This window comes from Geodermatophilus sp. CPCC 206100 (assembly GCF_048569675.1).
GTDB lineage: Bacteria > Actinomycetota > Actinomycetes > Mycobacteriales > Geodermatophilaceae > Geodermatophilus.
Window position 1 is genome coordinate 1 of sequence record NZ_JAQISV010000030.1, and the last position, 55953, is coordinate 55953.

Here is a 55953-nt window from a genome sequence, read left to right on the forward strand (position 1 = left end):
CCGGGCTGGGCAAGAAGGAGGCCGAGCGGTCCAAGAACATGTTCACCCTGGGGCTGTTGTCCTGGATGTACCACCGCCCGACCGAGGGCACGGTGCGGTTCCTGGAGCGGCAGTTCCGCCGCCGCCCGGAGATCGCCGCGGCCAACATCGCGGCGTTCCGGGCCGGCTACAACTACGGCGAGACCACCGAGGCCTTCGCGGTCTCCTACGAGGTCAAGCCCGCGCCGATGGCGCCGGGCCGGTATCGCAACATCTCCGGCAACCAGGCGCTGGCCCTGGGGCTGGTCGCGGCGGGGCAGCGCTCGGGGCTGCCGGTGTTCCTGGGCGCCTATCCGATCACCCCGGCCAGCGACATCCTGCACGAGTTGAGTCGGCACAAGGCGTTCGGAGTGCGCACGTTCCAGGCCGAGGACGAGATCGCCGGGGTGGCCGCGGCGATCGGCGCGTCCTTCGGCGGCGCGCTGGGGGTGACCACCACCTCGGGGCCGGGGATCTCGCTGAAGAGCGAGGCGATCGGGCTGGCGGTGATGACCGAGCTGCCGCTGCTGGTCATCGACGTGCAGCGCGGCGGCCCCTCCACCGGGCTGCCGACCAAGACCGAGCAGTCCGACCTGCTGCAGGCCATGTTCGGCCGCAACGGCGAGGCGCCGCTGCCGGTGATCGCGCCCCGCTCCCCCGGCGACTGCTTCGACGCCGCCCTGGAGGCCGCGCGGATCGCGCTGGCCTACCGCACCCCGGTGATCCTGCTGTCGGACGGCTATCTGGCCAACGGCGCCGAACCCTGGCCGATCCCCGACGTCGACGCGCTGCCCGACCTGCGCGGCGCGGTGCGGTTCGCCACCGAGCCCAACGGCGAGGACGGGGAGTTCCTGCCCTATCTGCGCGACCCCGACACCCTGGCCCGGCCGTGGGCCATCCCCGGCACCGCCGGCATGCAGCACCGCATCGGCGGGCTGGAGAAGGCCGACCGGACCGGCAACATCTCCTACGACCCGGCCAACCACGACCTGATGACCCGGCTGCGCCAGGCCAAGGTCGACGGCATCGCCGCCACCCTCCCGCCCACCGAGGTCGAGGACCCCGACGGGAACGCCCGGGTCGCCGTGATCGGCTGGGGCTCCACCTACGGGCCGATCGGCGCCGCCTGCCGGCGGATCCGCCGCTCGGGGCGCCCGGTCGCCCAGCTCCACCTGCGCCACCTCAACCCGATGCCCGCCGATCTGGGCGACCTGCTGGCCCGCTACGACCGCGTCATCTGCCCGGAGATGAACCTCGGACAGCTGTCGATGCTGCTGCGCGCCCGCTACCTGATCGACGTCGAAAGCCACACCCAGGTCCGCGGCCTGCCCTTCCGCTCCGCCGAACTGGCCGCCGTCATCCAGGACGTCATCGACTCCACCAGCGGCGCCCCGCTCGCCGCCGACCCCACCGGAGGCGGGGAATGACCACCACCGACCACCCCCACCACGACCGGGTGCACGACCTGGGCATGCCCGGCGCCCCCGACGGCCCGATCGCCGAGGCGATCACCGCCTCCCTGGAGAGCCAGGGTGAGAAGCAGACGGCCCTGAAGGCCAAGGACCTCAAGACCGACCAGGAGGTGCGCTGGTGCCCCGGCTGCGGTGACTACGTCATCCTCAACGCCGTCCAGAGCTTCCTGCCCTCGCTGGGCATCGCCCGCGAGGACATGGTCATCGTCTCCGGCATCGGCTGCTCGAGCCGTTTCCCGTACTACATGAACACCTACGGCATGCACTCCATCCACGGCCGCGCCCCGGCCATCGCCACCGGCCTGGCCGCCTCCCGCCCCGACCTGTCGGTGTGGGTGGTCACCGGGGACGGCGACGCGCTGTCCATCGGTGGCAACCACCTGATCCACACCCTGCGGCGCAACGTCAACCTGACCATCCTGCTGTTCAACAACCGCATCTACGGCCTCACCAAGGGCCAGTACTCCCCCACCTCCGAGGTCGGCAAGGTCACCAAGTCCACCCCGATGGGCTCCCTGGACCACCCGTTCAACCCGGTCTCGCTGGCCCTGGGCGCCGATGCCACCTTCGTCGGACGCGCCATGGACTCCGACCGCAAGGGCCTCACCGACGTGCTCCGCCAGGCCGCCGAACACCGCGGCACCGCGCTGGTGGAGATCTACCAGAACTGCAACATCTTCAACGACGGCGCCTTCGACCTGCTCAAAGACCCCACCACCGGCACCCAGTGGGCCATCCCACTCGAGCACGGCCGCCCGCTGGTCTTCGGCCCCGACGGCGCCTCCTGCGTCATCCGCGACGACGCCGGCGGGCTGCGGATCGCCGACACCAACCAGGTCGAGGCGGCCGACATCGTCATCCACGACGCCACCCGCACCGATCCGTCCTACGCGTTCGCGTTGTCCCGGCTGTCCTCCCAAGACCTCCGGTACACCCCGATGGGCGTGTTCCGGAAGGTCCAGAAGCCCACCTACGACGCCATGATGGCCGACCAACTCACCCAGGCCACCACCCAAGGCCCCGCCGACCTCGACGCCATCCTCACCGGCACCGACACCTGGACCGTCCCCGCCTGAGCGGACGGTGACCGCCATCGAGCCGATGCGGCTGATGCTCATCTCCAGCTTCTCGCCCGAGGTGATCGGGCCGACGCCGGGCGGGGCGCCGGTGAAGATCACGTCACCGGGCACCAGGGTCATGATGGTCGAGGCGTAGGCGACGATGTGCGGCACCGGGGTGATGAGGTCGCGGGTGTTCACCGACTGCCGGACCTCGCCCCCGCTGGTGAGCAGGATGTCGAGGTCGGAGCCGTCCCCGATCTCGTCGGCGGTGACCACCCACGGACCCAGCGGGCTGAAGCTGTCGTAGCTCTTGCGCCGGGACCGGTCGGCGGCGCTGCGCACCGTGATGTCCAGGCCCGCGGTGAATCCCAGGACGGCGTCCATCGCCGACTCGACGGGGATGTCCCTGCCGCCGGCGCCGATGACGATCACCAGCTCCGACTCGTGGTGCACCTCCTGCTGCGCGGCGACGACGTCCCGCGGCAGCACGACCTCCGCGCCCGGACCGACGATCGAGGACGGCGCCTTGAGGAAGACGTCGAACTCCATCATCCAGGCCTCGACCCGGCCCAGGGTGCGCTCCTGGACGTCGTGCATCTCGGCGACGTGCTCGCCGTAGTTGCTGGCCGCCGCGACCAGCTTGGACGGCCCGAGCACCGGCGCCCGCAGGGTGACCTGCGCGAGCGGTCGCGGCGTCCCCGACTCGGCGGCCTCCCGCAGCCGCGGCGCCAGCGCGGCGAAGTCGCGGCACAGAGCCCGCCACCACCCGGCGGTGACCGGGTCGGGGTCGTGCGGCCAGGGCAGCGCGTCGGTCACGTCGACCAGCGTCGCGTCGTCGGCCGAGACCACCCCGAGCCGGTTGTCGTCGAACAGTGCGAGCTTCACGGAACTCCAGTGTCAGCGGCGGATGTCGTACTCAGCGGGGGGTGAAGGTGCCGGTCACCGTCTGCTCGTCGGGCAGGACCTGCTCCCGGTAGATGCCGAGGGCGCGCAGCACGGGGGCGTCGGTGAGCGCGAACAGCACGCACTCCTCGTCGGCCGCGTGCTCGACCGCCGACCAGGACGGCGCGACGAACATGTCGCCCGGGCCCCAGTCGAACCGCTGCCCGTCGATCACCGTGGACCCGCGGCCCTGGAACGCCACGTAGACCGCGTTGCCCGACCGGCGCACCGGCCGGCTGTGTCCGCCGGCCCGGACGCGGAGCACGGAGCAGCCCAGGGTCGGCAGCACGCTGGCCCCGGTGGTCGGGTTGACGTACTCCAGCGCGATGACCGGCTCGTCGGACTCCGCGGCCAGCCGGTCCAGCTCGGCGGCGGTGTCGGCCCAGCGGTAGATGAGCAGCGGCGAGGGCGCCGGGGTCAGCGGCCCGTCGACCGAGCCCTGCACGTACCGGGTGCCCGGCGGGTGCGCCCGCTCGGAGAGGTTGTGCTCGGCCGGCTCGGGCTGGTTCTCCCCCGGCCCCGGGTACTCCTCGAAGAAGACGCCGTCCAGGGCCGCGACCATGGGCAGGTCCAGGCCGTCGAACCAGAACATCTCCGAGTCGCCGCCGTTGACGTGGTCGTGCCAGTTCCACGACGGTGTGAGCACGAGGTCGCCGGGGTGCATGTCGCAGGCGTCGCCGTTCACGGTCGTCCAGACGCCCTCGCCCTCGAGGACCCAGCGCACCGCGCCCGGCGTGTGCCGGTGCGCCGGCGCGGTCTCCCGCGGGCCGAGGCACTGGATGGCACCCCAGAGCGTCCCGGCGGCGTAGGGCTGCCCGCCGAGCCCCGGGTTCTGCAGGCTCAGCACCCGCCGCTCACCACCGCGCTCGACCGGCACCAGCTCGATCGCCCGGCGGGCCAGGGGCTTCATCGTCGCCGCCGACCACAGCCACGGGATCGCCTGCGGTTTCGGGGTGGGGGTGAGCAGCTGCTCGGTGATGGTCCACAGCGGCCGCAGGTCGACCGCAGCGAGGTCCCGGTAGAGGGCCTCCAGCTCGACGTCGGTGCGCGACGCGGCGGTGGCGGGGGTGGCGGTCATCGGAGTGCCTCCAGTTCCAGTTCCGCGGGCGGCCGGCCGATGCCGAACCGCTGCACACTCTCCAGCAGGGACACCCGGCGGATGTAGGCCCGGGCCTTCTCGGGGTCGGCCGCGATCGCCCGCATGTCGTCCTGGTGCTGCCGGCGGACGGCCTCGTCGCGCTCGCGCAGCCGGTCGGTGTTGCGCTGCGTGTCGGCCTGCACGTACTCCACCGCGACGGTCCGCCGGACCAGGTCGTAGGCGGTCAGCTCGGCCTCGGCGTCGCCGTCCCCGCGGGCGATCCGGGCCAGCCGGCGGGCGGCGTCCATGGCGTCGTGGATGCCCGAGTTCAGGCCGACGCCGCCGATCGGCGAGTTGATGTGCGCGGCGTCGCCGGCCAGCAGCACGGGCCCGACCCGCATCGCCGCGGCGACCCGCTGGTGCACGCGGTAGACCTGCTGGTCGACCACCGGGTAGCCGGGCGGGTACGGGGCGACCCCCTGCAGCACCGACTGCAGGTAGTCCGGGTCCTCGGCCTGCTCGACGGCGAACCCCGCGGGCAGCGGCCAGAGCACCCGCCAGGACTCCGGCGTCCGGAGGATGAACAGCCACTCCTGCGGATCGGCGACGTAGTTGACGTGGCCCAGGTCGGGCACCAGCTGCTGCAGGTCCACCGAGGTGCTGACGATGGCGAACTGCTCCGGGTACGTGAAGCCCTCGAAGGCGACGCCGACGGCGTTCCGGACGGCGCTGCGCGGGCCGTCGGCGCCGACCACGTAGGACGCCGCCAGCTCCTCGACCCCGCCGTCCGGGCCGCGCAGCGCCAGGACCGGGCCGTCGTCCTCGACCCGCAGGCCGCTCAGCTCGGTGCCGAAGCGCAGCTGCACGTTCGGGTCCTGGCGCAGCCGGTCGTACAGCATCCGCACGAGGTGCTGCTGGTTGAGCTGCAGCCGGTGGGGATAGCGCGTCTCGTCGGCCAGCAGCCGGAAGTCGAACTCGGCGACGAGGCCGTCGGCCCGGTCGCGGAACTGGTACGTGGGCACCACCAGGCCCTCGGCGTGCATCTGGTCGGTGATGCCGATCGTCTCGAGCAGCTCGAGGGTCGCCGCGTGGAAGGTGCTGGCCCGCCAGTCCGGTCGCGGCTCGGGGTGCAGCTCGACGACGACGACCGGCAGGCCCGCGTGCGCCAGCGTCGCGGCGGCGGTCATGCCGACCGGGCCTGCGCCGACCACCACGATCGGTCGTTCGGGGCCCACGGGCTGGGCGGTCACCGGGTCCCAGGTCATGGCAGTCAGGCTAAGCAGCGTTCCACCACTTGCACAGGCCACCCAGCAGAGTTCCGGTCGGCAGAACCACTCCCGTCCCCGTCGGACAGGGCTGACCGGCGCGGGAGCCGGGTACGGGCCTGCCGTGGCAGACGAGGCAGCACCCGGCGGGTTCGCCCAGCGGCTCGGGGCGCAGGTGACCGACGCGGACGACGGCAGCGCCCGGATCGAGTTCGACGTCGGCGAGGAGCACCTCAACCCGGCCGGCACCCTGCACGGCGGGGTGGTGGCGACCCTCGTGGACACCGCGATGGGGCAGGCGGTCCGGACCACCACCGGCGCGGGCGAGGTGCCCGCCACCAGCCAGCTCACCGTGACCTACCTCCGGCCCGGAGCGCCCGGCTCCCTGGCCGTCACCGCCCGCGTGCGCACCCGCGGCGAGCACCTGACCGTCTGCGAGGCCGACGTCGAGCAGGACGGCCGGGCCCTCGCCCACGCCGTCGCGACCTTCGCGCTGCTGCAGCGCTGACCGCGCGGCACGCAGCCGCACCCCGGGAGGAATGCGGTTCCGGAACCCGGTGTTCGGGGTTCCATGGCCATCGCGAGCTGGAACGGGACCGTCATCGCCGAGTCCGACGACATCGTCACCGTCGAGGGCAACGCCTACTTCCCCCGCGAGGCGGTGCGCGACGACGTCCTGCGCCCCTCGGACACGCAGACCGTGTGCCCGTGGAAGGGCAGGGCGTCCTACTACTCGCTCGACGTGGACGGGCAGACCAACGCCGACGCGGCCTGGTTCTACCCGGAGCCGAAGGACGCGGCGAAGGAGATCACCGGCCGCGTCGCCTTCTGGCGAGGCGTCGAGGTCTCCTGACGCACCCGGCGCTACCGCGGCTGGGCGCCGGCCAGCTGCCGGGCGGCCGCGGCGTCCTGCGGGTCGAGCAGCCGGGCGCGCTCCTGCCGCTCGATGAGCCGCTGGAACAGCGTCCAGGCCTCACCCGGCGAGACGTCGAGCGCCTGGGCGACCTGCGCCCAGCTGGCCCCGCCGCGCAGTGCGGCGCGGAACCCGACCAGCTGGCTGTCGTGCGCCTTGCGGGCGACCACCTCGCCGAGCGCCAGGAGCTCCAGGGACTCCGGGACGTCGAGCGACGTCGGGGTCTCCCGGAAGGAGCTCCAGTCGTCCTCGTCGACGTCCGCGACGGTGTTGAGGGTGGTGGCCCCGCTGTCCCGCCGGCTGAGGAAGTCCAGGCGGGTGACGGCCGTCGTCAGGGAGAACTCGTCCTCGAGGGCCCCGGGTGTGATGCTCATGAGTCATCCCATCCCCGCCCCGTTCGGCGGGTCAAACACCCTGCGACCGAGGTCACCCGCGAGTGATCGGTCGTCTGCGCACAGGCAGGGCCCGCACCCCGAGGAGGGGGTGCGGGCCCTGGCTGCGATGCGTCAGCTGTCGACGCCCACGGCCTCCTTGGCCAGCGCGGCCAGGCGGGTCTGGGTGGCGTTCACGACGGCGGTGCGGTTCTTGTGGGTCTCCTCGTAGCGGATGACCACGTTCACCTCGTGCGCGGTGCGCAGCTGCTTGACGGCCTTGATCGCGTCCTGGGTGGACAGCGAGTCGAAGCCCTTGATGGGCAGCTCGGCGGCGGAGATGTCGCCGAGCTCCTCGCGGGCGGCCTTGGCCGCGTCCGCGGCCTCGGTGTTGCCCTCGCGGCGGGCGATCCGCTCGGCCCGGCGCAGCGCGGCGCTGCGGCCGACGGTGAGCGTCTCGCGGACGGCGTCGGTGAAGGAGGTGGCCTTGCCGGCGACCTCACCGAGCTTCTGGCCGGCCTCCTCGCGGCGCTGCTGCGCGGTGTCGAGGACCTCGTTGACGGCGTTCGCGGCGAACCGCACCGGGGCGTTGGCCACGCGCACGGCGCCGCCGGCGACCCGCTGGAACGGGGTGGGCTGCAGGGCGGCCGGGCCACCGAGCGCCTCCTCGGCGAGGACGACGGTCAGCCACTCGACGGTGGCCGAGTGCGCCGTGATCAGCCGCTCGGCAAGCGCCTTGACCCGCGGCAGCTCCGCCTTCTCGGCGAGCACCTTCACGTAGGTGGCGCGGTCGAGCAGCTGGTGCTCGAGGGACAGGTCCTGGAGCAGGGCCTCCTCGAGCGGCTCGCCCTGCTCGAGGGTCGCCTTGAGGAAGGCGGCCAGCCGGCCGACGGCGGGCGTGACGACGTCCGGGACGCCGCCCAGGACGCGCAGCTGCTCGGTGATGGCCTTGGTGCGCTCAGCCGCGTGGTCGGCGTTCTGGGTGAGCTCGCGGCGGACGGCCTCGGTGCGGGCCTGCCCGACGCGGATCCGGGCCACCTGCTCCTCGGTCCGGGTGAGCAGGACCAGCGCGCGGAGCTGGTTGACGATCTTGGCCGTGTCGGCCTTCAGGAGCGTGTCGGTCATGACTCCACTGTGCCCGCTCCGATCGTCCGCTAACTACAGCAAGCGGATTGCTAGCAGTGAGTCCGGTCACGCACCACCGGGCCCACGGCGCTGGGAGCCCGGTGGGGGGTCAGCGCGCGGGGACGGCCGGCTTCGAGGGGCGCTCGAGCCGCAGGACCGGCTGGGTCAGCTCGTCGGCCAGCGGGGAGCGGGGGCGCGGTGCCGTCCGGAACGACGGCGGGACGGCCGTGCCGCAGCCGACACAGAAACGGCCGCGCTGCTCGGCGGCCCCGCAGTGGGCGCACGTCATGGGTGCCTCCTCGGGGTCTGGGAAGTCCGGGTGACTTCGCTGGACCGGGACCCTGCCAGCACCGACGCCCCAGACGGCCCGCCGAGAGCTGGGTGGTACGACACGTCACCGGACCGTCATCTACGGGGCGGCGAGCAGCTCCAGCAGCCGGTCGAGGAAGGCCGCCTGCGCGGCGACCAGCTTGACCCGCGCCTCCTCGACGCCGAACCAGGCGGCGCGGTCGACCTCCGGGAACTCCTGCACCCGCCCCGAGCGCGGCGGCCACTCCAGCGGGAAGGTGTTGCTCCGGCAGGCGGCGGCGTCCAGGTCGCCCTCAACCGCCCACACGGTCAGCCGCTTGCCGCCGGACTGGCGCACCTCACCGAGCGGCACCAGCTCGGCCGCGGGGACCGGCGACCCCAGCTCCTCCGCGAACTCGCGCCGGGCAGCGGCCAGCGGGTCCTCGCCCTCGCCGTACTCGCCCTTGGGCAGCGACCAGGCGCGCTCGTCCTTCCTCGCCCAGAACGGCCCGCCCATGTGCCCGAGCAGCACCTCGGGGGCGCCGTCCGCACCGCGCCGCCACAGCAGCACGCCCGCGCTCGTCCTCGCCACCCCCACCTCCCGACCCGGCCATTGTGGCCACGAGGGCCGGGCCGGGTCGGAGTCGGGGCCGGGGAGTGTCCTCGGGGAAGCTCGTGCTCTGCCCACCCGTGTGGGCAGAGCACGACCTTCCCGACCACCACGGTCGCCGCCCCTGTCGGGCTGGCCCGACGCCGAAGACGCGTGCTGGCTGGATCGTCCGTGACCCGGGCCCGCAGAAGGCTCGTCCGCATGGAGACCACCGCGCCCAGACCCCGCGACCGCCAGGCCAGCGACTACACCGACCTGGCGCGCGACGTCCGGGCGGCGGGGCTGCTCGAGCGGCGGTACGGCGCCTACGCCCTGCGCGCCGCTGCCCTCGCGGGCGGGTTCGGACTGGTCGGCACGGCGTTCGTGCGGCTCGGGGACTCGACGTGGCAGCTGGCCGTCGCCGCGGCGCTCGGGGCGCTGCTGGCGCAGGCCGGGTACCTCGCCCACGACGCGGCCCACCAGCAGGTCTTCGCGTCCCCGCGTGCGAACGAGCGGGCCGCGCTGGTGCTGTCGAACCTGGTGGTGGGCCTGAGCCACGGCTGGTGGATGCGCAAGCACGGCCGCCACCACGCCGGCCCGAACCGGCGCGGCGCCGATCCCGACATCGCCCCGGACGTCGTCGTCTTCACCGCCGAGGACGGCGCCGCCGCCCAGCGGGCCGGCGGGTTCCGCGCGTGGCTCGCTGGTCACCAGGGTGCGCTGTTCTTCCCGCTGCTCCTGCTCGAGGGCGCCAACCTGCACCGCGGGGCGGTCGCGCACGTCCTCCGCGGCGGGGACGCCCGGCACCGGCGGGCCGAGGCCGCGATGCTCGCCGTCCGGCTGGGCGGCCTGGTCGCCCTGCTCCTCTGGACCCTCCCGGTCGGCCTGGCCGCGGCCTTCCTCGGCGTCCAGCTCGCCGTCTTCGGGCTGCTGCTGGGCGGCACCTTCGCCACCAACCACATCGGGATGCCGATCGTGCCACCGGACGCGCGGATCGACTTCCTCCGCCGGCAGACGCTCATGTCGCGCAACATCCGGGGCGGCCGCTGGGCGGACCTGCTCATGGGCGGCCTCAACCTGCAGATCGAGCACCACCTCTTCCCGAGCATGCCGCGAGCCAACCTGCGCCGGGCGCAGCCGCTGGTGCGCGCGCACTGCGCGGCGCGCGGCGTGCGGTACACCGAGATGGGGCTGGTCGAGACGTTCGGCGTCGTCGTCCGGTACCTCGACCGGGTCGGCATCGGGCAGCGGGACGCCTACCAGTGCCCGGTGACGCAGCAGTTCCGCTCGGCGCGGTGAGCGTCAGACGAGCGTGGTCTCCCGGACGCCGAGGCTCGCCCAGTAGTCGTTGAGCGCCCGGTTGGTGCGGACGAACCAGATGAACGGGCCGACCAGGATGAACACCCCCGGGAAGAACCACAGCGCGGTCAGGGCGCTGACCGGCGGCCGCTGTCCGCGGCGCTCGTAGAGCTGACCCACCTCGTGGCTGAGCAGGAACGGCGAGACGATGCCGAAGACGATCGCGATGACGAGGGCGAGCACCCCGCCGAGCCCCTGGCCGCTGTGCCGCCGCATCTCCTCGTGCACCTGGAAGTAGTAGATGAAGCCCCAGATCCCGAAGGTGACGAAGAAGAGCAGCATCGTCATGCCGGTCGGCCGCATCAGGCCCGGAGGGCCGGTGGGGGCCGCGTACCCCGCCGGGGCTCCGGGCATCGGCGAGTAGCCGGGCGGCGGGGCGCCGTACGCGGGCGGGCCGGAGCCGAGCTGCCCGTTGCCCTGCGGGTCGTACCCGTGCGGCGGGGGGTACGCCGGCTGCTGTCCGGGATCGTGCTGCGGCGCGTACCCGGGCGGCGGTGGGGGTGGCTGCTTCCTCAGCGGATCGGTCACGGCGCGTCCTCCTGACCCCATCGGCGTCGGACCGAACCTAGCGCCCGGTCCACCTCGGCGGGCGCTTCTCGAGCCGGGCGGCGATGCCCTCCTTGCGGTCCTCGCTCAGGTAGGGGTTCGGCCCGACGTCGAGCCGCAGCGCCTGCCACAGCGGGAGCTCGAGCGCCTTGACCGCGGTCTCCTTCATGCGCCGGACCGAGATCGGGGCGTTGGCGGCGATCGCCTCCGCGAGCCGCAGTGCGGTCGGCAGGACGTCGTCCACCGGAACGAGGCGGTTGACCAGCCCCCACCGCTCGGCGACCTCGCTGGTCACGGACTCGCCGGTGTAGAGCAGCTCCAGGGCGATTCCCATGGGGATGCGCTTGGGCAGGACGACGGAGCCGAAGTTGGCCCCCATGCCGATCTTCGCCTCGGGCAGGCCCATGGGGATGCCGGGCGCGGCGACGCGCAGGTCGCACGCCAGCGCGAGCTCGAAGCCGCCGGCGACCGCCGCGCCGGTGATGGCCGCGACGATGGGGATCGGCGTCTCGGTGACGACCTCGAACAGCGACCGGGTGGGCCGGTTCATCGGCGGGCGGAAGAGCTCGCCGCGCTCGTCGCCCTCCCGGATCTCCTTGAGGTCGAAGCCGGCGCAGAAGGCGGGGCCGTTGCCGGTGAACACGATCGCGCGGACCTCGCCGTCCTCGGCGCACCGGAGCAGCTCCTCGACCAGGTCGGCCTGGATCGCCGACGACAGCGCGTTGCGCCGCTCCGGCCGGTCGAGGGTGAGCACGCGGACGTGCCCGCGGTCCTCGACGATCAGGCCCGACTCCCGCCGCTGCGCGCCGCTCATGCCCGGCAACCTCTCACGACGGCCGAGCGGGTGCGCCGACGCCCGGTTCCGCCGCTCCGAACCGGGCGCCGGCGCACACGACGTCAGCCCGCGACGTCCTCCCGGGAATCGGCCTCTACCTGGTCACCGGGAACGACGGCGTCCTCGGGGAGCTGTGGAGCCGGCGCCACCCACGGCCGCACCGGCTGGACGACCCGCGCGTAGAAGCCCTCCAGCGCCTGGGTGATGCTCGGGATGAACGCGCCTCGGACACCGGAGCGCTTGAGCCCGAGCGGCTGCTGCCAGGTGAGCACGAACGACGTGACCTCCGAGCCGGTGGAGCCGGTCAGGGCCGCCGGCTTCTCGCGGACGTCGCGGAGTTGCTCACAGGTCGACTCCCGTCCTCCCTGGAAGAGCACGTCGATGAGGAGATCGTCGGGAGCGTCCTTCAACTGACGCAGGAGCCAGGAGATGCGCCGCTGGCTGGTGCCCTCCTGGGGCGCCGACACCTTGGCACTGACCCGCACCTGCGTGGTGCGCAGGTCCGCGACCACGGTGACCGGTCCGGCCGCGCCGGGGACCTTCAGCGTCGCCGACAGGGATCCGGTCGAGGCCAGCGACTCAACGCCGGCCCGTGACCGTGCGTCGGGATCGGACGCCAGCTTGCGCGGCAGGACATGCGTGACGGCCACACCCAGCTCGGCCGTCAACCGCATCGTGAGGTGCCGGATGAGCCGTGTCCACGCGTCGACCACCTCGGGGACCTTGCGATCACCGGCCCGGAGAGTGCCGGCCGCGACCGCCTCACGAACCGGGACCCACGACGGCCCCATGTCGTCGAAGCCCACCGCCCCCGAACGCGGGTGCTCGAGGTAGCGGATGAACTCACTGAGGATCCAGGCCTGGTCAGGGTCCTCGACACCCCGGTGCGTCAGCACCATGCGCGCCTCGTGCAGCACCTCCGCCCACGACAGGTGGAACAGCGCGACCTTGGCCAGCTTTCGTCGGTCGACGGCGACCGGGTGCTCGCCCACCGCAGGCGGGATGTCGTTGGACAGGGTGATCACGGCGTCGAAGCCCTGCTGCCGGGCCACATCGAGGTAGTTCTCCACCTGGTCCCGACGCAGCGGGTTGTTGCCGGTCTTGGTCTCGAGCAGGCCGGTCCACAGGCGAGAACCCCTGGCCACCCGGATGACGCCGTCGGGGAACACGGTCTGCTCTCCGCGCGGGAAGGCGACCTCGAGGTAGGTCTCGACGGTGCCCGCCGGTGCGCCGACGCGAGCGGTGACACCCCGGCCGAACGGCCGGACGCCCATCATCGTGGCGAGCAGTGCCGACGTCGCCCGCTTCTCCTGCTCCTCGGCGTTGCCGACGCCGGAGATGGAGAACAGCCGCGCCGCCTGCCACGACTCGTCCCCGGCGAGGCGCAGGGCGGGCTTGGCAGGCTTCGGCTGCGGCTGCTTCCGGGTCCGCACGCCCTTCCGCGCCTCGCGGGCCGGACGGGACCCGGCCGCGTCGGCGCGCGGCACAGGGGTCGCGCGGGGCTGCGGCAGCTCGATGACGACCGCCATCGGCTCGGCCTCGCTGGCGGCCTCGACCTCCAGGACGTCGACGAGATCGTCGTCGCCGGGGGCGGACTCATCGGCCTCGTCCACCTCGGGTGCCAACGGCTCGTCGGTCCCCCCGGTGGCCGAGCAATCCGCTTCCGGCTCTTCGCTCGACAGGTCGCCCAACTCGTCACCTGCGTCGTCCGAGTCGACCGTCACGCCGAAGCTCTGCGCCAGCCCGGCGAGACCCGAGTCCCAGCCCTGGCCGACCGCGCGAACTCGCCACCCGCCGTCCCGTCGGTAGACCTCGCCGAAGACGAAGGCGGTCTCCTCGCCCACGTCGGCGATGTCGTAGCTCGCGAGTTGCTGGCCGGTGCTGTCGAGGACGAGCATGCGCAGGCCGCTGAGGTCACCGAAGGTCCCGCTGCTGACGCTGGCCGTCACCGCGACCGCACAGCAGTCCGCGGGGAGGTGCTCCAGGTCGAGCGCCAGGCTCTCCTGCATGCCGGTGTCCGTACTGGCGCCGCCCAGGTACTGCACCGACCCGTCGGCAGCGGCGGGCTGGTTGTAGAAGACGAAGTCCTCGTCGGAACGCACGCGATGGCGCTCGTCGAGCAGGAGAGCGGAGGCGTCCACATCGACGTCCTCGGCCTGCTGGTCCCACGTCACGACGACGCGCAGACGCTGCACGTCCTCCGGCAACGACGCGTTCTGTCCTCTGGTCAGTTCTGGCACGAGCGGAACTATGAGCGGCAGCAAGCCCCACCCACGTTGCGACACGAACTCGTGCCGCTCCTGCGCCTCGCTCGTCTCTGCCGTCACGCGGGTCGCCTGCCACCTCGGGCGGTACAGACCCCTCCTCAGCTCAGGGGCAGGACTCCTCGCGCTTCACGACGCCGAGGTCGATGAGCCCCTCCGCGTTGCCGGTCACCCGCTGACCGGGCGGGACGTTCTGGGTGCAGACGACCCAGTTGGAGTCCACCGCCTGGCTCCGGGACCCGAGGAGGTCGTGGGAGCGGCTGAAGAAGACGCCGAACGTCTGGACGGTGTTCTGGGCGGTCTGCAGGTCGAGGCCGACGAGACCCGGCATGGGGAAGTCGACCACGGGCGGAGGCGGGGTGGTCGGTGGAGGCGGCGGCATGGTGGGTGACGGGGTGGGCGCGACGGTGGCTGGCGGTGCCACGGTGGCAAGGGGCGCCACGGAGGGCGGTGGCGCCGGGGTGCTGGACGCGGCGGTGGACCGCGACGTCGACGTCGCTGCCGCCTCGCCCGAGGCCACCTCGTCCGAGCCCGCGCTGGCGTTGCCGATGCCGATGCCCACGACCAACGCCGCAGCCACGCCCCACACCCACGGCCGCTTGAGGAACGGCTTCTGCGGAGGCTCAGCGGCGAGGAGCGGGGCCGTTTCCTGCGGGCCGGCCGGCCACGAGGCCGGCCCGTGCTGGTCGGGCGGGAACGGCGGCTGGGAAGGCGGGTGCGACACGGGTACTCCGAGGTGAGCGGGAGGGCGGACGACCCGGCGGCCGGCCGCGCGACACCGGACGAGACCGACCCGTATCGGCGCACGGTTCTCGGCGTCCGCTGACGGCTTCGTGACCCTCCGGAGGTGGTCCGACCGTCGTCCGTGGTCAGACCGCCCCCTCCTGTCACACCCGCCCCAGACGCTCCCCGCGCCTGATCGGACCGGTCCGTCCGGGGCGGTAGACAGGACGACATGAGCACCACGGACCTCCGGGCACCCGAGACGAGCACCCGGCCGGCCGTGGCGATCCAGGCGACCTCCACCCCCGTCCTCAGCTACGCGCTGGCCCACAACCGGGTCCCGGTGGTGAGCCGGCTGGCGTTCACCAACCACGGCGGCGGAGCGCGCGCGGCGACGGTGCGGCTCGGCGTCCGCGACGCGGAGGGTCCGATCGGCAGCCCCGTCGAGCTGCTCGTCGACCTCGACGCCGGCCAGACGACCGTGCTCAGCGACGTCGGCCTGGTCATGGACCCCGCGGCCATGCTGCAGATCGAGGAGCAGCGGCCCGGGTCGATCGAGATCGACCTGCTGGTGGACGGCGAGGACGTCGGCGGCACCGCCGTCCCTGTGCAGGTGCTGGCCGCCAACCAGTGGCTGGCCGCGCCGGTCCCGCTGGCGCTGGAGATGCTCGCCGCCCACGTCCTGCCCAACCACCCGGCGGTCGCCGCGCTCATCGCCGAGGCCAGCGACCTGCTGGAGGAGCGCACCGGCAGCGGATCGGTGCAGGGCTACCAGTCCGGCCCGGAGCGGGTGGACGAGATCGTCGCCGCCCTCACCGAGGCGATGCGCCGCCGGCAGATCCGCTACAGCGAGCCGCCGGCCAGCTGGGCCGACGTCGGCCAGAAGGTGCGCACGCCCGGCGACGTCCTCGACGGGCGGGTCGGCACCTGCCTGGACACCGTCGTCACCCTCGCCGCCGCTCTGGAGCAGGCCGGCGTCCGGCCGCTGCTGTGGCTCGCCGAGGGCCACGCCTTCCTCGGGTACTGGCGCGAGGAGCGCGGCGCGGAGAGCGCCGCGACGACCGACGTCGCGCCGCTGGTCAACCTGGTCGACCTCGGGCTCATCCGGCTGGTCGAGACCACGCTGCTCACCAGCCGCGCGCCGGTGGACGACGCCGACCTGCACGCCGCGGCCGCCACCCCGTGGCTGACCGGCGACCTCGACCGCGTCCTCGGCGTCACCGACGTCCACCGCGCCCGGCGCGACGGCATCGTCCCCCTGCCGGCGCGCACCCGGGGCCTGGACGGCGCCGTGCAGGTGTTCGAGTACCGGCCGGCCGAGCACAGCGTCGCCGCCCGCCCGGTCGAGCGGGTCCCCGCACCGCCGGCCCCCGGGCGCGGCGACACCCCGGCCCGGGTCCAGCAGTGGAAGAACAGCCTGCTCGACCTCAGCCTGCGCAACCGGCTGATCAACTACACCGAGCGCGCCGGCCTGCCGCTCACCGTCCCGCCGGCCTCCCTGGCGTCGCTGGAGAACCTGCTGCACGCCGGGACGGCCGTCTCGCTGCTGCCCAGCGACCGGATCGCCGCCGTCCAGCGCGAGCGCGGGCTGCGGTCGGCCGCCGAGCTGCCCGCCGACCACCTCGCCGAGGTGCTCGCCGAGCGCCGGTCGGTGCACGCCGACGTCACCGAGGGCGGCTACCTCCCCCGGCTGCGCAACCTCGCCTACAAGGCCAAGACGGTGCGCGAGGAGACCGGCGCCAACAACCTCTACCTCGCGCTGGGCAGCCTGGTGTGGGAGCTCGACGGCAGGCCGCTGCGCTCGCCGCTCGTGCTGGTCCCGGTCACCCTGACCCCGGCCAGCCGCAACGGCCTCTACCGGCTCGCCCTGGACGAGACCGGCTCCAGCACCCCCAACTACTGCCTGCTGGAGAAGCTCCGGCAGGTGCACGGGCTGGCCGTCCCCGGGCTCGCCGAGCCGGCCGAGGACGGCGCCGGCATCGACCTCGACCGCGCGCTGCAGGCCACCCGACAGGCGCTGGCCGACGCCGGGCTCCCGCACCGCGTCGAGGCGACCGCCGACCTCGCCGTCCTCCAGTTCGCGAAGTTCCGGCTCTGGAAGGACCTCGACGAGCACTGGGCCGACTTCGCGGCCAACCCGCTGGTGCACCACCTCGTGCACGCGCCCACCGAGCCGTTCGCCGACCCCGCGCCCGACACCGCCGGGCGGGTCGACCTCGACGAGCTCGCCGCGCAGTGCCCCGTGCCCGCCGACGCCTCGCAGCTGCGCGCGGTCGCCGAGGCCGCCGCCGGCCGCACCTTCGTGCTGGAGGGCCCGCCCGGCACCGGCAAGTCGCAGACGATCACCAACCTGCTCACCCGCGCCGTCGCCGACGGGAAGAAGGTCCTCTTCGTCGCCGAGAAGCGGGCGGCGCTGGACGTCGTCGCGCGCCGGCTGGACGCCGTCGGCATGGGCCCGTTCGCCCTCGACCTGCACGACAAGGGCAGCCGGACCTCGGTCGTGCGCGCCCAGGTCAAGGCCGCGCTGGAGCACGCCGTCGCCGCCGACGGGCAGGGCCTGGCCGCCGACGGCGAGGACCTGCGCTCGGCCCGCCGCACCCTGGCTCGCTACGCCGACCGGCTGCACGCGGAGAACGCCGCCGGGCTGTCGTTCTACTCGGCCCGGACGGCGGTGCTCGCGGCGCGGGACGACGTCCCGTCGCTGCCGCTGCCCGTCGCCTTCGTCGCCGCCGCCTCTCCCGAGACGATGACCGAGGTGCGCCGGGCGCTGGCGCTGCTGCCCGACATCGCCGACCTGACCCGGCCCTCCCCGCAGCACGCGTGGGCGTTCGTCGACACCCACCAGGTCGACCTGCTCGCCGCGCAGCGGGCCGCGGCCGCCGTCGACGAGGCGATCCGCGCGCTGCCGGCCGAGCCGCACCTGGCCCGGGCCCTGCGCGAGGTCCGCACGCCCGCGGACCTCGACGCGCTCGCCCACCTCCTGTCCGGCCCCGCGACGACGCTGGACGTCCTCGACGAGGTGCCGACCGAGCGCTGGGCGTACGCCACCAGCTCGCTGCTCGGCGAGGTGGCCGCGTTCAGCACCGCCGTCCACCCGGGGCTCGAGCTGGCCACCCCGGCCGCGCTGGAGCTGCCGCTGGCCGACCTGTACGTCGCCGCCCAGACCGCGCAGGCCGCCCGCTGGTTCGCCCGGCGCAGCGGGCTGCGGGCCGTGCGCGAGCAGCTCGCGCCGGTGCTGCGACCGGGCGTCAAGGTCCGGCTCCGGGACGTCGCCGAGCTGACCGCCCAGCTCTGGCGGCTGCAGTCCGCCGCCGGCGGCATCGTCGGCCGCGCCTCGGTCATCCCGGGTCTCGCGGTGCCGCAGACGTGGAACCCGCTGGCCGATCCGGAGCTGCTCGTCGGCCAGGTCGAGTGGCTGGAGCGGGCCGGCACCGCCGTCGACAGCGACCGCGAGTTCGCCGTCGCGCTGCGCCGCTTCCTCGTCCAGGGGCCCGGCCCCGACGCCGCCACGGGCGCGGCCGTGGCCCGCCTGCGCGACGCGGTGACGGGGCTGCTGCGGGTGTGCCGCAGCGACGCGCGGCGCATGGCCGGGTGGGCCGGCGACGACGGCCTGGTGCTGCGCTGGCAGATGACCCGGCCCGAGCGCGGGGTGGAGCACACCGGACTGATGTCGCTGCGCCGCTGGGCGGACTTCCTCGACACCCTCGAGCCGCTGCGCGCCGCCGGCCTGCACGAGGCCCGGGCGCTGCTGGTCAGCGGCGAGCTGCCGGCCGACGACGCCGTCGGCGCCTTCGAGCACGGCCTGGCCCTGGCCTCGGTCGCCGAGCGCCGCGGCGCCTGCGGGCTGGACGGCTTCGACGCCGGCGTGCACGAGAAGGCCATCGGCCGGTTCACCGCCGCCTCGCGCGCGGTGCGCGAGCACCTGCGGACGGCGCTGCCCGGCTCGGTGCTGGCGGCGCGACCGTTCGACGCGGCCGGCGGCGACGGCCGGGTCGGCGCGCTGCAGCGGGAGCTGGCCAAGGCCCGCCGTGGGCTCGGGGTGCGCGGGCTGCTGGCCCAGTACGGCGAGCTGGTCACCGCGGTCATGCCGTGCGTGCTGGTCTCCCCCGACTCCGTGGCCCGGTTCTTCCCGGCCGAGGCGGGCCTGTTCGACCTGGTCGTGTTCGACGAGGCCTCGCAGATCCGGGTGGCCGACGCCGTGGGCGCGCTGGGCCGGGCCCGCGCCGCCGTCGTCGTGGGCGACAGCAAGCAGATGCCGCCGACGTCGTTCATGGAGCCCTCCTCCGGATCGGCCGAGGACGACGCCATGGAGCTGCTGGGCACCGCGGTGGAGGACGAGGAGTCGATCCTCTCCGAGTGCGTGCAGGCCCGGGTGCCGCGGCAGTGGCTGTCCTGGCACTACCGCAGCCAGGACGAGTCGCTGATCGCGTTCAGCAACGCCACCTACTACGAGAACCGGCTCTCCTCGTTCCCGGCGCCCACCCACGGCCGGCCCTCCCCCGACGTCGATGGCCGCGGCATCTCGCTGGTGCGGGTCAACGGCACGTTCCACCGCTCGGGCGCCGGCCGGCTGCTGCGCACCAACCCGATGGAGGCCAAGGCCGTCGTCGCGGAGATCCGCCGCCGCTTCGACGCCTCCCTCGACCGGCTGCCCTCGATCGGCGTCGTCACGTTCAACGCCCAGCAGCGGGCCTACATCGAGGGCCTGCTGCGCGACGCCGGCGACGACCGGCTGGTCGAGGCGCTGGACCGCACCGACGGCGAGGGGTTGTTCGTCAAGAACCTGGAGAACGTGCAGGGCGACGAGCGCGACGTCGTGCTCTTCTCGACCGGCTTCAGCGTCAACGACCGCGGCTTCCTGCCGCTGAACTTCGGCCCGCTCAACCGGGTGGGCGGCGAACGCCGGCTCAACGTCGCGGTCACCCGCGCCCGCCGGCAGGTCGTCGTCTTCTCGTCGTTCGACCCGTCGCAGCTGCGCGCCGAGCAGACCTCCTCGGTCGGCATCAAGCACCTGCGCGCCTACCTCGACCTGGCCGCGCTCGGGACCGACGCGCTGCCCCGCGACGCCCGCCCGGCTCCGGTCCCCGACCGGCACCGCGACGAGATCGCGGCCGCGCTGCGCGAGCGCGGGCTGGTCGTGCGCACCGACGTCGGGCTGTCCGAGTTCCGGGTGGACCTCTCCGTCGCCCGCCCCGAGGCCCCCGACGCCCCGGTGATGGCCGTGCTGCTCGACGGCCCCGCGTGGGCCCGCCGGCGCACGGTGGGCGACCGCGACGGGCTGCCGGTCGAGGTGCTGTCGGGGATGCTGCGCTGGCCCGCGGTCGAGCGGGTGTGGCTGCCGACCTGGCTGCGCGACCGCGACGAGGTCCTCGACCGGCTCGCCGCCGCCGTCCCGACCGTCGACGCCGTGCCCGCCCCGAGGACGGAGCCGGTGACCGCGGCGCCTCCGACCGAGCCCGTCGCCGAGCCGGCACCGGTCGCCGAGCGCGTCGCCGAGCCGGCCGTCGTGGCCACGGAGGCCGGGGAGGTCGTGGGGCCGGAGGTCCGGGTGGTCGCGCCGCTGCGGTCGGCCGCACCGGTGCTCGTCGAGGCGCCGGTGGGAGAGCCGCCCGCGGTCGAGGCCGCGCCCAAGCCGGTCCGCCGGGCGGTCCGGAAGGCCCCCGCCGCGACGGCGCTGGACGGCGAGCTGCCGTTCGCCCCGTGGGCGCCCCGGCCCGCCGGCGAGAAGAAGGCGCTCGACACCCTGTCCGACGCGCGCACCGCCCGCACGGTCAAGCGCGTGCTGACCGCGGGAGTCAAGGCCGAGGGGCCGGTGCACCGCGACCGCCTGGCCCGGCTGACCGCGAGCGCCTTCGGGCTGACCCGCGTCAGCGAGGCCCGCCGCGACGCGCTGCTGGCCCTGCTGCCCGAGGGCTCGCTGGACGGCGAGTTCGTCTGGCCCGAGCCCGATGACCGCGACGGGTGGACGGCGTTCCGCCGCCAGGCCGCCAGCGCCGACCGGCCGCTGGAGCACGTCGCTCCGCAGGAGGTCGGCAACGCGATGGTGGCGCTGGTCCGCGCCGGCGCCGGGCTGGGCGAGGACGAGCTGTTCGCGCGGACGGCGGAGGTGTTCGGCTACCGCCGCCGGACGCCGTCGCTCACCCCGCTGCTCACCGCCGCGCTGACCCGCGCGCTGGACGCCGGCCGGCTCACCCGCTCCGACGACGGCACCCTCGCCACCGCCCCCTGACCCCTCCCCTTCCGTCGGTTTCCGCGAAAACCGACGCAACCCCCGGATCCTCGGCGCGGGGAGTCCACAGGCCGGGGGCCAGGTCAGGTGGGGAGCAGGAAGCGGCAGGTGGGTCCGCTCGACCGGGCGAGCCGCCGGTCGAGGGTGACCAGCGGTGCGCCGAGTTCTTCGGCGAGCGCCACGTAGGCCGCGTCGTAGGCGGTCACCGTCGGGTGCAGCTCCCACACCCGGGCGGCCAGCGGCTCGAACGCGACGATGGTCACCGGCAGGTGGACGAGGTCCGCGTGGGCCAGGGCGGCGACCTCGCGGCCCAGGTGCCCGGTCAGCACGCTGCGCCGCAGCACGTTCGACACCTCGACGAACAGGTGCGCCGGAGCGGCCAGGGGCTGCCCCGCCAGCACTCCGGCCGCCCACTCGCCGGCCGGCCCGGCGTCGACCAGCGCGGCGACCACGGCCGAGGCGTCGGCGACGACGGTCACCGCCGGTCGGCGTCCCTCGCCTCGAGGACGACCTCGGACGGGACCCGCGTGCCCGTCGTCCGCACGCGGCTCCGGATGCGGTCCCACAGCTCGTCGGAGCTGGGCCGCTCGGCCAGCGCGGTCAACTCGCCGCGCACGTACTCCTGCAGCGACTTGCCCGCGCGCGCCGCGCGGGCGGCCAGGACCGCGCGCGTCTCGTCCGGCACGTTCCGGATGGTCATGGAGACCGGCACGACTGCAGAGTACTTGCCGTGCATGCAGTCCGCATGTCAGCCGACCGGTGGACCCCGTTCCCAGGTCCGCGCTCTACCGTCGTCCTCCCGACGTCGAACCGGAGGCCGCACGTGGACGAGGCGACCGACTCCGCCGTGGCCGTCGCCGACCTGGCCGAGACCCGTCAGATCGACCTGCTCGAGCCCGGCGACCCCGACCGCATCGGCCCCTACGAGCTGCTCTGCCGGCTGCCCCGCGGCGGCCAGGGCGCGGACGTCTTCGTCGGGTCGGCCCCGGCCGACGGCGCGCTGGTCGTCATCAAGCGGCTGCCCGAGGGCGCGCCGGAGCTGGCCCGCAAGCGGCTGGCCCGCGAGGTGGAGAACGCCGCCCGGGTGAAGAGCTCGCGGGTGGCCCGCATCGTCGACCAGGACCTCGCCGCCGGCGCCCCGTACTACGTGCAGGAGTACGTGAGCGGGACGCCGCTCGACGAGTTCCTGGCCCACCGCTCCGGCGGGCTGACCGACGAGGAGCTGCGGCGCATCGCGATCGGGCTGCTGCGCGCGCTGCGGGACGTGCACGCCGCGGGCGTCGTCCACCGCGACGTCAAGCCCGGCAACATCATCATCTCCGGTTCCGACGTGTGGCTGGTCGACTTCGGCATCAGCCGCTACGTCGGCCCCGAGCCGCCCTCGGGCACCGCCACCACCGGCATCGCGGCCCTGGGCACCAAGCTGTTCGCCAGCCCCGAGCAGCTGCAGGGCGCGGTCCTCACCGAGGCCAGCGACGTCTACAGCTGGGGCCTGGTCATCGCCTACGCCGCGGGCGCCGTCCACCCGGTCGACCCCGACGACACGATGCCGGACTCCGAGTACTTCCTCGCCCTGCGGGCCGGTCGGCTCAACCTCACGCACGTCCCGCCGCTGCTCATGGACAGCGTCAGCCAGGCCCTGCGGTTCGCCCCCGAGAAGCGCCCGTCGGTCGCCGTGCTGGCCCGCCAGGTCGAGCAGCGGACCCGGTGGCTGGGCGGGACGTCGGAGATCCCCGATCCGCGGACGACGATGCGCGACCTGCAGTCGATGGGCGCGCTGGTCGAGGCGGCCCGCTACGAGCTGGGCCGGCTGGAGCGCGCGGTCGCCGACACCCGGGCCGGCTACGCGGCTGCGATCGGGGTCGCCGTCCTGCTCGGGATCGTCGCGGGGCTGGTGCTGGCCATCGTCTACCACGTGCTCGTCTGAGGAGGCGTCGTTGTCCGGGATGTACGAACGGGCCCTGGCCCAGCAGCGGCTCGACGCGCGGCGCCAGCGGTTCCGCGAGCGCCAGCGGGTGCTGCTCGTCGTGTTCGCGGTGACCGCGCTGCTCTTCTTCTTCCTCTTCGTCCGGTGAGCCGCACGTGAGGAACCGCGTCTGCCCCCGCTGCCTGGAGCCGCTGACCACGCCCGTCTGGCGGGACGCCCGGGGCACGCCCCAGCGCCCGCCGGTCGAGCGCCGCGGCCGGTGGCAGCGGTTCCTGGAGCCGCTGCGCACCGAGACCGGCCCGCCGCCCACGCCCAAGGACGCCGCCGGCGCGGCCGCCGCGAACGTCGCCCCGACCTGCCCGAACGGCCACCGGCTGCCCCCCGACCACCTCTCCCGGCCGACCGTCGTCGTCGGGCTGGTCGGGCTGACCGGCGCGTCCAAGAGCACCTACCTGACCGTGCTCATCGACCTGCTGCACGAGGGCGCGCTGGCGCCGCTGGGCATCTCGGTGGAGATGGACGAGGACAGCGCCGCCCGCTTCGACGACTACCGGTACCGGCTGCTGGTGCAGCGCCGGCAGCTGCCGCTGACCCTGCCGCTGCTGGGCGAGAGCAGCTCGCCCGAGCCGTTCACGCTCGTGCTGCGCGGGCCGGGGCGCAACGGCGCCGAGCGGTCGCTCAACCTGGTCGTCTTCGACGCCTCCGGCGAGCAGCTGTACCGCAGCGAGGACATGGGCCAGTACGGGAAGTTCCTGTACGCCGCCTCGTCGGTGCTGGTCATCCTCTCCCCCGGCGTCTTCCCGCGGCTGCGCCACCTGGCCGACCCCGGTGAGGAGTCGATGGGCCTGGCCCGGCACACCCAGATGGTGGTGAACCTCGCCAACCTGATGCGCACGGCGCGCAACCTGCACCCGGACAGCCACCTGGAGGGCGTCTCCACCGCGGTCGTGCTCAGCAAGGCCGACAAGCTGCGCGGGATGCCGGACTTCCCGGCCGAGGCGCTGCGTGACACCGACCTGGCCGCCGCGCCGCTCGCGCACTGGTTCGAGGACGTGCGCCGCAACAGCTCGCGCCTGGTCGACTTCCTCGAGCTCAAGGGCGGCTCCAACCTGCTCACCGCGGTGCTGGGCCGGCTGCCGCGACCGACGGTGCACGCGGTGTCGGCGACCGGCGCCGACGCCCACGACGGCGGCTATCCGGTGATCTCACCGATCGGGTGCCTCGATCCGCTGCTGGTGCTCCTGGCGCGGCACGGCTTCCTGTCCGAGGAGGGTCTCGACCCGGAGGAGACCGGCTCCGGCCTGCGCCGCGAGTGGTCGGGATGAGCGGCCGGGCCTGCCCGCAGGCGGTCTACACCTCGGCGCCGCGGACGCTGGAGGGGCCGGGCTTCGGCGTCTTCGCCGTGTCCGCGGACTGGCCGGCGGCGGTCGGGCGCACCCGCAAGGCCCTCGGGGCGCTGGTCGGCTTCCGGCCCGACGACGGGGAGGCCTACGGCGTCCTGTCCCGCGACGGTGGTCGGCTGCTGTACCGCAAGGTGGCCTCCCGGGCCGACGGGTTCGGCCGGCCGGGCAACTACCTGGTGCACCTGGTGTGGGACGCCGCCGGGCGGCTCGGCGTCCGCGAACTGCTGGAGCTGCGCCGCACCGGCCGCTTCCTGGACGGCCTCGCGGCGGACGCCGACCCCACCGACGCGCTGCCGCCGCTGCGCGTCCCCTCCGCCGACCGGACCCTCCCCGCGCTGACCGTCGACGAGGTGGACGCCCTCACCCCCGGCCTCGCCCAGCTGCTGGCCGCCCTCGCCGCCCGCCGGGGCACCTGCCGGCTGCCCCGGCTGAGCTCCTCCGGCCGTGACGTGGCCGAGGTGGTGTTCGCCGTCCTGCCCCGCGCCCTGACCACCGGGGTGTCGCTGCGCACCGGGCCGGCCGAGGACGACGGCGACACCGCGCCGGTCACGGTGGAGCTGGTCGCCGCGGCCGGCTCCGCGTCGGCCGGACCCGGGGACACCGAGCGGGCCCGCGGCCTGCTGGAGGCGGCCAGCAAGGGCGAGCTGCCGCCGGACGACCTCGCCGACCTGCGCGCGCTCGACGCGTGGCTGTTCGCCGACTCCTGGGCCGAGCTGGACGCTCCCGACCTGACCGCCGACCAGCTGGCCTGCGTGCTCGAGTCCGACACCGCTCCGCGCTGGCTGGCCCGCGGCACCAACGCGGCCGCCGCAATCACCCTCGCCGGCGCGGACCCCGCCGTCGGGGCGGCGCTCCGGACGGCGACGGCGCGGCACCCGGAGGCGGCCGACCGGGTCCGCGGTCCGGTGCTGACCGCCCTGCTCGCCGAGGTCTTCGACGGCGCCGAGGGACCCGCCGAGACCGCCGTGCAGCTGGCCGGTCTGACCCAGGGCGACCTGTGCACCGCCTTCGCCGACGAGGTGGCCCGCGGCCGGCGGGTGGCCCGGCTGGACCGGACGGCCGGCCTGCTGGTCGAGCAGACCCTGAGCCTCGGCGTCGCGCTGCCGCTGCTGGACCTCGCGGTCGACCCCTGGGAGCTGGCCGTGCTGGCCAGCCGCCGCCGGGTGGTCGGGGACGCCCTCGAGCGGCAGTGGCGGCAGGCCGCCGACCGGTCCGACGACGGCGCGCGGACGCTGCTCGGCCACCTCCTCGTCGCCGACGTCGGCTGGCTGACCCGGTTGGAGGACGCGCTGCCGGTGTCCGGCCTGCCCGCCGTGCTGCGCTGGGCGGCCCTGCGGATGGAGGTCGCCGCGGTCGAGCAGCTCGCCGTCGCCGTCGCCACCGGATCGCTGGCCGGCCGCGGCTGGGCGCTGCGCGAGGTGGTCTTCGGCTCGGAGCTGCCCGCCGCCGACGTCGACGCCGTTCTCGGCCGGCAGCTGACCCTGCTGCTGGCCGACGACGGCTGGCCGCGCGAGCTGGCGGAGTCCTTCGCCCGCAGCCGGACGGCGGACGGCGGCGGCGAGCCACCCCGCCGGCGCAAGGCGCCCCGCCGACCCTGAGCGGGCGTCCCGGGCGATGAGTTCCGGCCGGGTCGCGGGTCTGTCCTGGTGTCGCAGGACGCCGCGCGACGCTGCCCGGCACGAGATCCTCCGGAGGACGCCATGACGACCACGCCGGCCGACCCGACCACCACGCTGCCCGGGCGCCCGCCCGTCGTCGACCGGGCCACCTGGCAGGCCGCCCGCGACGAGCTCCTGGTCCGCGAGAAGGCGCACACCCGCGAGGGCGACGCCATCGCCGCCGCCCGCCGCCGGCTGCCGATGGTGGAGGTCGACGGCACGGCCGAGGTCGTCGGACCCGACGGCCCGGTCCCGTTCCGGGACCTGTTCCAGGGGCGCGACGAGCTCGTGGTCTACCACTCCATGTGGTACGACGGCGCGCCGCCCCAGGGGCAGTGCGAGGGCTGCACCTTCAACGTCTGGCAGATGAGGGATGCCGTCTACCTGCACGCCCGCGGCGTCTCGTTCGCCGTCCTGACCGCGGGGCGCTGGGACGAGGTGGCCCGCTACGTCGAGTTCATGGGCTACGCCCAGCCCTGGTACTCGGTGCGCGGGATGGAGGAGTCGATCGCCACCGAGGAGGGGCACATCGTGTGCTACCTGCGCGACGGCGACCGCGTGTTCCTCACCTACTCCACGACGGGCCGGGGCAACGAGCCGGCCGACGGGTCCCTCGGCCTGCTCGACATGACGCCCTACGGCCGCGGCGAGGCGTGGGAGGACAAGCCCGAGGGCTGGCCCGTGGGGCGCCACGCCTGCTGGTACTGGCGCTCGGACGCCGAGGGGAACCCCACCTGGGGCCCGACCAGCCGGCCCGCGCCGCAGTGGACCCGCCCCGGCGCGACCCCCGTGGAGACCCTCGGCCGGCACGGCTCCCACCACTGACGGCCGCGCGGCGGGTGTGGTCCATCCCTCCGCCGGTAGGGACCTTGGGCCCGGTTCCGGACGGTTGCGCGTCGTTAGCGTGAGCGCGACCACGCCCACAGCGAGGGAGAGCCTGTGTCCGCAGCCGGAACCGTCCCCGAGGAGCAGCCCGCCACCGCCGTCGGGGAGGACATCGCGGCGACGTCGCCGGCCGCCACCGCCGCCGGCGGCCTGGCCCGCCTGCTGACCGCCCCGCGGGCGGTCGCGACCGAGACCGTGCACCTGGGCCGGGACCTGGTGGCGATCGCGCGCGGGACCGACCGCATCGCGCCGGCGGAGAAGGACCGGCGGTTCGCCGACCCGGCCTGGCGGTCCAACCCGGCCTACCGGCGGGTCGGCCAGGGCTACCTCGCCTGGGCCGCGGCCCTGGAGCGGCTGGTCGACCGGTACGCCGCTGAGGGCCGGGACCCGCGAGAGGTCGCGCGCGCCCGTTTCGCCGTCGGCGCGCTGGTGAGCGCGGCGGCGCCGACGAACACCCTGCTCGGGAACCCGGCGGCGCTGAAGCGGGCCGTGGAGACCGGCGGCGGCAGCGTCGTCCGCGGCACGAAGGCGCTGGTGCACGACGTCGTCCACAACCGCGGCCTGCCGGCGCAGACCGACCGCTCGGCCTTCGTCATCGGCCGGGACCTGGCCCTGACGCCGGGCGCCGTGGTCTACCGGGACGACGTCATCGAGCTCATCCAGTACCGGCCGAGCACCGAGCGGGTGCGCGAGCGGCCGCTGGTCGTCGTCCCGCCCATGATCAACCGGTTCCACATGCTGGACCTGCGTCCCGGCCGCAGCTTCGTCGAGCACGCCGTCGCCCAGGGCCTGCAGGTCTTCATGATCAGCTGGCGCAACCCGTCGCGGCAGCACGCGCACTGGGACCTCGACACCTACGCGGAGCGGGTCCGGCGCGCGATCGCCGTCGCCCGCCAGGTCACCGGCTCGCCCGACGTCAACACGATGGGGTTCTGCGCCGGCGGCATCGTGCTCAGCACGCTGCTCAACCACCTCGCCGCGGTCGAGGACGACACGGTGCACAGCGCCGCGTTCGGCGTCACCCTGCTGGACTTCAGCGGCGCCGCGCCGCTCAACGCCTTCGCCGGTCCGCGCACCGTGGGCCTGGCCCGGCGCATCTCGCGCACCCGCGGGGTCATCCCGGCCCGCACGATGGGCAGCGCGTTCACCTGGATGCGCCCCGACGACCTGGTGTTCGGCTACCTGGTCAACCAGTGGCTGATGGGCGAGGACCCGCCGGCGTTCGACGTCCTCGCGTGGAACGCCGACGGCACCAACCTGCCGGCGGCCCTGCACGAGCAGTTCCTGCGCATCTTCGCCGAGCACACGCTGGTCCGGCCCGGCGGCGAGACGGTCCTCGGCACCCCGGTCGACCTCGCCCGGATCACCGTGCCGACGTACGTCACCGGCGCGGTCACCGACCACATCACGCCCTGGACCGGCTGCTACCGGACCACCCGGATGATGTCGGGCCCGAGCACCTTCGTGCTCAGCTCCAGCGGCCACATCCAGAGCCTGGTCAACCCGCCCGGCAACCCGCGGATGAGTTACTGGACCGGCGGCGAGCCCGGCCCGGACCCCGCGGACTGGCGGGCGTCGGCGGAGGAGCACACCGGCAGCTGGTGGGGCCACTGGGCGGAGTGGACGACGGCCCGCTCCGGCGACGAGGTGCCCGCACCAGCCGAGCTCGGCAGCGAGAACCACCCGGTGCTCGAGGCGGCTCCCGGGTCCTACGTGCTGGACCGGGACCCGGCCTGATCAGGTGCGGCCGAGGCCGACCAGCGTGACGTCGTCGGTGTCGGGCGGGTCGAGCGCGGCGAGGACCGCGTCGAGCAGCGCCTCGGGGTCCGGCCCCGCCGAGCCCGCGGCGGTGCGCAGCGCGGCCAGCCCGTCGTCCAGCCGGGCACCGCGGCGCTCGACCAGTCCGTCGCTGTAGAGCAGCAGCCGGTCGGCGCCGGCCAGCGAGGTCCGCGTCTCGGGGTAGTCGGGGCTGTCCAGCAGGCCCAGCGCCGGACCGCGGCCGTCCCGGATGAAGGTCGTGCCCCCGGCGCCCGCGTGCAGCACCGGCGGGTGCCCGGCGCTGGCGACCGCGACCTCCCCCGTCGCCGGGTCCAGCTCGGCGACGACGGCGGTGGCCAGCTCGCCCGGCAGCAGGCGGGCGACCAGCTCCCCCAGCGCGCGCAGCGCGGCGCCGGGGCCGAGGTCGCGCAGCAGCTGCGCGCGCAGGGCGTGCCGCAGCTGGGCGGTGATCGCGGCGGCGGCCAGCCCGTGGCCGGCGACGTCGCCGAGCACGACCGCCAGCCGCCCGCTGGGCAGCGGCACGAGGTCGTACCAGTCGCCGCCGACGACGTCCGCGGCGCTGGGCCGGTAGCGCGCGGCGAGCGCGACGCCGGGCACCTTCGGCAGCTCCTCGAGCAGCAGGGTGCGCTGCAGGGCCGCGGCCAGCCGGTTGTCCTCGCCGGCCCGCTGCAACGCCGACTCGGTGAGGTGGCCGGCCAGGGCCGTGGCCGCGGCGACCTCGTGCTCGCGCCAGGGCCGGGCCGTGCCACGCACCGTCTCCTCCCACGCGGCGAACGAGCGGCGCGGGCTCAGCCGGGGGCCGGTCGCCCCCTGGACCGTCTTCGGCTCGTGCGGGTTGCCGCCCCAGGTGACCTGGCGGACGGTCTCCGGGCGGAACCAGGCGAGGAAGTCCCCGGGCGCGGTGCCGACCGCGACGGCGAGCACCCCGCTGGCGGTGTCGGCGACGTCGGGAGCGGCGCTGCCGAGCGTGTCGGTCACCCCGCGCCCGTCGGCCAGCAGCTCCGGGACCAGCGCCGCCACGCGGTCGGCCGGCGGGGTGGCGCCGAGCAGGTGCAGCCGGCCGGACAGGCGGAGCGCGGCACCGCCGGCCGGCAGCAGGTCGAGGAGGGTCCCCGGCCCCGCGGTCAGTGCCGCGGCCGGGGTCCGCGGGGTGCGGCCGAGGGCGGCGACCAGCGCGGCCTGCTGCTGGGCCACCGCGACGACGTCCCCGCGTTCGGCGGTGTCGACGGTCGCGTGCAGCAGCAGGGAGGCGGTGCGGCCGAGGAACTCCGCGGCGACGCGGTCGGCGTAGGAGGGCCGGTGCGGGCCGGCGTAGTGGTGGCAGGCGACGAGCCCCCACAGCCGCCCGCGGTCGATGAGCGAGACCGACATCGACGCGACCACGCCCATGTTGGCCAGGTACTCCAGGTGCACCGGGGAGACGCTGCGCAGGATGGAGCCGGACAGGTCCAGCGGCCGGCCGGTGTCCGGGTGCACGGCCGGGTGCAGCGGCACCGCGCGGTAGCCGGCGTCGGGGATGAGCCGCAGCCAGTTGCGGGCGTAGAGCTCGCGGGCCTGGGCGGGGATGTCGCTGGCCGGGTAGCGCAGGCCGAGGAAGGGCTCGAGGTCGTCGCGGCGGTCCTCGGCGACCACCTCGCCGTTCCACTCGGCGTCGAAGCGGTAGACCATCACCCGGTCGAAGCCGGTGAGGGCTCGGACGTCGCGCGCCAGCACCCCGGTCAGCTCGTCGAGCGACCCGGTCGCCGACAGCCGCTGCAGCACCGCGGGCAGCCGGCGGTGCCAGGCGGCGCCGGCCTGCTCCGCACCCTCGACCGGCTCCCACTCGGTCAGCAGCAGGCCGTCGGCCCGCGAGACGACGAGGTCGAGGTCGCGCCCGCCGACGCGCACGCGCAGCGGGTTGAGCTCAGCGAGGTCGCCGGCCAGCCCGGCGCGCAGCCGGTCGAGGTCGGCGGGGTCGAGGAGGGCGGCCAGGTCGGGGGCCGCGCCGTCCCCCAGCACGTCGGCGGCGTTCGCCGACGCCACGACGACGGCGAGGTCGGGCTCGGTGACGGCGAGGAGGGCGCCGTGCGGCTGGATCGCGCCGGGGACGGCGATCGGCTCGTCCGCGCACCGCGCGAGCGCCTCGTCGGGGACCTCGGGGACGGTCGGGGTGGGCGGGCTCGGCGTCATCCCCGGCGACCCTACGGGCCGACCTCCTCCTCGGGCAGCCGGGCCGACTCGACGATCGGCACGAGGGCCTGCAGCTCGAGCAGGTCGACGACCAGCCGGACCGGGCTGTTGCTGCGCGGGCAGACCACCTGGAGGGCGACGTCCGCGCCCAGCGCGCGGCGGGCCACCATCGCGAGGCACCGGGCGCCGGAGGAGTCGAGGAACGTCGTGGCGGTGAGGTCGACGACCAGTGCGCGGGGCCCCTGGGACAGGAGGGACTCCACGGCCTCCGTGAGCCGGGGAGCCGTCGCGACGTCGAGCTCCCCGCGTACGCTCAGCGCCGGTCGCCCGGAGGCCGTCGTCCGCTCGATCTCGAACAGCACGGGGCGGTCTCCTCGTCGTGGTCCACTGGCTCACCGCAGGGTAGATGCCGCCAGGCGGGAGAGGGGAACCTGCCATGGACATCGCCTTCACCGTCAGCCTCCCGGTGGACACCAGCAGCGTGCCCTTCGTCCGCGGGCTGTGCCGCATGGCGCTGGAGCACCTGCGCGTGGAGCCGGCCGTCGTCGACGAGATCGTGCTGGCGCTGACCGAGGCCTGCGCCAACGTCGTCCAGCACGCCGGGGACCACACGGACTACGAGGTGCAGGTCGCGATCGACGACGCGGTGTGCCGGATCGTCGTCGTCGACGGCGGCGAGGGGCTCGACCCCGACGAGCTGACCTCGGCCGCCACCGCGGACCGGTCCCCGCTCGAGCGCGGCCACGGGCTGCGGCTCATGCAGGCGCTGGTCGACCGGCTCTCCTTCCGCCACGACCCCGACGGCCGGCACCGGGTGACGCTGGAGAAGCGGCTGGCGGCGCCGCCGGCTCTGCGCCTGGTCGACCCGGTCTGACCCGGCGCGCATGCACCGACCCGGCACCGTCCTCGCCGACCGCTACGAGCTGTCCTCCCCCGTCGCGACCGGGGGCATGGGGCAGGTCTGGCGCGCGGTCGACCGCGTCCTGGGCCGCCAGGTCGCGGTCAAGGTGCTGCGCCCGGAGTTCACGGAGAACGCGGTCTTCCTGACCCGGTTCCGCACCGAGGCGCGGCTGTCGGCGGGGCTCGTGCACCCGAACATCGCCGTGCTGCACGACTACGGCGAGGTCGAGCCGGGCGCCGGCGGCGGGGACCGGTTGGTCTACCTGGTCATGGAGCTGGTCGAGGGCCGGCCGCTGTCGACGGTGCTGCAGGAGGAGCGCCGGCTGGCCCCCGACCGGACGCTGGCCCTGCTCCGCCAGGTCGCCGCCGGCCTGGCCGCCGCGCACGCGGCCGGCGTGGTGCACCGCGACGTCAAGCCGGGCAACGTGCTGGTCGCCCCGGACGGCACCGTGAAGATCACCGACTTCGGCATCGCCTGGTCCGCGGCCAACACCCCGCTCACCCGGACCGGTCACGTCGTGGGCACCGCCCAGTACCTCGCCCCCGAGCAGGTGCGCGGGGACAAGGCGGTGCCGGCCAGCGACGTCTACTCCTGGGGCATGGTGGCCTACGAGTGCCTGGCCGGACGCCGGGCCTTCGACGGCCCCAACCCGGTCGAGATCGCGCTCCAGCAGCTGCGCGAGCTGCCCGCTCCGCTGCCGGACGACGTCCCCGAGCCGCTGCGCCGGCTGGTGGACCGGTCCCTCGCCAAGGACGTGGCCCAGCGCATCCCGGACGGCGCCGCTCTGGTCGCCGCGATCGACGACCTCGCCGCCGGCCGGGACGACGCGCGCACCGACACCCTCGTCATGCCGGCGGTCCGCGCCGAGCACGCCACCCATGTGTTCCCGTTCGCCGCTCCCGAGCCCGCCGACGAGGACGCCGGCTCCGCCGCCGCCGAGCCCGAGGAGGACCGGCCGCGCCGGCGCCTGCTGATCCCGCTGCTCGTGGCCCTCGTCGTGGTGGCCGCGGTGGCGGCGGGCGCGCTGGTCCTCGGCCTGCGGGGTGATCCGGCGCCGGCGAGCGCGACTCCCACGCCGCCGCCCGCGCCGACGACGGCCGCCGCACCCCTGGCGCCGCAGGCCCCGCCGGTCGTGCGGGTCCGGCTGACGGCCGAGGAGTACGTCGGGCGGCCGGTGGGGCAGGTGCAGCCGCAGCTGGCCGGCCTGGACCTGCTCGTGCGGCTGGTCGCGGTCGAGACCGCCGAAGTCCCCGCCGGGCAGGTGCTCGCGCTCGACCCGGTCGGCGAGGTGCCGGTCGGCACGACGGTCACCGTCACCCACGCCGTCGCGCCGCCCCCTCCCCCACCGCCGCCGCCGACCGTCGCCCCGACGACCGAGGCGGAGCCGACCCAGGAGCAGGGGAACGGCAACGGGAACGGCGAGAACCGCGAGCGCCGGCGGGACCGGGACCGCGACCGCGACAACGACGAGGACTGAGCCGCCGGACGGGGTATGCCAGGCCGGTGGAGACGATCAGCGACCGGCTGCTCAACTGGGCCTCGATCCTCGAGCCGACCACCCGCCTGCAGGCCGAGCGCACCGCCTCGATGCCGTTCGTCCGCCCGCACATGGCGCTCATGCCCGACGCGCACCTGGGGAAGGGCGCGACCGTCGGGTCGGTGATCCCGACCGAGGGCGCGATCATCCCCGCGGCGGTCGGGGTGGACATCGGCTGCGGGATGGACGCCGTCCGCACCCAGTTCACCGCCGACGACCTGCACGGGCGCAAGCTCGCCGTCCTCCACGAGCAGATCTCGCGGGCCGTTCCGCTGTCAGCCGGCCGGTACAACAAGAAGCTGCGGGACTCGGCGGCCGCGCGGGTGGAGGAGCTCCGCGCGCTGGCGGGCGTGCGGCAGGCCGACGGCGTCGCCGACCACTGGCCGCTGCAGCTGGGGTCGCTCGGGTCGGGCAACCACTTCATCGAGGTGTCGCTGGACGAGGCCGACCGGGTGTGGCTGTTCCTGCACTCGGGCTCGCGCGGGGTGGGTAACCGGCTGGCGGCCAAGCACATCCGGATCGCGCAGGACCGCTGCCGCGGGATGGACCTGCCCGACCGCGACCTCGCCTGGCTCGAGGAGGGGACGGCGGAGTTCGACGCCTACATCGAGGCGCTGCGGTGGGCGCAGCGGTTCGCCCTCCTCAACCGCGCCGAGATGATGGACCGGGTCGCCGAGCAGGTGTCGCGCTTCCTGAACACCGAGGTCGAGCGCCGGGTCGAGATCTCCTGCCATCACAACTACACCGAGCGGGAGACCCACCTCGGCCGCGAGGTGTGGCTGTCGCGCAAGGGCGCGATCTCGGCGCGGCGCGGGCAGGAGGGGCTGATCCCGGGGTCGATGGGGACGGCGTCCTACGTGGTGGTCGGGAAGGGCAACCCGGAGTCGCTGATGTCCGCGCCGCACGGGGCCGGCCGCAACCACTCCCGGGGTGCCGCCCGCCGGCTGTTCACCCGCGCCGACCTCGACCGGCGGATGGCGGGCATCGCCTGGGGCCGGTCGGACGCCTTCCTCGACGAGCACCCGGACGCGTACAAGCCGGTGGACGTCGTGATGGCCGACGCCGCCGACCTGGTGGAGATCCGGCACACCCTGCGCCAGGTGGTGAACGTCAAGGGCGACTGACGTCCCCGGCCAGGGACTTCCCCTGCGGATGCTCGTGCTCTGCCCACCGCGGTGGGCAGAGCACGAGCATCGCCGAGAACAGGTCTGCCGGGTGCGGTTCAGGCCTGTGGGTTCCAGCCGCCGGCTGCCACCCACGCCCGCAGGTCGTGCAGGCCGGGCGCGAGCGCCCGGGTGGCGGCGAGATCGCCCTGGTAGGCGGGCAGGTCGACGAACCAGGCGAACATGGCCCGCGAGTCGGCGTCGTCGCCGAGCACGTCGAGCGGGAGCGCCTCGTAGCGACCGGGCCGGCCGGCCCGCTCGCCGAAGACGGCGGCGATCTCCTCCCCCGTCCGCTCGTCACCGGCGATCTCGATGCTGCCGCCGGGCACCCGGGCGGGGTCGAGCAGGACGGCGGCGGTGGCCACACCGATGTCGGCGACGGCGATCATCTGCAGCGGCACGCCCGCCGGCAACGGCATGCGGACGACGACCCCGCCGTCCTCGGTCGCGGCCATCCAGGCCAGGTTCTCCATGAAGAACACCGGCCGGACGACGGTGGCCGGCAGCCCGACCGCAGCGAGGTGCTCCTCGACCCGGCGCTTGCTCTCGAAGTGGGGATGCCGGTGGACCGCTCCGCGCCGCCGACCGAGTTGTAGACCAGGTGCTCGACCCCGGCGTCGGCGGCGGCGTCGACCACCGCCGTCCCCTGCCGGACCTCCGACTCCGGACCGCCCGCGCCGAACGGGGTGGTCATGGCGAACACCCGCTGGACACCGGTGAACGCCGACCGCAGGCTGGCCGGGTCGGCGAGGTCGGCGCGGACCAACTCGGCCCCGCGGTCGGCCAGGTCGCTCGCCTTGGCGGGGTCGCGGACCAGCGCGCGCACGCGGGCACCGGCGTCCAGGAGGGCGCGGGCGACGGCGCCGCCCTGCTGGCCGGTGGCCCCGACGACGGCGATGACGGTCATGGGTCTCCTCGGTCTGGGGGGTGACGGCCTCACTCTGCCGCTAGCGTCCCGCCATGGCAGATCGTCAGCTCAGGACCGTGATGGAGGGCGGCGGGTTCTTCGAGGGCCCGCGCTGGCGCGAGGGCACCTGGTGGGTGTCGGACTTCTACCGGCACATCGTCAGCCGGGTGACCGCCGACGGCGCGGAGACGGTCGTGACGGAGGTCGAGCAGCAGCCCTCGGGGCTGGGCTGGCTGCCCGACGGGTCGATGGTCGTCGTGTCGATGAAGGACCACCGCGTGCTGCGCCTCGCCGACGGCGTCCTGTCCACCCACGCCGACCTGTCCGAGCACTGCAGCGGCTCGCTCAACGACCTGGTCGTCACCGAGCAGGGGCAGGTGTTCGTCGGCGACTTCGGCTTCGACCTCATGGCCGGCGACGACGCGGCGCCGGCGACGCTCAAGCGGGTCGACCCGGACGGCACGGTCACCGTGGTCGCCGACGGCCTGCAGTTCCCGAACGGCTCGGTGATCACCCCGGACGGCGGGACCCTGATCGTCGGCGAGACGTTCGGCAACCGGTACACCGCGTGGGACCTCACCCCGGACGGGACGCTGTCCAACCGCCGGGTGTGGGCGGCGCTCGGCCCGGAGGTGACCGGCCGGACCACCGAGGAGGTGCTCGGCCAACTGGTGATCGCCCCCGACGGCTGCACCCTCGACGCCGAGGGGCACATCTGGGCGGCCGACGGCCTCGGCGCGCGGGTGGTCCGCCTCGCGCCGGGCGGCGTGGTGGTCGACCAGGTGGCGGCGCCGTCCGGGCTGGGCGTCTTCGCCTGCATGCTCGGCGGGGACGACGGCCGCACCCTGCTGATGTGCTGCGCGCCGGACTTCTACGAGCACAACCGCGCGCCGGTGCGCGAGGCGGTGCTGGTGGCGACCGAGGTCGACGTCCCGCACGCCGGCCGGCCCTAGGCGCTCACTCCGGGCGGAGGACGCGGACGGGCGAGCCGGCGAGGAACGCGGCGACGTCCTCGACCGCCTCGCCGTAGAAGACCTCGTAGGTGTTGCGGGTGACGTAGCCGAGGTGCGGCGTGAGGACGGCGCGCCGCTCGCGGCGGAGCGGGTGCTCGGCGGGCAGCGGCTCGCGGTCGTAGACGTCGAGGCCGGCGCCCGCGATGCGCTCCTCGCGGAGGGCCGCGAGGAGGGCGGTCTCGTCGACGATCGGCCCGCGGGAGGTGTTGACCAGGATCGCGGTGCGCTTCATCCGCGCCAGCTCCGCGCGGCCGACCAGCCCGCGGGTGCGGTCGGAGAGGACCAGGTGCACGGTGACGACGTCCGCTGTGGCGAACAGCTCGTCCCGGCCCACCCGTCGCACGCCGACCTCCGCGGCGCGCTCGTCGGTGAGGTGCTGGCTCCACGCGACGACGTCCATGTCGAAGGCGCGGCCGATGCGGGCGACCCGCGCGCCGAGCCGGCCGAGCCCGACGACGCCGAGTGTGGCGCCGGCGAGGTCGGTGCCGAGCGTGGTCTGCCAGCCGCCGGCGCGCATGCCGGCGTCCTCCTCCGGGACGTGCCGGGCCACCGCCAGGATGAGCGCCCAGGTCAGCTCGGCGGTGCCGGGCGCGTGCGAGCCGGTGCCGCAGACGGGGATGCCGAGGTCGGCCGCGGCGGCGAGGTCGATGGCCGCGTTGCGCCGGCCAGTGGTGACCAGCAGGCGCAGCTGCGGGAGGCGTTCGAGGACGCGGCGCGGGAACGGCGTGCGCTCGCGCATGGCGACGAGCACGTCGAAGGGCCGGAGGCGGGCGACGAGGGCGTCCTCGTCGGGCGCGGGGTCGGCGAGGTAGGTGACCTCGGCCGGTTCGGGCAGCCGGGACCAGTCGCAGAAGTCCGCGGCGACGGACTGGTGGTCGTCGAGGACGGCGATGCGGAGCACGGTCACCGGACGCGGCCCCGGCTCGGAGCTCGAGCGGGGCTGCGTCCGGTCACGGCGTCAGCGGACGGGGCCGCGGCCGTAGCCCTTGCCGCCGCCGCCCTTCTTGTTCTGCTCGCCCATCTTGGCGATGAACTCCTTGATCTTGGCCTGGTTCTGCGGCTTGCGGGCCTCCTGCAGCACCTTCGCCGCGATCCCCGACGCCACGAGCTTGCGGATCATGCCTGCCATCGAACTGCTCCTCCTGGTTGGGGTTGCCTGCTTCCCTGCCCGCCCGACGGCCGGGTCAATCACCCGGGATCCCAGCGCTCGCGGTCGCCCGCCGGTGACGCACCGTGGCGGCACCCCGGGGTCAGGTCAAGTCGTGGAAATCTCCTGACCAGCACGGACGCTGGGGAAACGCTCCTCACGCTCCGTCGTCCCCGCTGCTGACGACGGCGAGTCGCGGCGAGGTCGGCGCGGTCGCCAGGTCATCGACCCCGATTGGCGACGCTCGTCGCGCCTTCTTAGCGTTCTGCCCGGTCTCGCGGGCCCCCTCGCCGCCCATCTCCCGGAGCGGCACCCGCCGGACCCCGCCGAACCAGGCATCGGTCGTCTACCGATGCCCGGACCGGGGACCCACCTGGATCCCTGGGGTGAAGCGCGATCCGTCGCGCCGGGCGACTCCCCCGCCCGAACCCGTCAGCTAACCCGGTAGGCGGCCGTGGAGAACAGGAGAACCCGTCGTCCATGACGACTACACGCACGCCCTCTGCACGTCGCACGTTCCGCGGGATCGCCGTCGCCGCCATCGCCGGTGCCGGAATCGCCCTCACCCCCCTGCCGGCCTCGGCCGACGCGGGTGACCCCGCCGCCACCGCCGCCGTCGCCGCCGCTCCGGCCGCCGCGCCGAACGGCACCGCCCAGGCCGCCGTCGACACCGCTCTCGCCCAGGTGGGCGACCGCTACGTCTACGGCGCGACCGGTCCCAACTCCTTCGACTGCTCGGGCCTGACCTCCTTCTCGTACAAGGCGGCCGGCGTCTCGATCCCCCGCACCTCGCGGGCGCAGTCGACGTTCGGGGCCGCGGTCGGGAAGGGCGACCTCCGGCCGGGTGACCTGGTGTTCTTCTACAGCCCCGTCTCGCACGTGGGCATGTACATCGGCAACGGCCAGATGGTGCACGCCTCGACGGCCGGCAAGCCGGTCGCCGTGGTCAACCTCGACTCGATGCCGAGCTACGCCGGCGCTCGCCGGGTCGCCTGACGCCGCGGTGCCCCGGCCGCTCGTCGAGCGGCCGGGGCACGGTCAGCCGATGCCGGCGAGAACGGCGGCCGCTGCGCCGTCGAGCGCGGCGCGGGCCCGGTCCCAGGTCGTGGAGGTCGGGAAGTCGCCGAGCAGGACGACCACCCGGCCGTCGGGGAGCACGCCCGCCGAGTGCAGCTGGCGCCGGCCGTCGACGCAGCACATCCAGCCCTGCTTGACGCCGGCCCGGCCGAACAGCCCGAACCGCTGGTCGAACCCGTCGGCGGCGGTGGTGGCGACCGATCCCAGCCAGCCGGTGAGCAGCCCGGCGCGTTCCGCGTCGAGCAGCTCGGGGAGCCGGCGGAGGACGGTGGCGTAGTCCGCCGCCGTGGTGGTCGCCTGCCCCCACTGCCCGGCGATCGCCGGCGGTGCGGTGCCGGTCAGGCCGAGTTCGCCGGCGAGGTCGGTGACCAGGCGGGCGCCGTCGTACCGGTCCCAGAGCAGGCTCATCGCGTCGTCGTCGGAGTCGGTGATGGCGCGCTGGGCCCGTTCGAGGTCGCTCTCGTCGAGGGGAACGGCGCCGGCCTGGTCGAGCTGGAGCAGCCGGGTCACCACCACCACCTTGACCAGCGAGGCGGTGTAGGCGGGTGCGCCCGCGTCGCCGCCGGCGAGGAGCTGGTGGCCGTCGGCGTCCTGGACGGCGACCGTGACCGTCCCGCCGGCGCCGGCCGCCGCGGCCGTGACGTCGGTCAGGACCCGGACCGCGTCGACGGCCGGGGCCACGGGTCGGGGTGGCACGACCTCAGCGGTCGGGGAACTCCGGACCGAGGCGGTGTCGACGTCCTGGCCGGCGGCGTGGCCGGCGCACCCGGCCAGGACCGCCGCGGCGCACAGCGCGGCCAGACCCCGGCGGAGCCGGTGGTCTCGGAGGGGACGGCGTCCGGCCACGGGCCCAGGGTGGGACCGCTTCCTGGCAAACACCCCGCCTGAGCTGCTGCTCTCCCCCGGACGGGGGACGGCCTACCGCGGCCGGCAGGGCTGCGGCAGGTCGCCGGCGGGCTGGACGGAGAAGGCGGCGTGGGACTCCCGGGGCCAGGAGCGGAGGAACAGGAGCCCGTAGCGGAGGTTCAGCAGCGCGTCGGCGCCGACCCGGCCGACGTGCTCCACGAGCCGCGCGGTGTCGTGGTTGCGGTAGCGGCGCAGCTCGTCGCCGACGGCCACGGTGACGACGTCGTCGACGGCGCCCATGACGACGACGGCGGCCCAGTCCTCGTCCGGGCTGCTGTTGGCGAGCTGGACGCGCAGCGGGTGCACGCCGTGTCCGGGGACGTAGCTGCGGCAGCGAGGAGCCTCGGACGCCCGGTTGCCCGTCCAGAGGGGGAAGCCGAGGTCGGGGTCGGTCATGAGGCGCTCCTTGGTGCATCGCGGCGGGTCAGGGACCGCGGTGCTCCAGGACAGCACCCCGCGAACGCGCCGGCCCCCCGGAGCCGCCCGGTCGGGCGCCGGCGTCCTCCCATCGCGTGAGGGACGCGGGCCGCCGGTCACGCAACGTCAGTGCCGCCCGCGCTCAGCCGACGACGTAGCGACGACGGAACCCGCCCGCCCAGTCGGCGAGGTCGTCGATCCCGGCAGCGGCGTCCGCCAGCTGCCGGTGCGCCACGTACCGGACGTCGGTGCGCAGGCGACCGCGCCGGGCCTGGACCGCGCGCACGGCCGACCGCGCGGCGGCGTCGTCGTCCCGGGAGAGCACGACGGTCAGCGCCTCGTCGAAGACCGGACCGCCGCCGCGGCCACCCCGGCGCACGCTCTCGGTCAGCAGCACGGTGCGCAGCAGCCGGCGGGTGTCGTGCCTCCGCAGCTCGGCGAAGGCGCCCTCGGCCATCCCGAACCCGCGGCAGCAAGCGCGGTACCTCTCGTCGGCGGCCGTGTTCTCCGGGTCGCGGTCGGAGCTGTCGACGTCCTCGGTCGCGACGGCGATCAGTTGGCTGCGCCCGTCCGCGAGTCGGCCGGCCACGACCGCGTCGAACACCGTCCGGTCCTTGAGGTGGTCACGGCGGTCGGGCGCCCACGCGCACTCGATCCCGGCGATGCGCCGACCCCGGACGTCGACGCCCTCGAGCCCGATCAGGTCGAGGCCGAGGAGGTCGTTGAGGACGGCGACCGCGGCGCGCGGGTGCGCGCGGAGGTGCCCGAAGACGGTGACGCACACCGGCATCGAGCCGAGCACGTCGGGGAAAGGACGGGCCCGCTCCAGCAGCCCGCCCGCGAGCCGCAGCTCGTCGGCTCGACGGCGCGCGTAGTAAGCGGCCTCGTCGCTGGGGAAGTCGGCGCGCCACTCGGCCGACCGGACGGTGGTGAGCTCTGCAGTGGTCATCCCGATGCCTCTCCGCGGGGCGTGGCCGACGCGGTCCGCGTGCGGACCGCGCCCAGGACATCGGCCGTGACCCACACCACATCAAGGTCAACGCGCGGTTACTGCTCGGAGGCGGGTAGGCAGTGCTCGACCACGCGGCGCTGGAGGTGCTCCGATGGCCGGGACCGGCGACGTCCCCATCCTGCTGCTCGACGTCGACGGCGTGCTCAACGCGCCCTGCGTGGCCCTGCCCGAGGGCTGGGCGCGGGGCACGTTCAACGGGTACGTGCTGTCCTGGGACCCGACCATCACCGGCCGGCTGCGCGCATGGCATGAGTCCGAGCGGGTGGAGATCCACTGGCTCACGACGTGGGCTGCGGACGCCGACCGGCTGCTGGCCGGGCCGATGGGCCTGCCGCGGGGACTGCGGGTGCACGTCCGGGAGGGGGTCGCGCCGACCGGGTTCCTCGGCGCGCTCGACGGTGCGTCCGGCTGGTGGAAGCTGGCCGCCGCGCGGGCGGTCGCGGAGGCCGAGCCGGAGCGGCGGATCGTGTGGATCGACGACGACCTGGCTCGCCAGGCCGCCGACACCGGCGAGTGGCTGGCGGCGCACCCGCACGTGCTGGTGGTCGCGCCCGACCTGTTCACCGGGCTCACCCACGAGCAGCTGGACGCGATCGAGGCGTGGCTGTGACCCCGGCGTGGCCGCGCCCGGCGGGTCGGGGCCCGGTGGTGGCGCTCGGCAAGCTGGTGGCCGACCAGGTGCTGGAGCTGTCGGGCCCGCTGGTGGTCGGCGGGCAGCAGCGGGTCGTCCGGGGGACTACGGCGGGCGGCGCGCCGGCCAACGGAACGGCGACCCTGGCCCGGCTCGGGGTCCCGGCGCGGTTGGCGGGCTGGGCCGGCGCGGACCCCGTCGCCGACGGGCTGCTGGCCGCGCTGGGTGCGCGCGGGGTCGAGACGTCGGTGGTGCGCCGCGGACGGACGCCGCTGTCCACCGTGCTGGTCCACCCGGACGGCGAGCGGACCCTGCTCACCGACCGAGGAGAGGGCGCCCTCGAGCCGGCCGACGTCCGGCCCGGATGGCTGGCCGGCGCCGCCGTCGTCCACCTGGACGGCTACGACCTGCTGAGGTTCCCCGATGCCGTACGGACCGCGGCCGACCTCGCGCACGACGCCGGTGTCCCGGTCAGCGTGGACGCGGCGGCAGCGACCCGGATGGGGAGCGGCTACGTGGAGCTGCTCGCCGGGCTGCGACCCGACGTCCTCTTCTGCAACGCCGCCGAGGCGTCGGTGCTGGCGTTGGACGGCGGCCTGCCCGCGTGGGCACCGGACCTCGTGCTGGTGCACGCCGGTGCCCGGCCGACGCGGGTGCTGACGCGGGCCGGCGCGGTGGAGGTGCCGGTGGCGCCGCTGCCGTCGGTGCGGGACACGACCGGCTGCGGGGACGCCTTCGCCGCCGGCGTGCTGGCCGGCTGGCGCGCCGGGGCGCCGGTCCTGGACGCCGTCCGCAGCGGCCACGCGGCGGCCGCGGTGGTCGCCGGCGTGGTGGGCGCGCAGCCGCCGCCCTGACCCGGTCACTACGGTATCACCAGCGATACCATCCAGGCCATGGCCATGACCCTGCGCTTGGACGACCAGGAGACCGAAGCCCTCCGCCGCCGAGCCGAGCTCGAAGGCCGGTCGATGCAGGACGTCGCCCGGCAGGCGGTCCGCGACTACATCGAACGCAACAGCAAGCGCGAACTCCTGGACCGCGTGCTCGATGAGGAACTCCCGCGGTATGCCGAGGCACTGGAGCGTCTCGGCCAGTGATCTTCCTGGACGTCGACGATCTCCTGCACATCGTCAGGCGAGCGATCGGCGAGGTCGAGCTGCGGGATGTCGGTCTGCTGGAGTCTGCCGCGGCGCGACCGCGGTCCACGGCGTTCGGCGAGGACGCGTACCCGACCATCCACGAGAAGGCAGCGGCGCAGCTGCACTCCCTCGCACGGAACCACTCGCTCGTGGACGGCAACAAGCGACTCGCACTCGCCGCGACGATCGCCTTCTACGGCGTCAACGGCAGGCGACTGACACTGTCGAACGACGAGGCGTACGAGTTGATCATCTCGGTCGCTGCCGGAGAACTGGACGACATCGAGCCGATCGCCGAGCGCCTGCGGTCGGGCACGGCTCCGTAGCGGTGATCGCGGACCAGCCGCGAGGAGTCACACGGCGAGCAGGTGGTGGACGAACTGGATGGCGATCGAGCCCTCGCCGACGGCGGAGGCCACGCGCTTCACCGACCCGTGCCGGACGTCGCCGGCCGCGAGCACCCCGGGCACGCAGGTCTCCAGCGGCAGCGGGCGGCGCCCCAGGGCCCGGACGGCGTCGTCGCTCAGGTCGGGTCCGGTGAGGACGAAGCCGGCGTCGTCGCGGTCGACGGTCGGCGGCAGCCAGTCGGTGTGCGGCCGGGCGCCGATCATCAGGAAGAGCGCGTAGGCGGGCACCGTCTCCCGGTCGCCGGTCGTGCGGTCGCGCAGCACGAGGTGTTCCAGCCGGCCGTCGCCGCCGCCGTCGACCACCTCGGTCGACGTCCGGACCTCGATGTTCGGCGTCTCCTCGACCTGGCGGACCAGGTAGTGCGACATGCCGGCGGCGAGGGACCCGGCCCGGACGACGAGGGTGACCCGCTTGGCGTAGTGGGCCAGGTGGAGGGCGGCCTGCCCGGCGGAGTTCGCGCCGCCGACGATGTAGACCTCCTCCCCCGCCACGAGCGACGCCTCGGAGGCGGCCGCGCCGTAGTAGACGCCGGAACCGCGCAGCTCCTCGAGCGGCTCGACGCCCAGGCGGCGGTAGCTCGCGCCGGTCGCCAGGATGACCGCGCGGGCGACCACGACCCCGCCGGTGTGGAGGGTGAGGACGACGCCGCCGTCCTCCCGGGCCAGGTGCGTGACCTGCTGCATGAAGGCGAAGCGGGCGCCGAAGACCCAGGCCTGCTGGTAGGCGCGGCGGGCGAGGTCCGCACCGCTGAGGCCCCTCGGGAAGCCGAGGTAGTTGCGGATCGACGAGCTCGCCGTGGCCTGGCCGCCGATGCTGCCCGAATCGATCACGACGGTGCGCAGCCCCTCGGAGGCGCCGTACACGCCCGCGGACAGGCCGGCCGGCCCGCAGCCGACGATCACCAGGTCGTACTCCTCGCCGGACGGGTCGATCGTCGTCCCCGCCGACCGGGCGATGTCCATGTCGGTGGGGTCCTCCATCACCGCCCCGTTGGGCATGACGATGAGGGGGAGCCTCCTGTCCAGGCCGGCGTCGGCGAGGATGGCGCGGCCCTCCTCGGAGCCGGCCAGGCAGAACCGGTGCGGCAGCGCGCAGCGCCCGAGCGTCTCGCGCAGCTCGTACGCCCGGCCGGACCAGGTCTCGCCGACGACGTCGATCGTGTGCGGTGCGCGGCGGCGCGCCTCGGCCCAGGCGAGCAGGAAACTCGACAGCGCCTGGTGGAACTGCTCATCCGGCGGCGGCGCCGGCCGCATCACCCACTGGTCCATGCGGCCGCGGGCGATGGCCTCGAAGACGGCGTCGCCGGTGGTCGGCTCGCCGACGCGGGCCCACGGGAGGAGCCGCGCGCGCTGGGCGTGCGGGAACAGGCTCGGCACGCCCGCCAGGAACTCCGTGCCGGGTGCGCCGCCGAGGTCCTCGGCGGCGAGGACGAGGGCAACCTCCTCGCCGGCTCTGGCCAGCTCGTCCAGCATGCGGCGCGCCTCGTCCGGTGAGCTCAGGCAGCAGACGCGGTAGTCCGAGGCGTACCGGTTGCGCAGCTCCCGCTCGACGTCGGCGAGCAGCGCGGGGTCGTCGTCGACCGCGACCAGCAGGGGCGCGTTCGTGCCAGGCATGTCCCGTGACGGTAGGAACGGGCGTTGCGCGGGAACAGGTTCGAAGGTCCCCGCGTGGGCCCTCGGATCACCTCCGCCAGAACAGGTGGTGCGTCACGCCGCTCGGGCTCGGCACGACGTCGAGGTGGAAGCGGTCGAGCAGCTCGTCGGGTGACTTCCAGAGCCGCACCCCGGAGCCGAGTTCCACCGGCGAGACGGCCACGTGCAGGGTGTCGACGAGGTCGGCGTCGAGGAACTCCCGGATGGTGGTGGCCCCGCCACCGAGCCGGACGTGCTTGCCCTGGGCGGCCGCGCGCGCCTGTCGGAGGGCCGCGGCCGGGTCGGCGTCGACGAAGTGGAACGTGGTGTCGGAGAGCGTGAACGACGGACGCTCGTGGTGGGTCATCACGAACACGGGGGTGTGGAACGGCGGTTCGGCGCCCCACCAGCCCTGCCACTCGTGGTCCGGCCACGGCCCGCGCTGGGGACCGAACTTGTTGCGGCCCATGATCTCGGCGCCGATGTTGTGAGCGAAGTCCCGCGTGAAGTAGTCGTCCAGGCCGCGGCTACCCCCCGGCTTGGTGCGGTTGGGCCAGCTCGCCGTGGCGACGGCCCAGGACATCAGCTCCATGGGATTCGCGTGCCCGAACGGTCGCTCCAGACTCTGGTGCTCGCCGGCTCCGAACCCGTCGCTCGAGACGGTGAAGTTCTGGACTCGCAGCAACTGCTCCACGTGTTCCTCCTCGCGCGGTCGACGAGGGTCAGACCGCCCGAGAGCCGGAGACTCATCGCGCGGGCCCGTTCACATCGCCGTCGTCGTCAGCCGGTGGCGACCGCGCCGCCGCCGTTGGGGACCAGTTCGATCCAGGTGCTCCCGGGCGCCAGCTCCACCGGGTCGCCGTCCGCTCCGGTCAGGCTCACCCGGTCGCCGGTCCCCGGCTTGGACCAGGTGGCCTCGACCGCGTGCCCGCTGGAGGCGACGAGGGCTCGGCCGGTGCCGGTCAGGATCGTCTCCGGGACGGGGTTGCCGGCCGGGTCACGGGCCTGGGTCGCGACGACGTCGACGCGCAGGACGACGACGTTGGCGGCGCCGATCCGCCGCCCGTCCGCCTCGACCGCCGGGGTGCTCCCCTCGCTGCGCAGCCAGCGGCCGTCCGCCGCGCTCCACGCCCACCGGGGGTGGCTGACGCCGGACAGCGTGAGGTCCAGACTCGTCGCCGGCTGCCCCGCGGCGACGGCCGTGGGTTCTGCGCCGGCCCCTGCGTGGTCGAACTGGGCGCCGGGGGCGGCGCGGTGGGCGGCGTCGGCCTGCTCGACGAGGATCTGCGGCGCCGCGTAGACGTTGTGCGGCGCCGTGCGGGTCGCCGTCCGGGAGAAGCCGTCGGCGCCGCTGTCCTGGCTGAGCACCTGCAGTCCCGCGTCCTGGGCCGCGGCGACGTAGGGCGGCACGCCCCCGGAGAACGCGAGCAGCCCGCCGAGCGGCGCGGCGATCGCGGGGTCCATCGGCCGGATCGAGCGCACCGGGCCGACCTCGGGCGGGAGGGTGGAGTGGTAGACGGCGACGAACCGGGGAATGCCGCCCTCGACCACCTGCTCCCACACCACGTCCGCGGCGCCCAGCCCGGTCTGCGGGCGGGCGTCGACGGAGTTCTCGATCTTCACGGCGAGCGCCGGGCGGTCGGGGACCGCATCGGTCGGGACGCCGGTCAGCGGCCAGGCGGGCGCGGACGGCGGCGACGCGGAGACGATCGAGTCGAGGAACGGCAAGGCGGACAGGTGCTGCCGGATCGATGGCCAGGCGACGATGCCGGCCGCGACCAGCACGACGAGCAGGGCCGCTCGGCGGCCTCGCCTGGACCTCGCGCGGCGGCGCCCCTTCGCCGTCGGCCGCTTGGCCGGCGTCCGCTTCGTCGGGCGGGCGCTCGTCGTGCTGCGAGCGCTCTTCGTGCTGCGGGCGCCTCTCGTGCTGCGGGCGCCTCCGCTCGGCCCGGAGCGCGGCCGGGCCGCGGTGGACCTGGGCACGTCGCAGCTCCTGAGGTCAGCGGGGTGGTGCCTCCTCTGTATCGGCACGCTCGACCGCGCCCGGCACGTGGTCATGGCGGGACGGCGTCCCTCACTGGACGACGGACTGCGCATGCGAATCACATGTAGCCTCGTCCCGTGGGCAAGATGCTGCAGGTGCGGAACGTGCCTGACGACGTGCACGCCGAGCTCCGGCGGCGCGCGGCCGGGGCCGGGACGTCCCTGTCCGAGTACGTGCTCCGCGAACTGGAACGGGTCGCCGCCCGGCCACCGATCGAGGAAGTCCTGGCGAGGTCGGCCTCGCGGCGGCTGGACATCTCGATCGCCGACGTCGTGGAGACCATCCGGGCCGAGCGCCCCGAGCGTTGATCGTCGTCGACGCCTCGGTCGTGGTCACCGCACTCCTGGTCGGCGGAGCGGAGGGCGACGCCGCCCGGGAGGCACTGCGATCGGAGGAGCCCCATGCCCCTCACCTACTCGACGTGGAGGCGACCTCAGCCATCCGTCGCTGGGTGCTGACCGGCCGGTTGACGGTTGAGGAGGCACGGTCCTCGATCCGTGACCTCGGTGAGCTGGCGATCACCCGGCACGGGCACGGACCGCTCCTCGACCGCGTCCTCGAGCTCCGCGACGCGGTCAGCGCCTACGACGGCACGTACGTCGCACTCGCCGAGCTCTTGGCTGCCCACCTCGTCACCGGGGATCGCCGACTGTCCCGCGCCCCAGGCCTTCGGTGCCCCGTGTCGGTCATCGGCTGAGGCGCCGGCGTCGACAGCGGGACGGACCTCGTCCGACGCGACGGTGGCGAGCTTGCCGTGGTCACTCCGACTTTCCCCGAGTGAACAGGATGTACTCGATGCGGTCGGCGGTGACCGGCTCGTCCGCATCCGCGGTCAGTTCCTGTGCCCATCGGGCGAGGAGGTCGCAGTAGGCCGCGTAGTCGTCGGCCGGCCACCAGTAGAAGCCGGTCAGCGATGTCCACCCGCAGTGCCGCCGGAGGCTCTTCGCCACCATCGAGTCGAGGATCAGGCAGCGGTGATCGGCACTGCCGCTTCCGGCGAAGTAGAGGAACTTGGTGAAGAACGGCGGCCCCAGGTGGGAGACCGCATTCCGGCGTGGCCGGAGGAGTCGGTAGGCCGCGCGAGGATCGGTCCGACCGAGCTCAGCCGCCTTCCGCAGCGTCTCGCTGCGGGCGTCCAGCGACGTGGCCACCGCGGAGATGCGCGACCGGTTGTTGCGGTGCCGTCGTCCGGTCCCCCACGCGAGGGTCGCCCACAGCAGCCGGCGAGCATCCTCCTCTGAGTTGGCGGCGAACTTGCCCATCTCGAACAGCTGGGCCCGCGTGATCTGGCGATCGGGGACGTCGAAGAGTTCGTACGCCAGGTCTCGCTTCGCGAGCTCGTGTCGCCACCACTCGGGCGGTACGTCCACCGCTTGGTGCAGGACGGTCGTCGCCGGCGTCGCCCGGACGGCATCGGCCAACCAGCCCGGCAGAGGAAGGGTGCGCGGATCCTGCATCGAAGCTCCCGGGGTCGACGGCGCGGGACGAGAGGGACGACACCTGTCCTCAGGAGTCTCGGCGAGGAGCCGCGCCCCTCAAGGTCGATCAGGCGACCGTCGGATCGGACGGAGGACCTGGCAAGACAGGCCGGCGTCACGCATCGGCGTCGGCGAGAACAGACGCGCACTCCTGACAGGTCCCGGCGCCGATGGAATCACTCGGGCGCGTGCGCCCGGCGACAGATCACTCTCCTGCCCGAACTGCTGGACAGCGTGGACATCCGCAAGCTCCACAACCGTCTCTGCAAGCAACACCCGTACTTCGTCGAGGATCTCGGCCTGCGGCTCGCGACCGCGTCCTGGGTGTCCGCGCACGGGTTGAGGGAGCAGCACCTCAGGTACGACGACGGAGGTAGAGCTGCGCCGGCTTGCCGACCGTCCCCTCGGACATCTGCCCGGTGTCCTCGAGCTTGGACAACATCGCTCGACGGAAGGTGTCCACCGACCGGAGGCGGCCGACCACGGCCTCGTGCAGGCCGTAGAGCTGCCGGATGGTGAACGGTTCGTCGAGCAACCCGTCGGGGTCCGGCCGCTCCCGGTAGGCGGTCCTCATGTCGTCGGCGGCGCGCTCCACGATGTCGTCGTGGTCGAAGAGCAGGCCACGGATCTCGTCGACCGGGCGCACGACGACGTCCCCTTGCCGCGCCACGACCACCGGCTCCACCGCCCGCCAGGGCAGAGCCGCGACGTGCGCGACCGACAGCACCCACCCGCGGTCGTCGCGGTGGGGCTCGTCGAACACGTGCAGCTGACGCGGTTCGCCCTCCGGCGTCAGGCCGGCCTTCTGCCGCAGCGACCGGCGGACGGCGTCGGCCAGGGACTCCCCCTCGTGCAGGAAACTGCCCGGCAGGGCCCACTCCTCTTGCCGGTCCTCCCCCGCCCGACGGACCAGCAGCACAGCGAGCCGGGGGTCGTCGGCGGGCACCGTCAGGACGGCCGTGTCGACGGCGACCGACGGCCGTGGGTAGTCGGTCAGGGCCCTGCCCGAGCTGTCGCGGTACACGGTGATTGACGTTAGCGCAGATCCCGTCTAACTTAGGAGTTGACGCGAGTTTGAGCTAACCCTGAGAGGTGATGACCACGGCGGACACCGGCGTCCGGCAGCCGACCGCACGGTGGACCTCCGGCATCGACCTGACCCACCCCCTCCAGGAGGCCTGAGTGACCCGACCCATCCACCGCTCCCACCGCGTCGCCGGCGCGCTCGTCGGCTCCGCCGTCGGCGACGCGCTCGGCGCGCCCTTCGAATTCGGCCCGCCCGGGCAGTTCACGGCCCGCTTCCCGACGCCGGCCCGCGGCGCGCACACCGAGATGTGCGGCGGCGGCCCCTGGCAACCCGGCGAGTTCACCGACGACACGCAGATGGCGCTGCTCGTCGCGACGTCCCTCGTCGAGCGCGGCGGTCTGGACGAGGCCGATCTGTTCGACCGCTTCCGCACCTGGGCTCGGACCGACCCGAAGGACGTCGGCATCCAGACCCGCGCCGTCCTCGGCTCGGGCCTGCCGTGGGACGTCGCCGCCGCCGACCACTTCCGCCGCTCCGGCCGGGCCGCGGGCAACGGATCTCTGATGCGGACCACCCCCGCGGCCATCCGGTTCGCCCGCGAGGGACGCGAGGTGACGATGGACGCCGCCCGCCGCATCTCCGCGCTCACCCACGGCGACCCGTCGACCGGCGAGGGCTGCGCGATCTTCCACGAGCTGGTGCGGGTCGCGCTGGACGGCGGCGACCCGCTGGCCGCCATCCCCTCCGCCATGGACGGCGTCGCGCCGGAGCACCGCGAGCGCTGGGCGACCGTGCTGGCGCCTGACTGGACGCCGGAGCTGGCGACCGAGTCCAACGGCGCGGTCTGGCCGACCCTCGGCCAGGCGGTGTGGGCGCTGCGGCGAGGCGGGTCCTTCGCGGAGGTGCTGCGGCTGGTCATCGACCTGGGCGGCGACACCGACACGGTGGCCGCGGTCGCCGGCGGGCTGGCCGGAGCGGTGTACGGGATGGCCGGGATCCCGATGCGGTGGTCGTCGGCGGTGCACGGCCGCGTGCCCGGGCACGGCAACCGGGTGTGGCGGCTGGCCGACCTGCAGGAGCTGGCGGCGGCACTGGACGGTCGTGAGGCGCCGCCGTACCACCCGGGTGTCATCCCGCAGATCGGTCCGCGCGAGGTCCTGCCCGGCATCTGGGCCGGCAACCTGGACGGCGCCCGGTACAGCGAGGCGGACTTCGCGGTCGTCTCGCTGTGCCGTCTCGGCGAGCCGTTCCCGCACACCGTGCACCGGATGGCCTACCTCGCCGACAACGACTCGAACAGCGACGTCGACGCGGTGCTGGCCGACGTCCTCGACGACATGGCCGCGTTGCGGGACGAGGGGCACCGGCTGCTCGTGCACTGCCACGGCGGGGCCTCGCGGACCGGGCTGGTGCTGCGCGGCTGGCTGGTGCGCGAGGAGGGCATGTCGGTGGAGGAGGCGACGGCGTACGTGGCCGAACGCTGGGAGCACCTCGGCCTCTGGAACGACAGCTTCACCGCCGCCCTCGAGCGGCTGGCCGACCAACGGAAGGGGAACGCATGACGACGACGCTGGAGGACCGGGGCCGGATGGGGTCCGGCGCGCTGAGCGAGCGCTTCGACGAGGCGTTCGCGTTCACGTCCCGGCACCACCGGGAGCAGCTGCGCAAGGGCTCACAGGTCCCGTACGTGTCGCACCTGATGAGCGTGAGCGCGCTGGTGCTGGAGCACGGCGGAACCGAGGACCAGGCCATCGCGGCGCTGCTCCACGATGCGGTCGAGGACGCGCCGACGGGCGAGGGCGGAGCGGTGCTGGAACGCATCCGGTCCGAGTTCGGCGACCCGGTGGCCGACATCGTGCGCGCCTGCTCCGACGGGCTGGACGCCGAGGGCAACCGGAGCGGCACGTGGGCCGAGCGGAAGCGGCCGTACGTCGCCGGCCTCGCCGACAAACCGCTCGACGCCCTGCTGGTCACCGCGGCCGACAAGACGCACAACGGCCTGTGCATCGCGGCCGACGTCCGCCGCTACGGGCCGGGGTTCTGGTCGACCTTCAACGCCAGCCGCGACCAGCTGCTCTGGTACTACACGAGCGTCGAGCGGGCGGTCGTCGAGCGGTTGCCGGGCAGCACGATCGCCGAGGCCCTGCACCGGGCCGTGGACGAACTGGTCGACGCAGCCGGCGCCGACCGGGCCACGATCCCGACCGAACCGCCCGCCGCGGGCTGACCCTCCAGCGCGACGGGGATCAGGGCTCCGGGTCGACGAGGTCGCCGAGGGCCCGGTCGGCGACGGCCTCGGCCTGCAGCCGCTCGATCCGCTCGCGTTCTTCCGTGGCGAGGGCCTCCCGCTCGGTCGCGGTGGTGCGGGCGAGGAGCGCCTCGTCGTGCCGGTCCCGCTCGTCGAGCCGGAGCCGATACCCGCATGCCTCGACGGTGCGGATGGAGCAGGCGCCCGGCGACGTCATCGGTGGCGTCGTGCGCCCCGGTCACGGGATGGCCCACGCAGCGGGGTGCGGCCACCGAACCGGTCACTCCTCGTCGTCGTAGGTGATCAGCGGCACCCGGCCGTGGCTGTCGGCCCAGCAGCGCCACGTCACTGCCGCCTCCCGGCACGCCTCCCGGGTCAGGTCGACCGTCACGTACACGAGGTCGCGGTGGCTGGTGCCGGGAGCCGCGATGCACTGGCCGCCGTCGAAGGTCGGCCAGGGTGCCGCGGGGTCGCTGGTCAGGCAGACGTCGAGCGCGATCCGGTCCGGGTGGTACTCGATGAGCCCGAACGCGACTGCCGGGCTGCCGAACCACAGGAAGTGGTCGTCGGGGAAGTAGTCGGCGTCGGCCACCTCCTCGAACCAGTCCGCGGCCAGCCGCAGGTCGGCCGGCGACCACCGGGTGACCACCGGCTCGGGACGCCAGTCGGCACTGATGCCCGCGATCTCCGGCCGCAGCCACAGGCCGCCAGGAGGTCCGGCCTCCACGCGCAGCGCGAAGGAGAGGTCGTTGCCCCGGCAGGTGGGCAGCACCATCAGGGCACTGCTGGAACGGCGGGTCTGGCGATACGTCATGCGGGGTCCTCTCGATCAGACGGACAGGCCGAAGTGGGCGCAGACGTCGTCGTCGGCCAGGGCGTTGCGGACCAGGAGCACCGCGGCCGCCGGGTCCACCCCCATGCGGGCCGCCCACAGCACCGACGGGCACGCGTCGTCCTGATCGGCGCCGTCCGGCACCTCCAGGTACGTCCCGCCGGCGTCCCGGACGAGGACGTGCCAGAGGTCGACGTCGGGAGTGTCCAGGTCGTCGTACAGCGTCTCCACCATCGGCACGAGGACCATGGAGAGACCGCCGGCCAGCGCGACCTCGGCGGTCGTCAGGTCCCCGAAGGTGCCGCTCGTGGCGCGGTAGCCGGCCCGCTCCAGGTGGGCCACCGCCTCGGTGGCGAGGAGGTCCTGGGACACCGGGGCGACCGGCTGGACGGAGCGGACGGGGGTCATGGGCACGAGGCGCTCCTCGGAGGTGGGATCGGACGGACGACGGCGCAGCGGCTGGGCCGGGTCACTTCCGGCGACGGGGGCGGGTCGCCACCGGCAGGTCGGCGGGGACGTCGAGGCCGGGCGCTCCGCCCTCCAGGCGGGCCAGGCCGTGCCGCAGCAGCAGCCCCTGGGGTGCCTCGCGGGCGACGTCCCCGGCCGTCGGCTGCTCCGGGCAGGCGGGCAGCCGGTCGCGGTCGGGCGTACCGGCCAGCAGCCGCCAGTCCTCGGCGACGGCCGCCATCGCCGTCACCGGGTCGTCGACCAGGCCGCCGGCCGCGAGGACCGTGGCGGCCCCGTCCGCACCGCCGACGGCGACCGGCCGCCACGGGCCGAAGGCGGGGCCGTACGCCTGGTACACCGCGGAGTAGTCGTCGGCCGCCACGGTGGGGTACTCCGCGACGACGAGCGGCCACAGGTGCTGCTCGATGGTCTCCATGTCCACTCCTCAGGGATTGGCTGTCGTGGTCGGGCCCGCAACGCGTCCCTCTCCGTACGGGCACTCGGCAGCCGCCGGGCGGACCTTGAGCGGTCCGCCACCGGCGCTCACCCCGGGTCACCCCGCGAGCGGGGTCAGGTCCACCGCGACCTCCGGCCAGCAGGCGATCGGGTCGCGGGCCGCCCGGGCCGCCGCCCCCTGGTCGACCTCGGTGAGCAGCAGAGGGCGGCCAGCGGCGTCGGCGAGGGGCTGCCGCCCCCTCCCGCCGACGTAGGCGAGGACGCCCTCCACCGGGCTGCCGTCCTCCAGCGTGACGCTGCCGGGACGGAGCACGCCGAGGACGTAGATGCCGGCGGCGCGCCCCTCCACCCTGTCCAGCCGCCGCACCTGCGCCGCCGTGCACAGCAGGACGTGGTGGGTCTCGACCACGCCGGGGGCGGCGATCAGCGTCGCGGGGATCTGCCCGTCGCCGCGCGGGTGCGTGCACCAGGCAGCCGCCAGGTGCGTGGTGGTGACCCGGAGGGCGACGACCGGGCCGAGGCGGAGGCCGTCGATCTTGGCCGGGTTCGCGTTGCTGCCGTACGCGAGCACGGGGGCGCGGTCGGCGATCCCGGGCACGTCCAGCGCGGCCAGGCAGTGGCCCAGGTCCAGCCCGTTCCCGCACGCCCACCCCGATCGGGCGGTGGGGTCGGCCCACACCTGACGGACCCGCCCGTCGGCGACCAGGAAGGAGCCGTCCGGACGCTGTCCCGGGTACGGGTCGGCCGGGAAGCGGGTGGCGGGTGCGCCGTCCCAGGTGACGATCGGACGGGTCATCTCGGCGCTGGTCATGTCGAACACGCTCCGGCAAGTTGGGACACGACCGTCTGACAGCATCCGGGCGTGCCCAGGACGAGCCCCACCCAGCGGATGGCGGCCGTCCTCCGCCAGTTGGCCCGGCGTCCCTCCACCGCGTTCTCGACCGACGACCTGCGGGCCCTGTGCGCGGAGTACCGCGGGACGAGCGGCAACCGCACGCTGCGCCGCGACCTCCGGCAGTTGCGCGAGCGCGGCTTCATCGAGACGGGCCTCACCGAGCGACGCCACGACCTGCCCAACCGGATGGGCGTGCGGCTGAACCTGACCATCAAGGGCCCGCACCTGCACCTGAGCCCCGAGGAGCACGCAGCGCTGGCGCGGGCGCGGGAACGGCTCCGCCCTGGGCCGGCCACGGTCGAGGTGCGCGCCGGGAGCGCGCGTCCGCTGGACCTCGCGCTGGCCGTCGTCCGCCACTTGGAGGAGGGCGTCGGAGAGGCCGACGGGCACGAACTGGCCGTCTCCATGGGCGTGCCCATGCCGACGCTGCACGAGGCCCTGGCGGCGCTGGTCGCCAACCCCGTGGTGGACCCGGCCGTGCAGATGGCCGACCGTCCCGCCCTGGAGGGCCTGGACCTGGACAGCGACGTGGACGACGAGACCGGGACCCTCCTCGGCTTCACCGTCTGGCTGGAGGACGGCAAGCTGGCCACGCTGTCCGAGGCCACGAGCCGACCCGTGCCCACCCTGGGCAGCCGCGAGCCCAGCGTCAGCCCGGCGGCCGGCCGGGGACTGGACCGCTTCGGGCGGTTCGCCTACACCGGAGCCGAGACGCAGGAGCGGCTGGACCTCACCCGCACGGCGCTCACCGACCCGGCCACCGACCCGGGCGACCGAGCGGCCCTGCAGTCGGCCGAGCGGAAGCTCGAGGAGTGGCACGACACGCTGCACCACTCGCACGAGCTGACCGGGGACCCGGGGACCGACGTCGCGCCGTGACCCGGTCGGCTACCGGGCCGCCGGCGGGCGCCCGGCCACGTCGGCCAGCCAGTTGCGCACCGCCAGCGTGGCCCGGACGTCGTCCTCGTTGTAGGCGAGGATGCGGTCGGCGGCCGCGCGGTCCCCCGCTCGCGCCTCGTCGAGCCAGTTCTGGGACTGCCGCCCACCGGGGTCCTCGTCCCGCCAGGTGAAGCCGGCGCCGTGCTGGGCGACCACCTTGATGCCGAGGTCCTTGCGGCTCTCCAGGCAGGCCCGTGTGGGAGGGAGGAGGTCGACCCAGGTGTCGAGGTCGGCGGACGTGCCCGCGTACGAGCCGACGGTCGCGCCGAGGATGCGCCGGGCGGAGGTCCGCTCGACCGGGCTGTAGTGGTAGGTCACCGCGCCCGGGTGGTTGTCGCGCACCCAGTCGAAGCACCTCCTGGCCAGGGCCGCCTCGGAGGCGTCGTCGTCGACGTCGAGGTCGAGGAAGGGGTGGAACGTGCTGCTGTCCGGCGTCGTGACCAGCACGCCCCACAGGTAGACGCGGTTGTCGCGCGTGCACTCCATGTCCAGGTCGATCTCGACCTCGGCCCGCGGGACGTCGAACACGGCGCCGGGGCGCAGCCGCAGGACGACCCCGTCGCGGAACAACTGGGCGGCGACGTGGGCCTTGCGCAGCCGCCGCGCCCGTCCGCGGTCGGGGGTGGTCTCTGCTGCGTACGTCGACTCCAGCAGCGCGTCGACGTCGGCGCCGGCCAGGTCGTCGAACGCCTCGATGCCCTCGCCGCGCAGCGCGAGGTACTCGCGGACGCTCATGGTCCCCAGCAGCCCGCGACTGACGTCGTCGTCCGGGAGGGTGTCGACGCACACCGGCTTCCAC

56 protein-coding genes, 2 pseudogenes and 1 riboswitch (1 of these 59 only partly in view) are annotated in these 55953 nt (G+C 74.7%); of the genes and pseudogenes, 26 read left to right on the forward strand and 32 right to left on the reverse strand.

From position 1 onward, the window contains the following. Together PGN05_RS14920 and PGN05_RS14925 are read left to right on the forward strand one after the other, a co-directional pair. Positions 1–1445 (forward strand): 2-oxoacid:acceptor oxidoreductase subunit alpha (locus PGN05_RS14920; protein WP_419753343.1); only part of this gene is annotated, 1445 nt, incomplete at its 5' end. Beyond that, entirely contained in the window at positions 1442–2566 is a 1125-nt protein-coding gene (locus PGN05_RS14925; protein WP_419753344.1) for a 2-oxoacid:ferredoxin oxidoreductase subunit beta, read from the forward strand. The genes PGN05_RS14920 and PGN05_RS14925, both read left to right, overlap by 4 nt. A 60-nt stretch (positions 2567–2626) precedes the next feature. Here the strand turns inward: PGN05_RS14925 and PGN05_RS14930 are convergent. The 3 genes and pseudogenes from PGN05_RS14930 to PGN05_RS14940 form a co-directional block, all read right to left on the reverse strand. Further along, positions 2627–3148 (reverse strand): annotated as a pseudogene (locus tag PGN05_RS14930) (fumarylacetoacetate hydrolase family protein); the annotation flags it as partial. A gap of 319 nt (positions 3149–3467) precedes the next feature. After that, positions 3468–4571, reverse strand: a complete 1104-nt coding sequence (locus PGN05_RS14935) for a cupin domain-containing protein (RefSeq protein ID WP_419753345.1) — start codon at positions 4569–4571, stop codon at positions 3468–3470. After that, positions 4568–5836 carry an FAD-dependent oxidoreductase gene (locus tag PGN05_RS14940; protein WP_419753346.1) on the reverse strand — a complete coding sequence of 423 codons (1269 nt, stop codon included), beginning with the start codon at positions 5834–5836 and terminating at the stop codon, positions 4568–4570. The genes PGN05_RS14935 and PGN05_RS14940 overlap by 4 nt, the downstream gene beginning before the upstream one ends. Before the next feature lie 124 nt (positions 5837–5960). On the opposite strand from PGN05_RS14940, the gene PGN05_RS14945 reads away from it, so the two are divergent. Together PGN05_RS14945 and PGN05_RS14950 are read left to right on the forward strand one after the other, a co-directional pair. After that, positions 5961–6344, forward strand: a complete 384-nt coding sequence (locus PGN05_RS14945) for a PaaI family thioesterase (protein ID WP_419753347.1) — start codon at positions 5961–5963, stop codon at positions 6342–6344. 63 nt (positions 6345–6407) lie between these two features. Further along, the gene (locus PGN05_RS14950) at positions 6408–6689 is read left to right on the forward strand and encodes a DUF427 domain-containing protein (RefSeq protein WP_419753348.1); all 282 of its coding nucleotides are present in this window, start codon (positions 6408–6410) and stop codon (positions 6687–6689) included. A gap of 11 nt (positions 6690–6700) precedes the next feature. Here PGN05_RS14950 and PGN05_RS14955 read toward each other — a convergent pair whose 3' ends face one another. The 4 genes from PGN05_RS14955 to PGN05_RS14970 all read right to left on the reverse strand — a co-directional run bounded on the left by PGN05_RS14955 (position 6701) and on the right by PGN05_RS14970 (position 9125). After that, positions 6701–7123 carry a hypothetical protein gene (locus PGN05_RS14955; RefSeq protein WP_419753349.1) on the reverse strand — a complete coding sequence of 141 codons (423 nt, stop codon included), beginning with the start codon at positions 7121–7123 and terminating at the stop codon, positions 6701–6703. A 132-nt stretch (positions 7124–7255) separates the two neighbouring features. Continuing rightward, complete coding sequence (locus PGN05_RS14960; protein WP_419753350.1) at positions 7256–8245, reverse strand: ferritin-like domain-containing protein; 990 nt, start codon at positions 8243–8245, stop codon at positions 7256–7258. Positions 8246–8354: 109 nt separating this feature from the next. Further along, a complete protein-coding gene (locus PGN05_RS14965) occupies positions 8355–8534 on the reverse strand; it encodes a hypothetical protein (protein ID WP_419753351.1) in 180 nt (59 codons plus the stop codon). Positions 8535–8654: 120 nt separating this feature from the next. Beyond that, positions 8655–9125, reverse strand: a complete 471-nt coding sequence (locus tag PGN05_RS14970; protein WP_419753352.1) for an NUDIX domain-containing protein — start codon at positions 9123–9125, stop codon at positions 8655–8657. A 219-nt stretch (positions 9126–9344) separates the two neighbouring features. Between PGN05_RS14970 and PGN05_RS14975 the strand changes: the two genes are divergently transcribed. Continuing rightward, positions 9345–10421, forward strand: coding sequence for an acyl-CoA desaturase (locus PGN05_RS14975; protein WP_419753353.1), 1077 nt, complete (start codon positions 9345–9347; stop codon positions 10419–10421). 3 nt (positions 10422–10424) lie between these two features. Here PGN05_RS14975 and PGN05_RS14980 read toward each other — a convergent pair whose 3' ends face one another. From PGN05_RS14980 to PGN05_RS14995, 4 genes are all read right to left on the reverse strand, one after another. Beyond that, a complete protein-coding gene (locus tag PGN05_RS14980) occupies positions 10425–11009 on the reverse strand; it encodes a DUF4234 domain-containing protein (protein WP_419753354.1) in 585 nt (194 codons plus the stop codon). Positions 11010–11046: 37 nt separating this feature from the next. Continuing rightward, entirely contained in the window at positions 11047–11841 is a 795-nt protein-coding gene (locus PGN05_RS14985) for an enoyl-CoA hydratase/isomerase family protein (protein WP_419753355.1), read from the reverse strand. An 83-nt stretch (positions 11842–11924) separates the two neighbouring features. Further along, positions 11925–14189, reverse strand: coding sequence for a TerD family protein (locus PGN05_RS14990; RefSeq protein ID WP_419753356.1), 2265 nt, complete (start codon positions 14187–14189; stop codon positions 11925–11927). Positions 14190–14232: 43 nt separating this feature from the next. Continuing rightward, the gene (locus PGN05_RS14995) at positions 14233–14850 is read right to left on the reverse strand and encodes a hypothetical protein (protein WP_419753357.1); all 618 of its coding nucleotides are present in this window, start codon (positions 14848–14850) and stop codon (positions 14233–14235) included. A gap of 231 nt (positions 14851–15081) precedes the next feature. On the opposite strand from PGN05_RS14995, the gene PGN05_RS15000 reads away from it, so the two are divergent. Continuing rightward, a complete protein-coding gene (locus tag PGN05_RS15000) occupies positions 15082–21078 on the forward strand; it encodes a DUF4011 domain-containing protein (protein ID WP_419753358.1) in 5997 nt (1998 codons plus the stop codon). A gap of 83 nt (positions 21079–21161) precedes the next feature. Here the strand turns inward: PGN05_RS15000 and PGN05_RS15005 are convergent, their stop codons facing one another. After that, complete coding sequence (locus PGN05_RS15005) at positions 21162–21557, reverse strand: type II toxin-antitoxin system VapC family toxin (RefSeq protein ID WP_419753359.1); 396 nt, start codon at positions 21555–21557, stop codon at positions 21162–21164. Continuing rightward, entirely contained in the window at positions 21554–21790 is a 237-nt protein-coding gene (locus PGN05_RS15010; RefSeq protein WP_419753360.1) for a FitA-like ribbon-helix-helix domain-containing protein, read from the reverse strand. The genes PGN05_RS15005 and PGN05_RS15010 overlap by 4 nt, the downstream gene beginning before the upstream one ends. A gap of 111 nt (positions 21791–21901) precedes the next feature. Here PGN05_RS15010 and PGN05_RS15015 point away from each other — a divergent pair, with 111 nt between their 5' ends. The 6 genes from PGN05_RS15015 to PGN05_RS15040 all read left to right on the forward strand — a co-directional run bounded on the left by PGN05_RS15015 (position 21902) and on the right by PGN05_RS15040 (position 28688). Continuing rightward, positions 21902–23005 carry a serine/threonine-protein kinase gene (locus PGN05_RS15015; RefSeq protein WP_419753361.1) on the forward strand — a complete coding sequence of 368 codons (1104 nt, stop codon included), beginning with the start codon at positions 21902–21904 and terminating at the stop codon, positions 23003–23005. A gap of 10 nt (positions 23006–23015) precedes the next feature. After that, positions 23016–23153: a hypothetical protein gene (locus PGN05_RS15020; protein WP_419753362.1), complete on the forward strand. Its 138-nt coding sequence runs from the start codon at positions 23016–23018 to the stop codon at positions 23151–23153. Positions 23154–23160: 7 nt separating this feature from the next. Beyond that, on the forward strand, positions 23161–24330 hold the full coding sequence (locus PGN05_RS15025; RefSeq protein WP_419753363.1) for a TRAFAC clade GTPase domain-containing protein: 1170 nt from the start codon (positions 23161–23163) through the stop codon (positions 24328–24330). Then, positions 24327–26006 (forward strand): hypothetical protein, encoded by a 1680-nt coding sequence (locus PGN05_RS15030; protein WP_419753364.1) that lies wholly within the window; start codon positions 24327–24329, stop codon positions 26004–26006. The genes PGN05_RS15025 and PGN05_RS15030 overlap by 4 nt, the downstream gene beginning before the upstream one ends. A 102-nt stretch (positions 26007–26108) precedes the next feature. After that, positions 26109–26891: a DUF899 family protein gene (locus PGN05_RS15035; protein ID WP_419753365.1), complete on the forward strand. Its 783-nt coding sequence runs from the start codon at positions 26109–26111 to the stop codon at positions 26889–26891. A 114-nt stretch (positions 26892–27005) separates the two neighbouring features. Beyond that, positions 27006–28688, forward strand: coding sequence for a PHA/PHB synthase family protein (locus tag PGN05_RS15040; RefSeq protein ID WP_419753366.1), 1683 nt, complete (start codon positions 27006–27008; stop codon positions 28686–28688). Here the strand turns inward: PGN05_RS15040 and PGN05_RS15045 are convergent, their stop codons facing one another. Beyond that, the gene (locus PGN05_RS15045; RefSeq protein WP_419753367.1) at positions 28689–30899 is read right to left on the reverse strand and encodes a SpoIIE family protein phosphatase; all 2211 of its coding nucleotides are present in this window, start codon (positions 30897–30899) and stop codon (positions 28689–28691) included. Between the two features lie 11 nt (positions 30900–30910). Further along, complete coding sequence (locus PGN05_RS15050) at positions 30911–31261, reverse strand: STAS domain-containing protein (protein ID WP_419753368.1); 351 nt, start codon at positions 31259–31261, stop codon at positions 30911–30913. 74 nt (positions 31262–31335) lie between these two features. On the opposite strand from PGN05_RS15050, the gene PGN05_RS15055 reads away from it, so the two are divergent. From PGN05_RS15055 to PGN05_RS15065, 3 genes are read left to right on the forward strand one after another with little or no spacing between them, the layout of a single operon-like run. After that, a complete protein-coding gene (locus PGN05_RS15055) occupies positions 31336–31773 on the forward strand; it encodes an ATP-binding protein (RefSeq protein ID WP_419753369.1) in 438 nt (145 codons plus the stop codon). A 10-nt stretch (positions 31774–31783) separates the two neighbouring features. Continuing rightward, positions 31784–33277, forward strand: coding sequence for a serine/threonine-protein kinase (locus PGN05_RS15060; RefSeq protein ID WP_419753370.1), 1494 nt, complete (start codon positions 31784–31786; stop codon positions 33275–33277). A 26-nt stretch (positions 33278–33303) separates the two neighbouring features. Continuing rightward, positions 33304–34461: an RtcB family protein gene (locus PGN05_RS15065; protein WP_419753371.1), complete on the forward strand. Its 1158-nt coding sequence runs from the start codon at positions 33304–33306 to the stop codon at positions 34459–34461. Positions 34462–34559: 98 nt separating this feature from the next. On the opposite strand, the pseudogene PGN05_RS15070 reads toward PGN05_RS15065, so the two are convergent. Then, a pseudogene (locus PGN05_RS15070) lies at positions 34560–35407 on the reverse strand (NmrA/HSCARG family protein). 53 nt (positions 35408–35460) lie between these two features. On the opposite strand from PGN05_RS15070, the gene PGN05_RS15075 reads away from it, so the two are divergent. Further along, positions 35461–36360 carry an SMP-30/gluconolactonase/LRE family protein gene (locus PGN05_RS15075; protein WP_419753372.1) on the forward strand — a complete coding sequence of 300 codons (900 nt, stop codon included), beginning with the start codon at positions 35461–35463 and terminating at the stop codon, positions 36358–36360. Positions 36361–36364: 4 nt separating this feature from the next. Here PGN05_RS15075 and PGN05_RS15080 read toward each other — a convergent pair whose 3' ends face one another. Both PGN05_RS15080 and PGN05_RS15085 read right to left on the reverse strand, forming a co-directional pair. After that, positions 36365–37327 (reverse strand): D-2-hydroxyacid dehydrogenase family protein, encoded by a 963-nt coding sequence (locus PGN05_RS15080; protein WP_419753373.1) that lies wholly within the window; start codon positions 37325–37327, stop codon positions 36365–36367. 51 nt (positions 37328–37378) lie between these two features. Then, positions 37379–37549 carry a hypothetical protein gene (locus tag PGN05_RS15085; RefSeq protein ID WP_419753374.1) on the reverse strand — a complete coding sequence of 57 codons (171 nt, stop codon included), beginning with the start codon at positions 37547–37549 and terminating at the stop codon, positions 37379–37381. 351 nt (positions 37550–37900) lie between these two features. Then, a riboswitch (cyclic di-AMP (ydaO/yuaA leader) is annotated at positions 37901–38034 on the forward strand. A gap of 13 nt (positions 38035–38047) precedes the next feature. Here PGN05_RS15085 and PGN05_RS15090 point away from each other — a divergent pair. Beyond that, positions 38048–38563 (forward strand): C40 family peptidase, encoded by a 516-nt coding sequence (locus PGN05_RS15090; RefSeq protein WP_419753375.1) that lies wholly within the window; start codon positions 38048–38050, stop codon positions 38561–38563. A 42-nt stretch (positions 38564–38605) separates the two neighbouring features. On the opposite strand, the gene PGN05_RS15095 is transcribed toward PGN05_RS15090, so the two are convergent. From PGN05_RS15095 to PGN05_RS15105, 3 genes are all read right to left on the reverse strand, one after another. After that, positions 38606–39490 (reverse strand): LppW family protein, encoded by an 885-nt coding sequence (locus PGN05_RS15095; RefSeq protein ID WP_419753376.1) that lies wholly within the window; start codon positions 39488–39490, stop codon positions 38606–38608. Between the two features lie 72 nt (positions 39491–39562). Then, positions 39563–39946: a hypothetical protein gene (locus PGN05_RS15100; RefSeq protein WP_419753377.1), complete on the reverse strand. Its 384-nt coding sequence runs from the start codon at positions 39944–39946 to the stop codon at positions 39563–39565. Between the two features lie 163 nt (positions 39947–40109). Then, complete coding sequence (locus PGN05_RS15105; protein ID WP_419753378.1) at positions 40110–40916, reverse strand: hypothetical protein; 807 nt, start codon at positions 40914–40916, stop codon at positions 40110–40112. A 154-nt stretch (positions 40917–41070) separates the two neighbouring features. Here PGN05_RS15105 and PGN05_RS15110 point away from each other — a divergent pair, with 154 nt between their 5' ends. Genes PGN05_RS15110 through PGN05_RS15125 form a run of 4 tightly spaced genes read left to right on the forward strand, consistent with a single transcriptional unit; the run spans position 41071 to position 43075 of the window. Continuing rightward, positions 41071–41589, forward strand: coding sequence for an HAD domain-containing protein (locus PGN05_RS15110; protein WP_419753379.1), 519 nt, complete (start codon positions 41071–41073; stop codon positions 41587–41589). Next, the gene (locus tag PGN05_RS15115) at positions 41580–42464 is read left to right on the forward strand and encodes a carbohydrate kinase family protein (RefSeq protein ID WP_419753380.1); all 885 of its coding nucleotides are present in this window, start codon (positions 41580–41582) and stop codon (positions 42462–42464) included. Before PGN05_RS15110 ends, PGN05_RS15115 begins: the two co-directional genes overlap by 10 nt. A gap of 39 nt (positions 42465–42503) precedes the next feature. Further along, a complete protein-coding gene (locus PGN05_RS15120) occupies positions 42504–42707 on the forward strand; it encodes a DUF6290 family protein (RefSeq protein ID WP_419753381.1) in 204 nt (67 codons plus the stop codon). Next, on the forward strand, positions 42704–43075 hold the full coding sequence (locus tag PGN05_RS15125) for a type II toxin-antitoxin system death-on-curing family toxin (protein WP_419753382.1): 372 nt from the start codon (positions 42704–42706) through the stop codon (positions 43073–43075). Before PGN05_RS15120 ends, PGN05_RS15125 begins: the two co-directional genes overlap by 4 nt. Positions 43076–43102: 27 nt before the next feature. Here the strand turns inward: PGN05_RS15125 and PGN05_RS15130 are convergent, their stop codons facing one another. The 3 genes from PGN05_RS15130 to PGN05_RS15140 form a co-directional block, all read right to left on the reverse strand. Next, complete coding sequence (locus PGN05_RS15130) at positions 43103–44770, reverse strand: FAD-dependent oxidoreductase (RefSeq protein WP_419753383.1); 1668 nt, start codon at positions 44768–44770, stop codon at positions 43103–43105. 67 nt (positions 44771–44837) lie between these two features. Further along, on the reverse strand, positions 44838–45482 hold the full coding sequence (locus PGN05_RS15135; RefSeq protein WP_419753384.1) for a dihydrofolate reductase family protein: 645 nt from the start codon (positions 45480–45482) through the stop codon (positions 44838–44840). 86 nt (positions 45483–45568) lie between these two features. Continuing rightward, positions 45569–46573 carry a DUF3048 domain-containing protein gene (locus PGN05_RS15140; RefSeq protein WP_419753385.1) on the reverse strand — a complete coding sequence of 335 codons (1005 nt, stop codon included), beginning with the start codon at positions 46571–46573 and terminating at the stop codon, positions 45569–45571. Positions 46574–46918: 345 nt separating this feature from the next. On the opposite strand from PGN05_RS15140, the gene PGN05_RS15145 reads away from it, so the two are divergent. Together PGN05_RS15145 and PGN05_RS15150 are read left to right on the forward strand one after the other, a co-directional pair. Further along, positions 46919–47140 carry a FitA-like ribbon-helix-helix domain-containing protein gene (locus PGN05_RS15145; RefSeq protein WP_419753421.1) on the forward strand — a complete coding sequence of 74 codons (222 nt, stop codon included), beginning with the start codon at positions 46919–46921 and terminating at the stop codon, positions 47138–47140. Then, the gene (locus PGN05_RS15150; RefSeq protein ID WP_419753386.1) at positions 47137–47529 is read left to right on the forward strand and encodes a type II toxin-antitoxin system VapC family toxin; all 393 of its coding nucleotides are present in this window, start codon (positions 47137–47139) and stop codon (positions 47527–47529) included. Before PGN05_RS15145 ends, PGN05_RS15150 begins: the two co-directional genes overlap by 4 nt. A 61-nt stretch (positions 47530–47590) precedes the next feature. Here the strand turns inward: PGN05_RS15150 and PGN05_RS15155 are convergent, their stop codons facing one another. Continuing rightward, positions 47591–48289 (reverse strand): hypothetical protein, encoded by a 699-nt coding sequence (locus PGN05_RS15155; protein WP_419753387.1) that lies wholly within the window; start codon positions 48287–48289, stop codon positions 47591–47593. Positions 48290–48665: 376 nt separating this feature from the next. After that, positions 48666–49334, reverse strand: a complete 669-nt coding sequence (locus PGN05_RS15160) for an NUDIX hydrolase (protein WP_419753388.1) — start codon at positions 49332–49334, stop codon at positions 48666–48668. Between the two features lie 158 nt (positions 49335–49492). On the opposite strand from PGN05_RS15160, the gene PGN05_RS15165 reads away from it, so the two are divergent. Continuing rightward, a complete protein-coding gene (locus tag PGN05_RS15165; RefSeq protein ID WP_419753389.1) occupies positions 49493–50899 on the forward strand; it encodes an ADP-ribosylglycohydrolase family protein in 1407 nt (468 codons plus the stop codon). Continuing rightward, entirely contained in the window at positions 50896–51564 is a 669-nt protein-coding gene (locus tag PGN05_RS15170) for an HD domain-containing protein (RefSeq protein WP_419753390.1), read from the forward strand. Before PGN05_RS15165 ends, PGN05_RS15170 begins: the two co-directional genes overlap by 4 nt. A gap of 19 nt (positions 51565–51583) precedes the next feature. Here PGN05_RS15170 and PGN05_RS15175 read toward each other — a convergent pair whose 3' ends face one another. The 5 genes from PGN05_RS15175 to PGN05_RS15195 all read right to left on the reverse strand — a co-directional run bounded on the left by PGN05_RS15175 (position 51584) and on the right by PGN05_RS15195 (position 54131). Beyond that, entirely contained in the window at positions 51584–51802 is a 219-nt protein-coding gene (locus tag PGN05_RS15175; protein ID WP_419753391.1) for a hypothetical protein, read from the reverse strand. Positions 51803–51865: 63 nt separating this feature from the next. Next, positions 51866–52399, reverse strand: a complete 534-nt coding sequence (locus tag PGN05_RS15180) for a hypothetical protein (protein ID WP_419753392.1) — start codon at positions 52397–52399, stop codon at positions 51866–51868. A 15-nt stretch (positions 52400–52414) separates the two neighbouring features. Then, the gene (locus tag PGN05_RS15185) at positions 52415–52831 is read right to left on the reverse strand and encodes a hypothetical protein (RefSeq protein ID WP_419753393.1); all 417 of its coding nucleotides are present in this window, start codon (positions 52829–52831) and stop codon (positions 52415–52417) included. A gap of 55 nt (positions 52832–52886) precedes the next feature. Next, positions 52887–53300 (reverse strand): hypothetical protein, encoded by a 414-nt coding sequence (locus PGN05_RS15190; RefSeq protein ID WP_419753394.1) that lies wholly within the window; start codon positions 53298–53300, stop codon positions 52887–52889. A 117-nt stretch (positions 53301–53417) separates the two neighbouring features. Continuing rightward, on the reverse strand, positions 53418–54131 hold the full coding sequence (locus PGN05_RS15195) for a hypothetical protein (RefSeq protein ID WP_419753395.1): 714 nt from the start codon (positions 54129–54131) through the stop codon (positions 53418–53420). Positions 54132–54182: 51 nt separating this feature from the next. Between PGN05_RS15195 and PGN05_RS15200 the strand changes: the two genes are divergently transcribed. Continuing rightward, positions 54183–55094, forward strand: a complete 912-nt coding sequence (locus PGN05_RS15200) for a hypothetical protein (protein ID WP_419753396.1) — start codon at positions 54183–54185, stop codon at positions 55092–55094. Positions 55095–55103: 9 nt separating this feature from the next. Here PGN05_RS15200 and PGN05_RS15205 read toward each other — a convergent pair whose 3' ends face one another. After that, positions 55104–55953: the 3' portion of a TM0106 family RecB-like putative nuclease gene (locus tag PGN05_RS15205; protein ID WP_419753397.1), read on the reverse strand. Its footprint extends 830 nt past the window's final position; the window shows 850 of its 1680 coding nt (coding positions 831–1680); the start codon falls outside the window, past its right edge; the stop codon is at positions 55104–55106.

Bases quoted from the DNA above. Each gene is read 5' to 3' on its own strand.
- PGN05_RS14925 (WP_419753344.1), top strand. From the start codon at position 1,442: ATGACCACCACCGACCACCCCCACCACGACCGGGTGCACGACCTGGGC.
- PGN05_RS14935 (WP_419753345.1), bottom strand. From the start codon at position 4,571: ATGACCGCCACCCCCGCCACCGCCGCGTCGCGCACCGACGTCGAGCTG.
- PGN05_RS14940 (WP_419753346.1), bottom strand. From the start codon at position 5,836: ATGACCTGGGACCCGGTGACCGCCCAGCCCGTGGGCCCCGAACGACCG.
- PGN05_RS14950 (WP_419753348.1), top strand. From the start codon at position 6,408: ATGGCCATCGCGAGCTGGAACGGGACCGTCATCGCCGAGTCCGACGAC.
- PGN05_RS14955 (WP_419753349.1), bottom strand. From the start codon at position 7,123: ATGAGCATCACACCCGGGGCCCTCGAGGACGAGTTCTCCCTGACGACG.
- PGN05_RS14960 (WP_419753350.1), bottom strand. From the start codon at position 8,245: ATGACCGACACGCTCCTGAAGGCCGACACGGCCAAGATCGTCAACCAG.
- PGN05_RS14965 (WP_419753351.1), bottom strand. From the start codon at position 8,534: ATGACGTGCGCCCACTGCGGGGCCGCCGAGCAGCGCGGCCGTTTCTGT.
- PGN05_RS14975 (WP_419753353.1), top strand. From the start codon at position 9,345: ATGGAGACCACCGCGCCCAGACCCCGCGACCGCCAGGCCAGCGACTAC.
- PGN05_RS14985 (WP_419753355.1), bottom strand. From the start codon at position 11,841: ATGAGCGGCGCGCAGCGGCGGGAGTCGGGCCTGATCGTCGAGGACCGC.
- PGN05_RS15000 (WP_419753358.1), top strand. From the start codon at position 15,082: ATGAGCACCACGGACCTCCGGGCACCCGAGACGAGCACCCGGCCGGCC.
- PGN05_RS15030 (WP_419753364.1), top strand. From the start codon at position 24,327: ATGAGCGGCCGGGCCTGCCCGCAGGCGGTCTACACCTCGGCGCCGCGG.
- PGN05_RS15035 (WP_419753365.1), top strand. From the start codon at position 26,109: ATGACGACCACGCCGGCCGACCCGACCACCACGCTGCCCGGGCGCCCG.
- PGN05_RS15045 (WP_419753367.1), bottom strand. From the start codon at position 30,899: ATGACGCCGAGCCCGCCCACCCCGACCGTCCCCGAGGTCCCCGACGAG.
- PGN05_RS15055 (WP_419753369.1), top strand. From the start codon at position 31,336: ATGGACATCGCCTTCACCGTCAGCCTCCCGGTGGACACCAGCAGCGTG.
- PGN05_RS15060 (WP_419753370.1), top strand. From the start codon at position 31,784: ATGCACCGACCCGGCACCGTCCTCGCCGACCGCTACGAGCTGTCCTCC.
- PGN05_RS15075 (WP_419753372.1), top strand. From the start codon at position 35,461: ATGGCAGATCGTCAGCTCAGGACCGTGATGGAGGGCGGCGGGTTCTTC.
- PGN05_RS15085 (WP_419753374.1), bottom strand. From the start codon at position 37,549: ATGGCAGGCATGATCCGCAAGCTCGTGGCGTCGGGGATCGCGGCGAAG.
- PGN05_RS15090 (WP_419753375.1), top strand. From the start codon at position 38,048: ATGACGACTACACGCACGCCCTCTGCACGTCGCACGTTCCGCGGGATC.
- PGN05_RS15100 (WP_419753377.1), bottom strand. From the start codon at position 39,946: ATGACCGACCCCGACCTCGGCTTCCCCCTCTGGACGGGCAACCGGGCG.
- PGN05_RS15105 (WP_419753378.1), bottom strand. From the start codon at position 40,916: ATGACCACTGCAGAGCTCACCACCGTCCGGTCGGCCGAGTGGCGCGCC.
- PGN05_RS15110 (WP_419753379.1), top strand. From the start codon at position 41,071: ATGGCCGGGACCGGCGACGTCCCCATCCTGCTGCTCGACGTCGACGGC.
- PGN05_RS15120 (WP_419753381.1), top strand. From the start codon at position 42,504: ATGGCCATGACCCTGCGCTTGGACGACCAGGAGACCGAAGCCCTCCGC.
- PGN05_RS15130 (WP_419753383.1), bottom strand. From the start codon at position 44,770: ATGCCTGGCACGAACGCGCCCCTGCTGGTCGCGGTCGACGACGACCCC.
- PGN05_RS15145 (WP_419753421.1), top strand. From the start codon at position 46,919: ATGCTGCAGGTGCGGAACGTGCCTGACGACGTGCACGCCGAGCTCCGG.
- PGN05_RS15155 (WP_419753387.1), bottom strand. From the start codon at position 48,289: ATGCAGGATCCGCGCACCCTTCCTCTGCCGGGCTGGTTGGCCGATGCC.
- PGN05_RS15170 (WP_419753390.1), top strand. From the start codon at position 50,896: ATGACGACGACGCTGGAGGACCGGGGCCGGATGGGGTCCGGCGCGCTG.
- PGN05_RS15175 (WP_419753391.1), bottom strand. From the start codon at position 51,802: ATGACGTCGCCGGGCGCCTGCTCCATCCGCACCGTCGAGGCATGCGGG.
- PGN05_RS15180 (WP_419753392.1), bottom strand. From the start codon at position 52,399: ATGACGTATCGCCAGACCCGCCGTTCCAGCAGTGCCCTGATGGTGCTG.
- PGN05_RS15190 (WP_419753394.1), bottom strand. From the start codon at position 53,300: ATGGAGACCATCGAGCAGCACCTGTGGCCGCTCGTCGTCGCGGAGTAC.
- PGN05_RS15195 (WP_419753395.1), bottom strand. From the start codon at position 54,131: ATGACCAGCGCCGAGATGACCCGTCCGATCGTCACCTGGGACGGCGCA.